43 protein-coding genes and 2 tRNA genes (1 of these 45 running past the window's edge) are annotated in these 57,671 nt (G+C 46.7%); 30 read left to right on the forward strand and 15 right to left on the reverse strand.

All coding sequences use genetic code 11. The annotated features are described in order from the left end of the window. The first annotated feature begins 78 nt into the window (after positions 1-78). From ST37_RS15885 to luxS, 10 genes are all read left to right on the forward strand, one after another. Positions 79-155, forward strand: a tRNA-Arg gene (locus tag ST37_RS15885). A 40-nt stretch (positions 156-195) separates the two neighbouring features. Continuing rightward, positions 196-272: transfer RNA gene (locus ST37_RS15890), tRNA-Arg, on the forward strand. 366 nt (positions 273-638) lie between these two features. Then, on the forward strand, positions 639-902 hold the full coding sequence (locus tag ST37_RS15895; RefSeq protein WP_084888161.1) for an oxaloacetate decarboxylase subunit gamma: 264 nt from the start codon (positions 639-641) through the stop codon (positions 900-902). Positions 903-926: 24 nt separating this feature from the next. Continuing rightward, a complete protein-coding gene (oadA, locus tag ST37_RS15900; RefSeq protein ID WP_084888162.1) occupies positions 927-2,711 on the forward strand; it encodes a sodium-extruding oxaloacetate decarboxylase subunit alpha in 1,785 nt (594 codons plus the stop codon). Between the two features lie 7 nt (positions 2,712-2,718). After that, positions 2,719-3,849: a sodium ion-translocating decarboxylase subunit beta gene (locus ST37_RS15905; RefSeq protein WP_084888173.1), complete on the forward strand. Its 1,131-nt coding sequence runs from the start codon at positions 2,719-2,721 to the stop codon at positions 3,847-3,849. A 111-nt stretch (positions 3,850-3,960) separates the two neighbouring features. Then, the gene (locus ST37_RS15910) at positions 3,961-4,920 is read left to right on the forward strand and encodes an NADP-dependent oxidoreductase (protein ID WP_084888419.1); all 960 of its coding nucleotides are present in this window, start codon (positions 3,961-3,963) and stop codon (positions 4,918-4,920) included. Next, the gene (locus tag ST37_RS15915; protein ID WP_084888175.1) at positions 4,920-5,369 is read left to right on the forward strand and encodes a YqaA family protein; all 450 of its coding nucleotides are present in this window, start codon (positions 4,920-4,922) and stop codon (positions 5,367-5,369) included. The genes ST37_RS15910 and ST37_RS15915 overlap by 1 nt, the downstream gene beginning before the upstream one ends. A 9-nt stretch (positions 5,370-5,378) precedes the next feature. After that, positions 5,379-8,255, forward strand: a complete 2,877-nt coding sequence (locus tag ST37_RS15920) for a pitrilysin family protein (protein ID WP_084888177.1) — start codon at positions 5,379-5,381, stop codon at positions 8,253-8,255. A gap of 106 nt (positions 8,256-8,361) precedes the next feature. Continuing rightward, positions 8,362-9,930, forward strand: coding sequence for a glutamate--cysteine ligase (gene gshA, locus ST37_RS15925; RefSeq protein WP_084888421.1), 1,569 nt, complete (start codon positions 8,362-8,364; stop codon positions 9,928-9,930). 63 nt (positions 9,931-9,993) lie between these two features. Further along, positions 9,994-10,509 (forward strand): S-ribosylhomocysteine lyase, encoded by a 516-nt coding sequence (gene luxS / locus ST37_RS15930; protein WP_084888179.1) that lies wholly within the window; start codon positions 9,994-9,996, stop codon positions 10,507-10,509. 59 nt (positions 10,510-10,568) lie between these two features. Here the strand turns inward: luxS and ST37_RS15935 are convergent, their stop codons facing one another. Both ST37_RS15935 and ccsA read right to left on the reverse strand, forming a co-directional pair. After that, positions 10,569-11,834, reverse strand: a complete 1,266-nt coding sequence (locus ST37_RS15935) for a CNNM domain-containing protein (RefSeq protein ID WP_084888181.1) — start codon at positions 11,832-11,834, stop codon at positions 10,569-10,571. A 111-nt stretch (positions 11,835-11,945) separates the two neighbouring features. After that, positions 11,946-12,740 carry a cytochrome c biogenesis protein CcsA gene (gene ccsA, locus ST37_RS15940; RefSeq protein WP_084888183.1) on the reverse strand — a complete coding sequence of 265 codons (795 nt, stop codon included), beginning with the start codon at positions 12,738-12,740 and terminating at the stop codon, positions 11,946-11,948. A 222-nt stretch (positions 12,741-12,962) separates the two neighbouring features. Between ccsA and ffh the strand changes: the two genes are divergently transcribed. Further along, positions 12,963-14,348 carry a signal recognition particle protein gene (ffh, locus tag ST37_RS15945; RefSeq protein ID WP_084888185.1) on the forward strand — a complete coding sequence of 462 codons (1,386 nt, stop codon included), beginning with the start codon at positions 12,963-12,965 and terminating at the stop codon, positions 14,346-14,348. 73 nt (positions 14,349-14,421) lie between these two features. Here ffh and focA read toward each other — a convergent pair whose 3' ends face one another. After that, entirely contained in the window at positions 14,422-15,876 is a 1,455-nt protein-coding gene (gene focA / locus ST37_RS15950; protein WP_084888187.1) for a formate transporter FocA, read from the reverse strand. A gap of 193 nt (positions 15,877-16,069) precedes the next feature. Here focA and ST37_RS15955 point away from each other — a divergent pair, with 193 nt between their 5' ends. Beyond that, positions 16,070-16,972 carry a LysR substrate-binding domain-containing protein gene (locus ST37_RS15955; protein WP_084888189.1) on the forward strand — a complete coding sequence of 301 codons (903 nt, stop codon included), beginning with the start codon at positions 16,070-16,072 and terminating at the stop codon, positions 16,970-16,972. A 74-nt stretch (positions 16,973-17,046) separates the two neighbouring features. Here the strand turns inward: ST37_RS15955 and nadC are convergent, their stop codons facing one another. Then, a complete protein-coding gene (gene nadC / locus ST37_RS15960; RefSeq protein WP_084888191.1) occupies positions 17,047-17,934 on the reverse strand; it encodes a carboxylating nicotinate-nucleotide diphosphorylase in 888 nt (295 codons plus the stop codon). Positions 17,935-18,412: 478 nt separating this feature from the next. Here nadC and pdhR point away from each other — a divergent pair, with 478 nt between their 5' ends. The 4 genes from pdhR (at position 18,413) to lpdA (ending at position 25,456) form a co-directional block, all read left to right on the forward strand. Further along, the gene (pdhR, locus tag ST37_RS15965; protein ID WP_084888193.1) at positions 18,413-19,174 is read left to right on the forward strand and encodes a pyruvate dehydrogenase complex transcriptional repressor PdhR; all 762 of its coding nucleotides are present in this window, start codon (positions 18,413-18,415) and stop codon (positions 19,172-19,174) included. Positions 19,175-19,212: 38 nt separating this feature from the next. Continuing rightward, the gene (aceE, locus tag ST37_RS15970; RefSeq protein ID WP_084888195.1) at positions 19,213-21,876 is read left to right on the forward strand and encodes a pyruvate dehydrogenase (acetyl-transferring), homodimeric type; all 2,664 of its coding nucleotides are present in this window, start codon (positions 19,213-19,215) and stop codon (positions 21,874-21,876) included. Between the two features lie 30 nt (positions 21,877-21,906). After that, the gene (gene aceF / locus ST37_RS15975) at positions 21,907-23,799 is read left to right on the forward strand and encodes a pyruvate dehydrogenase complex dihydrolipoyllysine-residue acetyltransferase (RefSeq protein WP_084888197.1); all 1,893 of its coding nucleotides are present in this window, start codon (positions 21,907-21,909) and stop codon (positions 23,797-23,799) included. Between the two features lie 232 nt (positions 23,800-24,031). Then, positions 24,032-25,456, forward strand: a complete 1,425-nt coding sequence (lpdA, locus tag ST37_RS15980) for a dihydrolipoyl dehydrogenase (RefSeq protein WP_084888200.1) — start codon at positions 24,032-24,034, stop codon at positions 25,454-25,456. Between the two features lie 83 nt (positions 25,457-25,539). Here the strand turns inward: lpdA and ST37_RS15985 are convergent, their stop codons facing one another. Next, entirely contained in the window at positions 25,540-26,181 is a 642-nt protein-coding gene (locus ST37_RS15985; RefSeq protein ID WP_084888202.1) for a TetR/AcrR family transcriptional regulator, read from the reverse strand. 298 nt (positions 26,182-26,479) lie between these two features. Here ST37_RS15985 and hpt point away from each other — a divergent pair, with 298 nt between their 5' ends. Then, on the forward strand, positions 26,480-27,010 hold the full coding sequence (gene hpt / locus ST37_RS15990) for a hypoxanthine phosphoribosyltransferase (RefSeq protein ID WP_084888204.1): 531 nt from the start codon (positions 26,480-26,482) through the stop codon (positions 27,008-27,010). A 70-nt stretch (positions 27,011-27,080) separates the two neighbouring features. Here the strand turns inward: hpt and can are convergent, their stop codons facing one another. Next, the gene (gene can, locus ST37_RS15995) at positions 27,081-27,740 is read right to left on the reverse strand and encodes a carbonate dehydratase (RefSeq protein WP_084888206.1); all 660 of its coding nucleotides are present in this window, start codon (positions 27,738-27,740) and stop codon (positions 27,081-27,083) included. 208 nt (positions 27,741-27,948) lie between these two features. Between can and ST37_RS16000 the strand changes: the two genes are divergently transcribed. From ST37_RS16000 to ST37_RS16010, 3 genes are all read left to right on the forward strand, one after another. Continuing rightward, positions 27,949-29,646, forward strand: a complete 1,698-nt coding sequence (locus ST37_RS16000) for a SulP family inorganic anion transporter (protein ID WP_143698228.1) — start codon at positions 27,949-27,951, stop codon at positions 29,644-29,646. Between the two features lie 116 nt (positions 29,647-29,762). Beyond that, positions 29,763-30,692: an ABC transporter ATP-binding protein gene (locus ST37_RS16005; RefSeq protein WP_084888211.1), complete on the forward strand. Its 930-nt coding sequence runs from the start codon at positions 29,763-29,765 to the stop codon at positions 30,690-30,692. After that, the gene (locus ST37_RS16010) at positions 30,692-31,462 is read left to right on the forward strand and encodes an ABC transporter permease (protein ID WP_084888213.1); all 771 of its coding nucleotides are present in this window, start codon (positions 30,692-30,694) and stop codon (positions 31,460-31,462) included. Before ST37_RS16005 ends, ST37_RS16010 begins: the two co-directional genes overlap by 1 nt. Before the next feature lie 69 nt (positions 31,463-31,531). Here the strand turns inward: ST37_RS16010 and panC are convergent, their stop codons facing one another. From panC to sfsA, 7 genes are all read right to left on the reverse strand, one after another. After that, positions 31,532-32,383 (reverse strand): pantoate--beta-alanine ligase, encoded by an 852-nt coding sequence (gene panC / locus ST37_RS16015; protein ID WP_084888215.1) that lies wholly within the window; start codon positions 32,381-32,383, stop codon positions 31,532-31,534. Between the two features lie 42 nt (positions 32,384-32,425). Continuing rightward, on the reverse strand, positions 32,426-33,220 hold the full coding sequence (panB, locus tag ST37_RS16020; RefSeq protein ID WP_084888217.1) for a 3-methyl-2-oxobutanoate hydroxymethyltransferase: 795 nt from the start codon (positions 33,218-33,220) through the stop codon (positions 32,426-32,428). 38 nt (positions 33,221-33,258) lie between these two features. Next, a complete protein-coding gene (gene folK / locus ST37_RS16025; protein WP_084888219.1) occupies positions 33,259-33,747 on the reverse strand; it encodes a 2-amino-4-hydroxy-6-hydroxymethyldihydropteridine diphosphokinase in 489 nt (162 codons plus the stop codon). Then, positions 33,747-35,093 (reverse strand): polynucleotide adenylyltransferase PcnB, encoded by a 1,347-nt coding sequence (gene pcnB, locus ST37_RS16030; protein WP_084888221.1) that lies wholly within the window; start codon positions 35,091-35,093, stop codon positions 33,747-33,749. Before pcnB ends, folK begins: the two co-directional genes overlap by 1 nt. Before the next feature lie 85 nt (positions 35,094-35,178). Further along, the gene (gene gluQRS, locus ST37_RS16035; RefSeq protein ID WP_084888223.1) at positions 35,179-36,069 is read right to left on the reverse strand and encodes a tRNA glutamyl-Q(34) synthetase GluQRS; all 891 of its coding nucleotides are present in this window, start codon (positions 36,067-36,069) and stop codon (positions 35,179-35,181) included. Positions 36,070-36,168: 99 nt separating this feature from the next. Continuing rightward, entirely contained in the window at positions 36,169-36,612 is a 444-nt protein-coding gene (dksA, locus tag ST37_RS16040) for an RNA polymerase-binding protein DksA (protein WP_084888225.1), read from the reverse strand. A gap of 150 nt (positions 36,613-36,762) precedes the next feature. After that, complete coding sequence (sfsA, locus tag ST37_RS16045) at positions 36,763-37,470, reverse strand: DNA/RNA nuclease SfsA (RefSeq protein WP_084888227.1); 708 nt, start codon at positions 37,468-37,470, stop codon at positions 36,763-36,765. 95 nt (positions 37,471-37,565) lie between these two features. Here sfsA and hrpB point away from each other — a divergent pair, with 95 nt between their 5' ends. The 10 genes from hrpB (at position 37,566) to ST37_RS16095 (ending at position 54,216) form a co-directional block, all read left to right on the forward strand. Continuing rightward, complete coding sequence (gene hrpB / locus ST37_RS16050) at positions 37,566-40,100, forward strand: ATP-dependent helicase HrpB (RefSeq protein ID WP_084888229.1); 2,535 nt, start codon at positions 37,566-37,568, stop codon at positions 40,098-40,100. After that, positions 40,097-42,460, forward strand: a complete 2,364-nt coding sequence (mrcB, locus tag ST37_RS16055) for a penicillin-binding protein 1B (RefSeq protein ID WP_084888241.1) — start codon at positions 40,097-40,099, stop codon at positions 42,458-42,460. The genes hrpB and mrcB overlap by 4 nt, the downstream gene beginning before the upstream one ends. Before the next feature lie 58 nt (positions 42,461-42,518). Next, positions 42,519-44,786 (forward strand): patatin-like phospholipase family protein, encoded by a 2,268-nt coding sequence (locus tag ST37_RS16060; protein WP_084888250.1) that lies wholly within the window; start codon positions 42,519-42,521, stop codon positions 44,784-44,786. A gap of 314 nt (positions 44,787-45,100) precedes the next feature. Next, a complete protein-coding gene (gene acnB, locus ST37_RS16065) occupies positions 45,101-47,698 on the forward strand; it encodes a bifunctional aconitate hydratase 2/2-methylisocitrate dehydratase (RefSeq protein WP_084888252.1) in 2,598 nt (865 codons plus the stop codon). A gap of 322 nt (positions 47,699-48,020) precedes the next feature. Then, positions 48,021-48,386: a YacL family protein gene (locus tag ST37_RS16070; RefSeq protein ID WP_084888254.1), complete on the forward strand. Its 366-nt coding sequence runs from the start codon at positions 48,021-48,023 to the stop codon at positions 48,384-48,386. A 189-nt stretch (positions 48,387-48,575) separates the two neighbouring features. Beyond that, positions 48,576-48,914, forward strand: coding sequence for a P-II family nitrogen regulator (glnK, locus tag ST37_RS16075; protein WP_084888256.1), 339 nt, complete (start codon positions 48,576-48,578; stop codon positions 48,912-48,914). A gap of 18 nt (positions 48,915-48,932) precedes the next feature. Beyond that, positions 48,933-50,162, forward strand: a complete 1,230-nt coding sequence (locus ST37_RS16080) for an ammonium transporter (RefSeq protein ID WP_084888259.1) — start codon at positions 48,933-48,935, stop codon at positions 50,160-50,162. A 274-nt stretch (positions 50,163-50,436) separates the two neighbouring features. After that, positions 50,437-51,450, forward strand: coding sequence for a Fe(3+) ABC transporter substrate-binding protein (locus ST37_RS16085; protein ID WP_084888261.1), 1,014 nt, complete (start codon positions 50,437-50,439; stop codon positions 51,448-51,450). A gap of 109 nt (positions 51,451-51,559) precedes the next feature. Continuing rightward, on the forward strand, positions 51,560-53,185 hold the full coding sequence (locus tag ST37_RS16090; protein WP_084888263.1) for an iron ABC transporter permease: 1,626 nt from the start codon (positions 51,560-51,562) through the stop codon (positions 53,183-53,185). Further along, positions 53,185-54,216: an ABC transporter ATP-binding protein gene (locus ST37_RS16095; RefSeq protein ID WP_084888265.1), complete on the forward strand. Its 1,032-nt coding sequence runs from the start codon at positions 53,185-53,187 to the stop codon at positions 54,214-54,216. Before ST37_RS16090 ends, ST37_RS16095 begins: the two co-directional genes overlap by 1 nt. A 67-nt stretch (positions 54,217-54,283) precedes the next feature. On the opposite strand, the gene ST37_RS16100 is transcribed toward ST37_RS16095, so the two are convergent. Together ST37_RS16100 and ST37_RS16105 are read right to left on the reverse strand one after the other, a co-directional pair. Then, positions 54,284-55,696 (reverse strand): phosphoglucomutase/phosphomannomutase family protein, encoded by a 1,413-nt coding sequence (locus ST37_RS16100; RefSeq protein WP_084888267.1) that lies wholly within the window; start codon positions 55,694-55,696, stop codon positions 54,284-54,286. A 54-nt stretch (positions 55,697-55,750) separates the two neighbouring features. Further along, positions 55,751-57,671 carry the 3' portion of a N,N'-diacetylchitobiose phosphorylase gene (locus ST37_RS16105; RefSeq protein ID WP_084888269.1) on the reverse strand. Its footprint extends 485 nt past the window's final position, so 1,921 of the gene's 2,406 nt are visible here — the last part of the coding sequence; the start codon falls outside the window, past its right edge; it ends in the stop codon at positions 55,751-55,753.

Here is a 57,671-nt window from a genome sequence, read left to right on the forward strand (position 1 = left end):
AGGCGGTCGAAGGTTCGAATCCTTCCGAGCGCGCCATCTTTTCTTTCAGTAAAAATACATCGATAGACAGAATATTGCGCGCTCGTAGCTCAGCTGGATAGAGTACCTGGCTACGAACCAGGCGGTCGAAGGTTCGAATCCTTCCGAGCGCGCCATCTTCCCTTTTACTAGGCACATCGATACACAGAACATTGCGCGCTCGTAGCTCAGCTGGATAGAGTACCTGGCTACGAACCAGGCGGTCGAAGGTTCGAATCCTTCCGAGCGCGCCATTATTAAGAAACCCCGTAATTACACTGAGTAATACGGGGTTTTTTAACATTTCCGCATCATGTTTATATACATCTCTATTACATCCTCCTGTTTTTTCTGCTTTTTTTGACGTGAGTCGATACTAGATTCGGATTTAGTTGATGGGCCTCATGTTACTTTGCGCTATTTAGTAGTATTTTTTTTAGTCAAAATAGTTAGTTCATAAACTACCTGACGCAATGACCGAGTAAAGTTGTGTTTTTGAAGCTGTTTTCAGAATAGATGACAGATGTTTGACAAGCTTTAAGCAAAAGACATAATCCTAGGTCTGTCGCTGTCTTGCTTGCCAAGCCGCGGAATGTCAGGACGATGAGAAAGGACTCACAATGACAAATATTGGAAGCCAATTAGTGGATGCGGCAACTCTCATGCTTACCGGCATGCTGGTTGTGTTTGTATTCCTCTCCATACTGATTGTATTGGTGCAGCTGCTGTCGAAAATCGCTCCCAAAGAGGAAGTGGTAAGTGCACCCGTAAAACGTAATACCTCCACCAAAGCGAATAATCAAAATAGTTCGGACGTCGATCCGAAAACGGTGGCCGCTATATCTGCAGCTGTACATAAGTACCGTGCAACTTCAGCGAAGTAGAACAATTTAAAAGGAGTTAAGCCCATGTCTAAACCACTTGCTTTAACTGATGTCGTGCTTCGCGATGCTCATCAGTCTTTATTTGCAACCCGCATGCGTATTGAAGACATGCTACCTATTGCAGCCGAACTCGATAAAGTCGGTTACTGGTCTCTCGAAACTTGGGGAGGCGCAACCTTTGACTCTTGCATTCGCTTTTTAGGCGAAGATCCTTGGGAGCGCTTACGCGAGCTCAAAAAAGCAATGCCAAATACACCAATGCAGATGCTATTGCGTGGTCAAAACCTATTAGGTTACCGCCATTATGCTGACGATGTGGTTACAAAATTTGTAGAGCGCGCGCACGGCAACGGTATGGACGTGTTCCGTATTTTTGATGCCATGAATGATGTCCGTAACTTCCAAACGGCAGTAAAAGCCGCAGTAGATGTAGGCGCACATGCGCAAGGGACGTTGTCGTATACCACAAGCCCTGTGCACAACGCTGACACTTGGGTCGATTTGGCTAAACGTTTAGAAGACTTAGGTTGCCACTCGCTGTGTATTAAGGATATGTCTGGTCTGCTACGTCCTTACGAAGCGGAAGAGCTTATTACCCGTATTAAAGCGTCTTGTGATATCCCGCTTGCGTTGCATTGTCATGCGACCACTGGTCTGTCTACGGCAACAGCCGTTAAAGCCGTTGAAGCTGGTATTGATATTCTTGATACTGCAATTTCGTCAATGAGCTGCACGTACGGCCACACGCCAACGGAAACCGTTGTCGCTATGCTGCAAGAGACCGAACGCGACACCAACCTCAAGCTTGACCAAATTGAACCTATTGCGGCTTACTTCCGCGAAGTACGTAAGAAATACGCTAAGTGGGAAGGTGCGCTTAAAGGTGTTGATTCTCGAATCCTTATTGCTCAAGTTCCGGGCGGCATGTTAACTAACATGGAAGGCCAACTTAAAGAGCAAGGCGCGGCGGATCGCATTGATGAAGTGCTTGAAGAGATCCCGCGTGTTCGTGAGGATCTTGGTTTTATTCCACTGGTAACGCCGACGTCTCAAATTGTAGGTACTCAAGCTGTGATCAACGTCTTAACTGGCGAGCGCTATAAGAGCATCACTAAAGAGACTGCAGGGGTACTAAAAGGCGAATACGGTTCGGCTCCGGCGGCTGTGAACGCCGAGTTGCAAGCGAAAGTGCTAGATGGAAAAGAAGCCATTACCTGCCGTCCAGCCGATTTGTTAGACGACGAAATGGATGCATTGACCACTGAGCTGCTAGAAAAATCGAAAGCTGAAGGGATCTCGTTGGCCGAAGACACGGTTGATGATGTTTTGACCTACGCATTGTTCCCTCAAGTAGGCCTTAAGTTCCTTAAAAATCGTCACAACCCAGATGCCTTTGAACCGGCTCCAGGTAAAGAGCCTGTAGTTGAAGCCCCCGTTGCGGCTCCTGCTAAAGGTGGTGTTGAAGCCTATTCCGTTAAAGTCGATGGCCAAGTTTACGATGTTGAAGTTGGACCTCAAGGCCAAGTGACTTCTGTGGCTGCTGCTAAAGGTGCGTCACAAGCCGCGCCTACAGCACCTGTTGCATCGTCAGCGGCATCAGAAGACGTTCCTGCGCCATTAGCCGGTAACATCTTTAAAGTGAATGTACAGACCGGAGAGGAAGTGGAAGAGGGTGATGTACTGCTTATCCTTGAAGCCATGAAGATGGAAACCGAAGTCCGTGCGTCTCGCGGCGGTGTCGTACAAGACTTACACGTTAAAGAAGGTGATGCTGTGAAAGTAGGCTCACCACTATTAAGCTTGGAGTAATTAGGCAATGGAAGGATTACTGACACTTTGGTCAGAGACAGGGATTGCCAACTTTGAGTTTGGTCAGCTGTGTATGATTGCAGTGGGGTGTGGGCTGCTATTTTTGGCAATTCGTAAAGGTTTCGAACCTTTGCTGCTATTGCCAATTGGCTTTGGTGCCATTTTAGCCAATATCCCTAATGCAGGCTTTACAGAGCCTGGTGGTCTGCTGTACTACGTGTACGAAATGGGTATCTCGACAGGTGTATTCCCACTGCTCATTTTTATGGGCGTTGGTGCAATGACTGATTTTGGTGCCTTGATCGCTAACCCCAAAACACTGTGGTTAGGCGCAGCGGCTCAGTTTGGTATTTTCGCCACATTATTTGGCGCAATCTTGCTGAACTTCATACCTGGGATGGAATTTTCGATGCAAGACGCATCGTCAATCGCCATCATAGGTGGTGCCGATGGCCCCACTGCCATATTCTTAGCCAGTAAGTTGTCACCTGATTTGCTCGGAGCTATTGCGGTTGCCGCATACAGCTACATGGCACTGGTTCCTATTATTCAGCCACCTATTATGAAGGCGCTGACTAATCCAGAAGAGCGTAAAATCAAGATGGCTCAGCTGCGTCATGTTGGTAAGTTCGAGAAAATCATGTTCCCGCTTGTGGTGTTGGTGATGACTATCTTGTTCTTACCGTCAGCGACGCCACTGGTCGGTATGTTCTGTTTGGGCAACCTTATGCGTGAAGCCGGCGTAGTTGATCGTCTATCAAAGACTGCGCAAAACGAGTTAATCAACATAGTGACCATCTTCTTGGGGCTAGGTGTTGGTTCTAAACTTCAAGCTGACAAGTTCCTTAACGTTGAAACTTTGGGTATTTTGGGCTTAGGTGCGGTGGCATTCTCTATTGGTACTGCTACGGGTGTTCTTATGGCTAAACTACTGAATAAGTACACCAAAGAAGACATCAACCCACTGATCGGCGCGGCTGGAGTTTCCGCTGTACCGATGGCGGCGCGCGTTGTAAACAAAGTTGGGCTGGAAGCAAACAACCAAAACTTCTTGTTGATGCACGCTATGGGACCTAACGTTGCTGGGGTATTAGGGTCAGCGGTTGCTGCTGGTATCTTGTTGGCAATCGTGGGCTAATACTGACACTACACTGATTGTTGAGTTAGTGTGTTGTATTAAAATGGTTTATAGTCAAAGAGGCGCATTTATGCGCCTCTTTTTTGTTTAGCCAATATGGAGCTCGATGCTATGCCAACCTCTTTTAAAGTCGTCATTCCCCAGTTTGGGCCAGCGGAAACCTTAGAAATTGTTGAAGCGGAACTCGCAGCGCCAGCTGACAATGAGGTGCAGGTTGAAGGTATGTTTGCATCGATTAATCCTATCGATGTGAAAACCCGAGCCGGTCTTGGATGGGCTGCACAAAGCAACAAAGATAATTTACCTTGGACGCCAGGTTACGATCTTGTCGGCAAAGTCTTGGCTGTCGGTGACTCTGTATCAGGTTTTACCATTGGCGATCATGTTGTCGGATTCATCGGGTTTCCTCTTGAAGCGGGCGCTTATGCTCAGCGACTTAATGTGGTGAGCCAAGAGCTTCTAAAAGTGCCTAACTCGATTACATTCGAAGCTGCAGCAGCACTACCATTAGCCGGATTAACGGCGATGCAGGCGGTTCAAAAAGCCTGCATTGAACCAGACCAATCGGTATTGATTCTAGGTGGAGCAGGAGGCGTAGGACATATTGCCGTTCAATTGGCTGTAGCAACAGGTGCCGATGTGTATACAACCTGTGGCGCAACAAATTTAGATTACATGGCAACACTCGGTGCGACCGCGATAAACTATCATGTCGCCCCTGCATCCGAGCAGTTACAGGGGGTTGACGTGCTGATTGATCTGATTGGTGGCGACGTCGCACTTGATGCAATGAAATGCCTAAAGTCAGGCTCGAGAGTCATTACCATACCAACCATCACTGCCGATAAAATTAAGGCTGAAGCTGAAAACATAGGCGTAACCGCTGAAGGCATGCTTGTTGAGCCAAATACAGAACAATTAACCACATTGCTTAATATGGTGGGTGACGGCTCATTAAAAATTGATATTCAGACGGTCTTTCCGATGGCCGATGTCGTCAAGGCGCACCAGCAAGTCGAAACGGGTCATACACGTGGAAAAGTATTACTAGATCTTAGTCTTAGTCACTAGTGGACACGATATTTTCATGGATCGCTGAATGGTTTGCAGGATCTCCATTACTGATACTCTTTTGGACAGGTTTTTTAAGCGCCACGTTATTACCCGGTGGTTCTGAGGCCGCTCTATTGGTTGCGCTTAACCAAGCCTCAGAGCCATTGGTGGCCATTTTACTTGCTGCAACCCTAGGTAATACGCTTGGTGGATTAACCAACTATTGGATTGGATTGTGGCTACCAAATCGAACTAGTCGCCAAAAAAACAGTCAAAAGGCTATACACTATATAGAGCGCTACGGCGTGTTTGCTTTACTTTTTAGCTGGTTGCCGGTTATTGGTGACCCACTTTGCCTTGCTGCAGGGTGGTTACGGCTAAAGTTTATACCCTGTGTGATCGCCATTGCCTTAGGTAAAGCCCTACGGTACGCAACGATGGCCGCACTGTACTATGGGTTTTTTTGAGGGGAAAAGATGCAAAATAATTGGCTAAACAAACTGGCCACAAGTGTGACCATGCTTGGGTTGGGTGCGATCTTGGTCGGATGCAGCAATCCGTCTTCTCAAGCACCTGTTGAACAACAAAAGCTAGGCTACACATTGGTTGAGCAAGCAGAGAAACAACCCAATGCTGCCTCAATTGCCTACTCCAAATATGTTCTCGACAACGGTTTAACTGTCATTTTAACCCCTGATGACTCCGATCCATTGGTGCACGTCGATGTGACTTACCACGTGGGGTCGGCTCGTGAAGAGGTAGGGAAATCAGGTTTTGCTCATTTCTTTGAGCATATGATGTTCCAAGGCTCTAAGCATGTAGGCGATCAAGAACATTTTAAAATCATTACCGAAGCTGGTGGTGATTTAAACGGCACCACCAACCGCGATCGAACAAATTACTACCAAACGGTTCCGTCTAACCAACTGGAAAAAGTGTTGTGGATGGAATCAGACCGAATGGGCTTTCTACTAGAAGCGGTCTCTCAGCGTAAATTTGAAATCCAGCGAGACACTGTTAAGAATGAGCGTGCGCAAAACTATGACAATCGCCCGTACGGCCTCACATGGGAAAAACTGGGCGAAGCGATGTACCCAGAAGGACACCCTTACTCGTGGCAAACCATCGGTTACGTTAAAGACTTAGATCGCGTCGATGTCAATGACCTTAAAGCGTTTTTTCTTCGCTGGTATGGCCCCAATAACGCCGTATTGACTATTGGTGGCGACATTGATGAACAGCAAACGATGGAATGGGTAAGTCAGTATTTTGGATCGATTCCAGAGGGGCCTCCGGTCGAGTCTGCACCAAAACAGCCCGCTGTACTGCCTGAAGACCGATTTGTGACTTTAGAAGATCGTATCCGCCAACCGATGATGGTTATGGGGTGGCCTACCTCTTACCGCGGTGCTGACGATCAACGCTCGCTAGAAGCATTGGCTACAATAGTAGGCAATGGCCGAAACAGTATCTTGTATCAACAGTTGGTGAAAACCCAAAAAGCATTGAGTGCAGCGGCGTACAGTAATTGCTCTGAACTCGCTTGCAACTTCTATGTGGTGGTGATGGTCAATTCTGGCGAAGAAGCTAACCTAGGGCCTATTTATGATCAAGTGTCTGACATTATGGAGAACTTTACCTTAGATCAAGTAGAGCAAAGCCAACTAGACCAAATCGCCGGCTCAGCGAAAGCCAGCGCTATATTCTCGCTGCAAAGTGTGTCGGGGAAAGTCTCTATGCTTGCCTCAAACGAAACGTTTTACGGGCAGCCAGATAGATTGCAATCGAACTTAGCAGCGATTAATGCCGTTGATCAAGCGTCTGTGTATCAAAGCTATCTTACTTACATCAAAGACAAGCCGCGAGTGACGCTAAGCGTAGTGCCTAAAGGAGAAAGTCAGTTGGCGGCCAGGCCGGCCAATTTTGTGACACCGGAACGCACATTACCTGAATACCAAAAGGTGTCGGAAGATCAGCTTGATCTTCGAACCGCGGTGGATGATTTTGATCGCAGCATGATGCCGCAAGCGGGCACCGCTGTTAGCGTAACCTTACCAAAACTGTATCAGTTCCACACCAGCAACGACGTGGAGGTGCTGGGCACCGTTTCAAGTGAAACACCCACAGTGCTGTTCCAATTACGTATGCCTGCAGGTAATCGTTATGCAGCAATTGGAAAAGAAGGTACTGCAGGCTTAACGGCATCAATGATGAGTGAAGGAACTCAATTGCGAGACAGTGAAGAGATACAAGCGCAACTCGATGGGTTGGGGAGTAGTGTGTCGATTCGCTCTGGGGAATACACCACCAGCATCACAGTGTCGAGTTTGAGTGAGCATTTTGAAGAAACCCTAGATGTTGTTGAAGAGGTGCTCTTTAAACCTGCATTTAGTGAATCAGATTTTGCCCGTATCAAACAGCAAGCACTAGAAGGTTTGGTGTATGAACATCAAACACCTTCATGGTTGGCCTCTCAAGCAACTCGGCAAGTGGCGTTTGGCGATTCCTTTTACGCGCGCAGCAGTGACGGTACTAGCGAGTCTGTCGCGTCTTTAACCTTGAATGATGTGAAACAGTTCTATGCACAGCACTACTCACCCCACGGTGCTCAGGTACTGGTTGTCGGTGATATCAGTGAACGGGAGTTAAAGAAACAGCTGCAACGATTTGAACGTTGGGAAGGGGAAACCGCGCCAATTTTACGTCGCAAAACTATCGACCCGCCAACAGGACAATCTATCTATGTGGTCGATAAGCCGCGAGCTCCTCAAACCATTGTAAGGCTAGTGCGAAATGGCATGCCGTTTGACGCTACAGGTGAGCTTTACCTATCGCAATTGGCTAACTTTAATTTGGCGGGTAATTTCAACAGCCGCATAAATCAAAACCTGAGAGAAGACAAAGGTTACACCTATGGTGCCAGCGGCTACTTTGCAAGTAATCGTGAAGTGGGCATTGTAGTGTTTAACGCACAAGTACGAGCTGATTCGACGGTGGACTCGATTAACGAGATGCTGTTAGAGCTAGAGCAATATTCGAGTCAAGGTATGACCGATGAAGAGCTAAACTTTATGCGCATGGCGGTAGGGCAACAAGACGCTCTAAAATATGAGACTCCGGGGCAGAAAGCACAGCTTTTAAGTAGTATACTCACCTACAGCCTTGATTATGATTACTTAAATACAAGAAATCGTATTGCCGCAACCGTCGATAAACAGACGCTCGATGAGATGGCTGCAAAATGGTTTAACCCCGACGACTATCAAATTGTCGTTGTCGGGGATGCAGAATCATTGATCCCACAGCTCAAGGCGTTAAATATTCCGCTACAGCAACTTGAAATTGCACCATAGCGAACATATACAAAGGGGATGGGAAAATCCCCTTTGTTTTTTAGTGCCACACATTTTCGCAGTGGGTGAAGTGGGGATGGCGCATTTAAGGTAAGTGGTTACTGTTTTGACTGATTTTTCAACGCGGCTTCGTCGAGTAGCACGCAACAAGGACGCCTTTTTACACATAGGGCGCGGGGTAGAGCGTGAAACACTTCGCTATCAAGGTGATTGGAGCTTAGCCACTTCGCCACATCCAAAAGCCTTAGGTTCGGCGCTTACGCACCAATGGATCACTACCGATTATTCTGAATCGCTACTGGAATTTATAACGCCTGTTTCGTATGACGTGAATGAGCTTCTAGATCAATTAACCGATATTCACCATTTCACTCAAGCTCAACTGGGTGACGAAAAAATGTGGCCGATGTCGATGCCTTGCTACGTAGGTGCAGAAACCGATATTAATCTGGCGCAGTACGGACAGTCGAATAGCGGCAAAATGAAAACGCTATACCGTGAAGGTCTGCGTAACCGCTACGGCAGTTTGATGCAGATTATCTCGGGTGTGCATTTCAACTTTTCGTTCCCTCAAGCGTTTTGGGACCAACTGTATGGTGAGCAAGACGCGCAGCAAAGGCAAGATTCCCAATCTGACGCATACTTTGGCGTGATCAGAAATTACTACCGTTTTGGATGGTTGATCCCGTTCTTATTTGGTGCGTCTCCAGCAATCTGCTCGTCGTTTTTAAATGGTCGTGAAACCGACTTAGAATTTGAAGATCTAAATGGCACACTCTACTTGCCCAAGGCAACGTCTTTGCGATTAAGCGATCTTGGTTACACCAACAGTGAGCAAAGCTCTTTGAATATTGGCTTTAACTCACTAGACCACTACTTGGACGGATTGAACTCGGCCATTCGTGCGCCTTCTGAGAAATTTGCCAAACTCGGTGTTAAAGTCGATGGTGAGTACAAGCAGTTAAACAGTAATGTCCTGCAAATCGAAAACGAACTGTATGCACCCATCCGTCCTAAACGCGTAGCACGACACGGTGAAAAGCCATCAGAAGCGCTTGGTCGTGAAGGAGTCGAGTATATTGAAGTTCGCTCTCTTGACGTTAACCCTTACAGCTCAATCGGTATCAAAAAAGAACAGATTTTGTTTTTGGATATATTCTTAACTTGGTGTGCACTAAGCGATTCGGCACCTATGGACGATTGCGAGATCCATTGCTGGCGTGAGAACTGGAACTCGGTAATTGAAAAAGGTCGTGAAAAAGGCCTCATGCTGACGATTGGTTGTGAAGGCGAAAAGTTGTCACTTCAAGAGTGGGCCAAACGCATATTTGTTGACTTTAAAGTCATCGCTAATGAGATGGATAACGCCAAAGGAGGTCACTTCTATAAAGAAGCGATCTCTAAATTTGAAACCTGGATAGACGATCCCGAGTTGACCATATCGGGTCAACTGCTTCGCGATATCAAGCTTAGTGGCGGTCAAACGACCGTGGGTTCACTATTGGGTGAAGAGTATGCAAACTCTTATGCTAAACGAGAATTTAGGGTTTATAGTAACTGCACGTTTGAGCATGAACGAAAAGACTCTGAACTCAAACAGAAAAATATTGAAGCGGCGGATGACAAGGACTTTGATACCTTCCTCGCCGACTATTTTGATTACTTAAATCAATAGACTTAATAAACAGATTTGAATCGAAAACGTTGCCCAGAAGGGTAACCTAAAGGAGAGAAAGTCATGCCATTACTGGATAGCTTTACCGTAGATCATACACGCATGGCAGCCCCTGCGGTTCGCGTAGCAAAAACAATGCAGACCCCATCAGGCGATACCATCACTGTGTTCGATCTGCGTTTTACACAACCTAACGAGTCGCTACTCTCAGAGCGTGGAATTCACACTCTTGAGCACTTGTACGCCGGCTTTATGCGAGCGCACCTAAATGGGGACAGTGTTGAGATCATCGACATTTCACCTATGGGTTGTCGTACTGGCTTTTACATGAGTTTGATCGGTACGCCGAGCGAACAACAGGTTGCGGATGCGTGGTTAGCGGCAATGCAGGACGTACTAAAAGTCGAGAGCCAAAACAAGATCCCAGAGCTAAACGAATACCAATGCGGCACTGCAGCTATGCACTCGCTTGAAGAAGCAAAAGCCATTGCAGAGGATATTATTGCAAGGGGTGTAGGCGTGAATCGTAACGACGATTTAGCGCTACCTGACTCTATGCTCAACGAGCTAAAAGTGTAGCGGTCAGTTCGAATCAAAAAAAGGAGCCAAATGGCTCCTTTTTTTATTGGCAGGTTGGTTTAGCCTCGTTGGGGATAGACCTTAACCATCTTGATTTTATTTTCAGCAAACTCAACCACTTCCATAGGGTGGTTGGCAACTTCAATGCTCAAGTGGCTTTCGGGAATGTCTTCGAGGTGCTCAACAATTAATCCATTCAACGTACGGGGACCGTCTGTAGGCAGTGTCCACCCTAGTCCTTTGTTGATGTCGCGAATGTTGGTGCTGCCTTCTATTAGGAAGCTTCCGTCATTTTGAGGGGTGATTTCGTCTGACAAACTCGGGGCGATCGAGGTAGTAAATTCACCCACAATTTCTTCTAAAATGTCTTCTAGCGTGACCAAACCAATGATGTCACCGTATTCGTCGACCACTAAGCCAATACGTTCTTTGTTGCGCTGGAACTTGAGCAATTGAACATTCAGCGGTGTGGCTTCTGGAATAAAGTAGATCTCGTCTGCAGCTCTAAGTAGCGTCTCTTTATTGAACTCGTTTTTCTCGAGCATTAGACGATAAGCCTCACGCAGCCTAAGCATGCCAACCACTTCATCTATTTGATCGCGATAGAGCACCACCCGACCATGCGGAGAGTGGGTCAGCTGGCGAACAATAGATTTCCAATCATCATTGATATCGATGCCGGTGATTTCGTTACGTGGGATCATAATGTCGTTCACCGTAACGTGCTCTAAATCTAAGATAGAAATGAGCATATCTTGGTGGCGACTTGGGATGAGGCTGCCCGCTTCATTCACCACAGTACGAAGCTCTTCCGAGCTTAAGTGCTCTTCAACGGTATGAGCGGTTCCTATACCAATTAAACGCAAGAACCCATTGGTAATGGCATTAACTAAGATCACCAATGGAGACAGCAAACGCATAAGAATGCTGAGTACCACACTACTTGGAAACGCGACACGCTCAGGGTGAAGAGCGGCTAGGGTTTTAGGAGTAACTTCTGCAAAGACCAGCACCACCAAGGTGAGCAAACCCGTAGAAATAGCCACACCGGCATCACCATAGAGGCGCATACCCAAAATGGTGGCGATAGCAGAAGCAAGAATATTAACGAGGTTGTTGCCGATAAGAATGAGGCCAATGAGGCGGTCTGGGCGACCAAGCATCTTTTCAACTCGCTGAGCGCCTTTATGGCCTTGCTTAGAGAGATGCTTCAAACGGTAACGGTTTAGAGACATCATGCCCGTTTCAGAGCCTGAGAAATAACCAGAAATTATGATTAATCCGGCAAGCAAGCCAAACAGAAGCTCGGTGGATATACTATCCAATGCAATGGTCCTTTGTGAGTCGAATTATGAGAGTCGATATGGTTAATTAATGACCTAATCGCTAGGCGCTGTCAATGATCTATTGGGGTTCTTGAGTGGTTATTCAATACGTTAAGTCAATAAAACTTCCCGCACAAATCGACTGCCGAAGTAGCCTAAGGTTAGGAATACTGCGCCAATTAACGTCATCCAAGTGACTTTGTTGCCGCGCCAACCTTGCTTAAAGTGTCCCCAAATCAATACGCTGTAGGTGATCCAAGCAGCGAAAGAGAACACTATTTTATGACCTTTACCTGACGAGAAAATGTCTGGCACAAACAGAAGCCCAGTGACCAGCGTCACCGACAGTAACCCTGTCCCGACCAATATAAGGTTAAACAATTGGCGTTCAACTTTAAGTAGTGGTGGCAGGTTTGGATTAAGGGCTTGAGCATTCTTGTGCTTGAGCTTGTAATCAAGCCACGCCATCTGCAGCGCATAAAGTGCGGCGATTGTTAGCGTAGCATAGGAGAACAGGGCCATAGACACGTGAAAGACAATACCAAATCGTCCTTCTAAGTGGGTGATGTAGTCTACAGGCAACCAAGTCGCTGCAATCAAATTTAGAATGGAGAATCCATACGCAATCGGCAGCAAAAACCAAAGTTTGGTCTTAGGGATTGTTATCGTGAGCGCGCAGGAGATGATAAAACTGACCAACAAGGTCACATTCAATAAGCCTAAGTTTTGCCCTTGGCCTTCAAAAATTAACGACGCGGTCAGTGCACCATGCGCAAGCAGTCCTACACCAGAAAGTGCCAGTGCTTTGGGCATTGGGATACCTTTTTTATGCAACAATCCTGGTAAGATCACCGCCATAGCAAGGCTGTAAGCAACAATGGCTAATATGACTAGTAGTGCGTCCATATACTTTGATGAAAGAGTGTCAATACCCTCATTATACACACAATTTGTCGTGAGTTGATGGCTTTACATACCCCAACTTCTCTCCAATTTTGGCTTTGAGGTTTTATTTTTCAACGATGCCCCCATTTACAACTGAGAGGATGGTCAGGTTAAGCGCTACTTATCATGGTAGTGTTCGGGTATACTTGTGCCAATTTATCGGATTTTAGAGCGAAACTTAGTATGTTTGAAAATTTGTCGGATCGCTTATCCAAATCGCTAAAAAACATTAGCGGCAAAGGTCGACTCACCGAAGACAATATTAAAGAGACCCTGCGCGAAGTGCGCATGGCCCTTTTGGAGGCAGACGTTGCCTTACCGGTTGTACGAGACTTCATCAAGCGCGTTAAAGAAGGTGCGGTGGGTGTAGAAGTACACAAATCACTCACGCCTGGCCAAGAGTTCATTAAGATTGTTCAATCTGAACTTGAAGCTGTAATGGGTGACTCGAACGAAGCACTTGATTTAGCTGCGCAGCCGCCTGCGGTCGTGTTGATGGCCGGCCTACAAGGTGCGGGTAAAACCACCAGTGTCGGTAAACTTGCGAAGCTCTTAACTGAGCGCGACAAGAAAAAAGTATTGGTTGTGTCTGCCGACGTTTATCGCCCAGCGGCGATAAAACAGTTGGAAACTTTGGCTAATGACGTCAATGTTGATTTCTTCCCTTCGTCTGCGGAGCAAAAGCCGCTCGATATCGCTAATGCAGCGATTGATCACGCGAAAAAGAAATTTTACGACGTGTTGTTGGTGGATACCGCGGGTCGCTTAGCCATTGATGAAGAAATGATGGACGAGATCCAGCAGCTTCACAATGCGATAACCCCAGTAGAGACCTTGTTTGTTGTTGATGCAATGACGGGTCAAGATGCGGCAAATACCGCTAAAGCCTTTGGCGATGCACTACCATTAACCGGTGTTATCTTAACCAAGGTCGATGGTGATGCCCGTGGTGGTGCAGCGCTGTCTGTTCGTCATATTACTGGCAAGCCGATTAAGTTTTTGGGTGTCGGTGAAAAGACCGATGCATTAGAAGCTTTCCACCCAGATCGTGTCGCCTCACGTATTCTTGGTATGGGTGACATGTTGTCACTGATTGAAGATCTGCAGCGTAATGTCGATACTCAATCCGCCGAAAAAATGGCTAAGAAGTTCAAAGAGAAAAAAGGCTTCGATTTAGAAGACTTCCGCGAACAACTTGGTCAGATGCAAAACATGGGCGGCATGATGGGCATGATGGATAAGCTCCCGGGTATGGGGAACTTACCAGACAATGTGAAAGATCAGGTCGACGATAAAATGTTTAAGCAGATGGAAGCGATGATCAGTTCCATGACCATGAAAGAGCGTAAACGTCCAGAGATCATTAAAGGATCGCGTAAAAAGCGAATTGCAGCCGGTTCTGGTACTCAGGTTCAGGACGTCAACCGTATGCTGAAGCAGTTCACTCAAATGCAGAAAATGATGAAGAAGATGCAAAAAGGTGGCATGCGCGGCATGATGCGCAACATGCAAGGCATGATGGGTGGCATGGGCGGTATGGGGGGAATGGGCGGTCCATTTGGTCGTTGATCCTTTCTAACGAATAACAAAAAGGGCAAGCATCCTGTGCTTGCCCTCTTTATTGGTGTCGAACTAAGCCCAATTATGCCATTTGTGCATCTTCAACTTCGCTCAGGCTCGCTTGGCTTTCTGTTGCTCCAAACAATGGACGAAGTACACTTTGGATTTCTGTGTGACTTATTGTGCCGATAAATTCACCCTTTTCGATCACTGGAATAATTTTAGGGCGGCTTACTTTGATCGCATGAGCTCGCTCCGATAGAGTCCCCGATACAAAGCGAGTTGCATAACCCATAGAAGATGTCGGGTAAAGCTGCTCTTTATCGATACATAGGTACTCGATGACCGCAGAGATATCTTGGTCAGCATCGACGGTAATGAGTTCGCTGCTCATGACTTGCTCAACCTTTAGCTCGGTTGTTGCGCGGTAGTCTGTACACCACATTTCAACCATAACATCATGAAGTGAGAAAAATCCGACTAGATTGCCTGATTGGTTGATTACCGGGGCGCTAGTTTGGTTATTTTCATTCAACTTATCGATAGCGACTGCTACGCGACTGCCAGCAACAACAGTGATTGGAGCAGGGTTCAGGATTTCTTTAACAGTAACTGACATAGTCATAGTGGCCTCCGAAGGCGAAAGTGATAGTGGAGTAATTTTTGTTGTTGGGGTAGTTGTTAGTGATGGGCGGCGATAAACCACCCAGTTGGTCAATCCGACCAATACCGCACCACCGACAATGTTGCCTAGTGTGACGGGAATAAGGTTAGCGACAATAAAGTGGCTTACATTGAGGTCTGTAAATTGACTCGCTTGCATACCGATGGACTGCCAAAAACTGGCAGGAGCAAATTCTACGATTGCAATGCCCAGTGGAACCATAAACATGTTGGCAATGCTGTGCTCAAAACCACTGCTAACAAAAAGGCTGACAGGTAATAGCACCAGAAGCGATTTTCCAAGTGCCGTTTTAGAACTAAACGTTAACCAAATCGCTAAGCAAACTAAAAGGTTACAAAGCACACCAAGAATAAATGCCTCGGTGAAACTGTGGTGTAGTTTGTGATCAGCGATTGTGAGTGCATTCAGCCCCCACGCGCCATCATGAAGGTTGTAGAGACCGGCACCAAACACCAAAAAGGCAAGTGTAATAGCGCCGACAAAGTTACCGACATAAGCTTTGCCCCAAAGGGAAAGCATTTGTCCCAGGTTTATCTGTTTATTCGCGAGTGATATGGCCGACAGTACTGAGCTTGTAAAAAGTTCCGCTCCGCAAAGTACGACCAGCACAAGCCCTAGGCCAAACGCGATGCCGCCTACAAATCGACTTAATCCCCAAGCTTCACCGCTGCTGCCAGTGGTGACGGTAATGTAAAACAAGAACGCAAGTCCGATAAATGCACCCGCCATCACTGCTAATAGCAATGTTGTGGTTGTCGGCTTTTGCGATTTTCCGAGCGCATACTGCTCGGCTTGTTCCATCATTTGCTTGGGAGTCAAGCAAAGCTCGTTTTGCACTGGTTGTGCGTCCATGACTCCTCCTGTAATGAATTAATAAATAATGAGTAATTTGTTGTTCCGTGTTCTACACCTCGACAACACAATCCAAATTACGGCATTTTTCAGTAGATAAAAAATTGATAGTAATGAATGGACACATCAATAATATTGATAGGACATCGTGATAGAGTTACCCTATTGCTAAAACTCAATGTAGGCGGCATAGATGCGTTATTCGTTAAAACAGTTGGCAGTGTTTGATGCTGTGGCCGAAACCGGCAGCGTAAGCCAGGCGGCTGAAAGGCTGTACTTAACTCAATCGGCGACCAGTATGTCGCTCTCTCAATTAGAAAAGCTCCTAGGGCGACAGCTGTTTGAACGTAATGGCAAACAGATGATGCTCTCCCACTGGGGAAAGTGGCTAAGACCAAAAGCAAAGAAGTTGCTGCAAGACGCTCAACAGATTGAAATGGGCTTTCACGAGCAACATTTATTAAGTGGTGCGGTGCAGTTACACGTTAGCCAGACACCCGCAGAACACTTGGTTCCGGATCTCATCAGTTTAATTGATACCTCCTTTCCTGAGATGCGAATTGACGTAGATGTGAAGAGTACCAAACACGTTATTGAGGACGTGTTGGACTACAAGTGTGACCTTGGGATCATAGAGGGGCGCTGCGATGAGCACCGTTTAGAGCAAGAAGTGTGGTGCCGAGATCATTTAACCGTTGTTGCCTCATCGCACCACCCATTTGCCAACCTAGAAAGGGTCACATTAGCGCAATTGGAACAAGCGAAATGGGTACTTCGAGAGATCGGTTCTGGGACTCGCAAAATTTTTGATAGTACCATTCATCATTTAATTGATGATTTAGATGTGTGGCGCGAGTATGACCATGTTCCAGTGATCCGCAGCTTGGTCGAAAATGGCTCTTACCTTACTTGCTTACCTTGGTTGGATGTAGAGCAGCACATTCAATCGGGACGTTTGGCCACTATCAATGTTCCTGAGCTAAAAATGGAGAGAATGCTCTCTTTTGTTTGGCGACGAGATATGGTGGACAACCCGCTGGTGGATTGTATTAAGCGTGAAGGTTTGAGAATGATGAAGGGTAAAGGTGTTTTGTAATCTTTATCGCCGTCCAATAAAATAGCCGCGCAATTGCGCGGCTATTTTATTTTGATAAGGGCTTTCAATTTTACTTATTGAAATCGCATGGACAGATCCATTGCTTTTAGATGCTTAGTTAATGCACCGACTGAAACGTAATCGACCCCTGTTTGCGCGATATCGCCTAAAGTCCCCAAGGTAACGTTGCCTGAATTTTCTAACACCGCACGACCTTGGTTTATCTCAACAGCCTCTCGCATCATTTGCAGGGTAAAATTATCCAGCATAACGATATCGGCACCTGCATCGATAGCAATGGCCAGCTCTTCTAAAGATTCTGTTTCAATCTCAATAGGTTTACCTGGAGCCAATGCTTTGGCTTTGCTAATGGCTTCAACAATACCACCGCAAGCAATAATGTGATTTTCTTTAATTAAGAATGCATCAAACACACCAATTCGGTGATTATAGCCACCCCCACAGGCTACTGCGTATTTTAGTGCGCTGCGCAAGCCTGGAATGGTTTTGCGGGTATCTAAAAGTTTGCATTTTGTTCCGTCGAGTTCACGCACATACTCGGCGACGGTTGTTGCACACCCAGATAACGTTTGAATGAAGTTCATTGCATTACGCTCACCCGTTAACAATGTGCGCGCAGGGCCGCGTAAGGTACATAAGGTTTGATTTGGTTCGACTTGATCGCCGTCGCTGACGTGCCACTCGATAGACACTTTCCCGCCCAGTTGTTTAAACACTTCATCAGCCCACATTTGTCCACAGAACACACCATGTTCACGAGTGATGATGGTTGCCACACCATATGTCGCTTCATCAATTAGGTTGGCTGTGATATCAACATTAGCGTCTAAAACACCACCCAGATCTTCTCGCAATGTGTCGGTGACCGCTCTTGTCACCTCAGCGGGTAGGGCTTGTTTTAGGTAGTCTAATCGTGCATCGCTATCGTGAGTTTTGATCATTATCGTTCTGGCCAAACAGGGTCATTAATTGAGTTGGGTCAAATTGTACTCCTGTGTAGAAACGGGAGCAAACCCTTTTATTGGTGGAGAAAGCACAATATGACGTCGACATTTCAAGAAAATTACTAGCTTGAGTAATTGCGTAATTCAATCATTTAGGGATGACCACGATTTGGGTGGAAGTTGGCACAATAGTCGTTGCTTAATTTCAAGTCCACTTAGCGAACCTCATGATTTTATTGATCTGTGTCATTGAGGGAATGTATATGCCTCTGGTGAATGGTATGACCAATAGTTTTCCGTTTGATTTGTGTAAGGTTTAAATTTTGTTAAGTCAGACCCCTTTTAATGATGTAAATCAATTTTTGGTAGACAAATTGGTTTTAAACATGGTATTTTTTTCCCGCCCTTTAAATTGGTAATACCAATTTACAGGCAAGGGAATGCGATTACTCATTTAAAAGGACCCAAGGCAACGATGGCTTACCAACGGATTAGACAGCCCAAACTTTCAGACGTTATTGAGCAGGAACTTGAACGCTCAATACTGGAGGGCACTCTGTCTCCTGGCCAACAGTTACCTCCAGAGCGCGAACTAGCGAAGCAGTTCGATGTCTCTCGCCCCTCTATCAGAGAAGCTATTCAGAGATTAGAAGCCAAAAAACTACTGACTCGTAAACAAGGTGGCGGCACTTTTGTTAGTGAAACGCTCAGCACCAATTTTTCTGACCCTTTGCTGAATTTATTATCCACTCATCCTGAGACACAGCTGGACCTTCTAGAAACGCGTCATGCGATGGAAGGGATAGCAGCGTACTACGCGGCTTTACGTGGTACTGAAGAGGATATGGAAAGCATCAAGGCTGCCTGTAAAGCAATAGAAGCACAGCAAGGTGACATCAACGCCGAATCAAAAGCGGTGATGAACCTATTAGTAAGCATCTGTGAAGCGGCGCATAACGTTGTTCTGCTTCACATTATCCGAAGTCTTGCCCCCTTGCTTGAGCAAAATATTGAACAGAATCTAGAATTGCTGCATCGCCGTGAAGAAGCGATACAGCGAGTAAACAACCACAGAGCCAACATAGTGAATGCGATTGTTTCTGGGCAACCAGAAAAAGCCCGTGAAATGTCACACTCACATCTGGCCTACATTGAAGAAACGTTGTTGGACTTAACCAAAGAAGAGAGCCGCAGAGAGCGATCTTTACGTCGAGTTCAGCAGGGTGGTGAGTCGTAGGATTTACCTGAAAATAATACACAAAAGGAAACTAGTACATGTCTGATATGAAGCATGACGTTGACACGGTAGAAACTCAGGAGTGGCTTGCTGCACTTGAATCTGTCGTTCGTGAAGAAGGGGTTGAACGCGCACAGTACATTCTAGAAACGATACTAGATAAAGCGCGTCTAGATGGCGTTGATATGCCTACAGGTATCAACACCAACTACATCAACACGATTCCAGCAGCGCAAGAGCCCGCTTACCCTGGTGATGTTACTCTTGAACGTCGTATTCGTTCGATCATTCGCTGGAACGCAATCATGATTGTGCTTCGCGCGTCGAAAAAAGACCTAGACCTTGGCGGTCACATGGCGTCATATCAGTCTGCAGCTGCTTTCTACGAAGTTTGTTTCAACCACTTCTTCCGCGCTCCAAACGAGACAGACGGTGGCGATCTTGTTTACTACCAAGGTCACATCTCTCCAGGCATATACTCTCGCGCATTTGTTGAAGGTCGATTGACCGAAGAGCAACTGGATAACTTCCGTCAAGAAGTGGATGGTAAAGGTATTCCTTCTTACCCGCACCCTAAACTGATGCCTGAATTTTGGCAGTTCCCAACAGTTTCTATGGGGCTTGGTCCTATCTCTGCTATCTATCAAGCTCGTTTCCTTAAGTACCTTGAAGGCCGTGGCCTAAAAGAGACTGGCGCACAACGCGTGTACGCCTTCCTCGGTGACGGTGAGATGGATGAGCCAGAATCACGCGGTGCTATCTCATTTGCTTCACGGGAAAAACTCGACAACCTATGTTTCCTAATCAACTGTAACCTACAGCGCTTAGATGGCCCTGTTATGGGTAACGGTAGCATCATTCAAGAGCTAGAAGGTCTATTTAAAGGCGCTGGCTGGAATGTGGTTAAGGTTATCTGGGGCAGCAACTGGGATGCACTACTGGCGAAAGACACCACGGGTAAGCTTCTTCAGTTGATGAACGAAACCATTGACGGTGATTATCAAACTTTCAAATCTAAAGATGGCGCTTACGTGCGTGAGCATTTCTTTGGTAAATACCCAGAAACAGCGGCATTGGTTGCCGATATGACCGATGACGAAATATTCGCACTTAAGCGTGGTGGTCACGATTCATCGAAACTGTTCGCGGCATTCAACAACGCGAAAGAAACCAACGGCAAGCCAACGGTTATCCTTGCTAAGACTGTTAAAGGTTACGGCATGGGCGATGCGGCTGAAGGTAAGAACATCGCACACGGTGTGAAGAAAATGGACATGACTCACGTTCAACACCTACGTGACCGTCTAGGCCTAGAAGACCTTCTTTCGGATGACAAAATTGCAGAGCTGCCTTATTTGAAGTTAGAAGAAGGCACGCCAGAGTACGACTACCTGCACGCGCGTCGTAAGGCGCTACACGGTTACACACCAGCACGTAGTCCTAAGTTTACCCAAGAATTTAAAGTGCCAGAATTAGAGGCGTTTGCTCCGCTACTTGGCGAGCAAAAGCGTGATATCTCGACCACAATGGCTTATGTTCGTACGCTAAACATCCTGCTTAAAGATAAGAACATTGGTAAGAACATCGTTCCTATCATCTGTGATGAAGCACGTACCTTTGGTATGGAAGGTCTGTTCCGTCAGGTGGGTATTTACAACCCACACGGCCAAGACTACACGCCAGAAGATAAGGGCATTGTGTCATACTACAAAGAAGCGACCTCAGGTCAGGTTCTTCAAGAAGGCATCAACGAGCTAGGTTCAATGGCATCTTGGGTTGCGGCTGCAACGTCTTACAGCACCAACAACCTACCGATGATCCCGTTCTACATCTACTACTCAATGTTTGGTTTCCAACGTATTGGCGACATGGCATGGCTAGCAGGTGACCAACAAGCGCGTGGCTTCCTTTTGGGTGCTACTGCTGGTCGTACAACACTAAACGGTGAAGGTCTGCAGCACGAAGATGGTCACTCGCACATTCAAGCGAATACGATCCCTAACTGTATCTCGTACGACCCAACGTTTGCTTATGAGCTTGCCGTTATCATGCAAGACGGTATCCGTCGCATGTACGGTCCAGATCAAGAGAACGTTTACTACTACCTAACGGTAATGAACGAGAACTACGCAATGCCAGCAATGCCAGAAGGCGCTGAAGAAGGCATCCGTAAAGGTATCTACAAGCTAGAAACACACGCGGGCAGCAAAGGCAAAGTTCAGCTAATGAGCTCAGGCACCATTATGAACGAAGCGCGCAAAGCGGCTGTAATTCTAAGTGAAGAGTACGGTGTTGCTTCTGACGTGTTCTCAGTAACGTCGTTTAACGAACTGACTCGCGATGGCCAAGCGGTTGAGCGTGACAACATGCTTCACCCAGAAGCTGAAGAGAAAGTACCTTACATTACAACAGTACTAGGTAAAGAGCCTGCAATTGCGGTTACGGACTACATGAAGAACTACGCTGAGCAAGTACGTGCTTACATGCCAAGCGAGTCTTACAAAGTGCTGGGTACTGATGGCTTTGGTCGCTCTGACAGCCGTGCAAACTTACGTCGCCACTTTGAAGTTAACGCCGGTTACATTGTTGTTGCCGCGCTAACAGAGTTGGCAAAACGTGGTGATATTGAAAAGTCTGTGGTTGCAGAAGCCATCGCTAAGTTTGATATCGACACTGAAAAAACTAACCCACAGTACGCTTAATACAGCGCATTAATAGAAGGTAAATAAGCAATGGCAATCGAAATTAATGTACCTGACATCGGTGCTGATGAGGTTGAAGTTACTGAGATTCTTGTAAGCGTTGGCGACAAGGTTGAAGAAGAACAGTCCCTAATTACTGTTGAAGGCGACAAAGCCTCAATGGAAGTACCTGCGTCTCAAGCAGGTGTTGTAAAAGAGATCAAAGTCGCTGAAGGCGACAACGTGACCACTGGCTCACTGATCATGATATTTGAAGCAGACTCAGCGGCACCTGCTGCTGAAGCACCTGCGGCTGCGCCAGTCGCTGCCGCGTCGCCTGCTGCTAGCGAATTGGTCGAAGTGAACGTACCAGACATCGGCGATGATGAAGTGGAAGTCACTGAAATCATGGTTGCTGTTGGCGATAGCATTGACGAAGAGCAATCGCTACTGACTGTTGAAGGCGATAAAGCCTCAATGGAAGTACCAGCACCATTTGCGGGCACGCTTAAAGAGATCAAAGTCGCTGAAGGCGACAAAGTGACCACTGGCTCACTGATCATGGTATTCGAAACAGTAGCAACTGGCGCGCCAGCAGCAGCTCCTGAAGCGGCAGCACCAGCGGCGGCGGCTGCCGCTGTTTCAGCATCCGGAGCGCCGGAACGTCAAGAAGTAAACGTGCCGGATATCGGTGGTGACGAAGTTGAAGTGACTGAAATCATGGTTGCTGTGGGCGACAGCGTGGACGAAGAGCAATCTTTGTTAACCGTTGAAGGCGACAAAGCCTCAATGGAAGTACCAGCGCCATTTGCTGGCACCATTAAAGAGATTAAAGTAGCTGAAGGCGACACAGTCTCTACTGGCTCTCTCATCATGGTATTCGAGACTCAGTCAGCGGCACCTGCTGCTGCCCCAGTAGCAAGCGCACCGGCTGCCGCAGCTCCAGCACCGAAGGCAGCAGAGCCCGCGTCGGCGGCACCTGCTGCATCAACGGGCGATTTTAAAGACAATCACGAGTACGCACATGCATCTCCTGTGGTTCGTCGTATCGCTCGTGAGTTTGGTGTAAACCTATCTAAAGTGAAAGGCACAGGCCGTAAGAGTCGTATTCTTAAAGAAGACGTTCAGTCTTACGTAAAAGATGCGCTTAAACGCCTAGAATCTGGTGCAGCTGCATCAGGTAAAGGCGATGGCTCAGCGCTGGGTCTACTGCCTTGGCCAAAAGTCGACTTCACTAAGTTTGGTGAAGTCGAAGAGCAGAAGCTTTCTAAGATCAAGAAAATTTCTGGTGCTAACCTACATCGTAACTGGGTGATGATCCCGCACGTTACTCAGTGGGATAATGCCGATATCACCGAGCTAGAAAGATTCCGTAAAGAGCAAAACGCGGTAGAAGCGAAGAAAGAGTCTGGCGTTAAGATCACACCACTTGTATTCATTATGAAAGCGGTAGCGAAAGCGCTAGAAGCCTTCCCTGCGTTTAACTCGTCGTTGTCAGAAGACGGTGAGAGCATCATCTTGAAGAAATACGTAAATGTGGGCATCGCCGTTGATACTCCTAATGGTCTAGTTGTACCTGTCTTTAAAGACGTGAATAAGAAAGGCATTTACGAGCTATCAGAAGAGCTTATGGTGATTTCTAAGAAAGCACGTTCGGGTAAATTGACCGCTGGCGATATGCAAGGTGGCTGCTTTACTATTTCAAGCCTTGGCGGCATTGGCGGCACGGCGTTTACGCCAATCGTTAACGCACCAGAAGTGGGTATCCTTGGGGTATCTAAGTCTGAGATGAAGCCTGTGTGGAACGGTAAAGAGTTTGAACCGCGTCTGCAACTGCCACTGTCATTGTCCTACGATCACCGAGTGATCGATGGCGCTGAAGGTGCACGTTTTATTACGTACCTAAACGGTTGCCTATCTGACATCCGTCGCTTGGTTCTATAACACTACATACTATTGCCATCTTGCTAACGCATGATGGCAATTTACATTATGACAGACACATTTTGGTGCAGCGCAATTGAAAACCGGCGCTAGAGTAAACCGAAGTGTTGTCTAGCTCACAGCCCAAAGGGATTTATTTTTTAATCTGTTAACAAGTTTGTAAACTGTTGGCGCCCCAAGAAAAATAAGATACCCATCGAGCTGTTAGGGATAATGACTACAAGAGGTCAAAATGAGCAAAGAAATTAAAGCCCAGGTTGTTGTACTTGGTTCTGGTCCTGCAGGATATTCAGCGGCATTCCGTTGCGCAGACCTTGGTTTAGAAACTGTACTTATCGAACGTTACAGCACCCTAGGTGGTGTTTGTCTAAACGTTGGTTGTATTCCATCGAAAGCCCTTCTTCACGTTTCTAAAGTGATCGAAGAAGCCAAAGCAATGGCCGAACACGGTGTCGTATTTGGTGAGCCTCAAACCGACATCAGCAAGATCCGTATCTGGAAAGACAAAGTGGTTGATCAGCTAACCGGTGGTCTTTCTGGCATGGCGAAAATGCGTAACGTGACTGTGGTTAACGGTTACGGTAAGTTTACTGGCCCTAACACTATCGCTGTTGAAGGTGAGGAGAGCGCAACAGTGACCTTCGATAACGCGATTATCGCAGCGGGTTCACGCCCAATCAAACTGCCATTTATCCCACATGAAGACCCACGTATTTGGGATTCTACGGACGCACTTGAGCTTAACGAAGTACCAGAAAAACTACTCATCATGGGTGGTGGTATCATCGGTCTAGAAATGGGAACTGTGTATCACTCTCTAGGTTCAAAAGTGGAAGTGGTTGAGATGTTCGACCAAGTGATCCCTGCGGCAGACAAAGACATTGTTAAGGTGTACACCAAGCGCATTAAGAACAAGTTCCACTTGATGCTAGAAACCAAAGTAACCGCAGTAGAAGCGCGTGAAGACGGTATCTACGTATCAATGGAAGGCAAGAAAGCACCAGCAGAGCCAGTGCGTTACGACGCTGTGCTTGTTGCTATCGGCCGTGTTCCAAATGGCAAGATGCTTGACGCTGAACAAGCGGGCCTCGAAGTGGATGAGCGCGGTTTCATCAACGTTGATAAGCAGCTTCGCACCAACGTTGACCACATCTTCGCTATCGGTGATATCGTTGGTCAGCCTATGCTTGCGCACAAAGGTGTGCATGAAGGTCACGTAGCCGCTGAGGTTATTGCGGGTAAGAAACACTACTTCGATCCTAAAGTAATCCCATCGATTGCGTACACCGAGCCAGAAGTGGCGTGGGTAGGTAAAACAGAGAAAGAAGCGAAAGCCGAAGGCATTAACTACGAGACAGCGTCTTTCCCATGGGCTGCTTCAGGCCGTGCTATCGCTTCTGACTGTTCAGACGGTGTGACCAAGCTTATCTTTGACAAAGACACTCACCGTGTGATTGGTGGTGCTGTAGTGGGTACCAACGGTGGTGAACTGCTTGGCGAAATAGGCTTAGCGATTGAAATGGGTTGTGATGCAGAAGATATCGCACTGACCATTCACGCTCACCCAACCCTACACGAATCTGTAGGTCTAGCGGCAGAAGTGTTTGAAGGCTCAATTACCGACCTTCCAAACAAAAAAGCGGTTAAGAAAAAGTAAGCAGTAATAAATGTTAAAAAGACCAAGCAGTATGCTTGGTCTTTTTTTATGCTGTCTAAAAATAAAATGAGTGTCTTATCAGACTAAAAACGAACGAAGCGAGACGCATTTGGTGCGTGTTGATAAATGCAAAGCATATCAAATATACTGGTACGCATTCGTTTGAGCTCGCGTTGACTGTGGTTTCTGTTTGCTTGTGTGAATAGCATATACACCAGTGCGTACAACATATTCACTAGATCCGTCGCTTGGTGTTGGTCACAGACCTCTCCACGGACCATAGCTCGCTCAAACATATTTTCAAGATGCTTTGATACGGCATTGTTAGAAGAGACGAATAGCGGCCCTAGATCGTGTCTCGCTGACGCGCTCCATTCAAACCAAATATGCAGCCAGTATTGTTCGTCCTTTACCAACTTAATGATGCCGTTTGATATTCGATCGATGTTCTTACGAACGCTTTCTCGCTCGTCAATAGAGTCGACAATAAATCGTTCAAATCTTTGTACGACCTGTTGCAGTACCTGATCAAGTAGATCCTCTCGACTCTGGAAGTAATTAAAGACAGTGGCGACGGAGACCCCTGCTGCTTGTGCAATTTCTGTATGGCCACAACGACCAATGCCCTGCATCGCAAATACACGCATTGACTGCTCGAGGAGATCTTGCTTTCTCTTATGAGGCGTCAATCGAGTGCGTTTTGCTTTGACCTCGATAGAATTCATAGTATTACCTGCCAACGGTATGACTTGATTAGCAACATGATGTTTTATCTTTATTAGTGTTTGCTAAAACAAGCTTATTATTATCAATAGTTTATTTTTTATAGTGCCTTAATAAGTGTATTGATGCATATTTGTCTGTCAAATAGTCTTGCTCAATTTTGTTAAGAAAGTTTGCCTCATTATGCAATCGCTAGTGCTAGAATAATCGAGTTTTCTATACGTAGTGATATTAGGTCGGCTATAGTTACACTTTCTATGGCCAACATAAGGTCACGTCACCTAAAAAAATGAGAGACAAATGAAGCATACAGTAGAGGTAATGATCTCTGAACAGGACGTTACAGAGCGTATAAATCAATTAGGACAATCTATTAGCGAGCACTACAGTGGAAGTGAAGACCTTGTCATTGTCGGCTTGCTGCGCGGTTCATACGTGTTCATGGCAGACCTCTCTCGTCAGTTGACGGTAAATCACAGTGTCGACTTCATGACGGCATCGAGTTACGGGAACTCCATGGAAAGCTCTCGTGACGTCCGTATCCTAAAAGATCTCGATGACGACATTAAAGGAAAAGATGCATTGCTTGTCGAGGACATTATCGATACGGGTAACACGCTAAGTAAAGTGTGCGAAATTCTTTCTATTCGAGAACCAAAATCTATCCAAGTTGCAACACTTCTTGATAAACCTTCACGTCGCGAAGTTCTAGTGGATGCTAAATGGATAGGGTTTGAAATCCCGGATGAGTTTGTTGTCGGTGTTGGTATCGATTATGCTCAGAAATATCGCAACCTTCCATACATTGGCAAGGTTGTACCTCTGGATTAAGTTAGAGAGCCCTAGGGGCAATCTGTGAAGGTCTAAATAAAATAACAAGGGACGCGTTTGCGTCCCTTTTTTAGTCCTGAAGCTTGTCCGCTAATATTAGCTTTAGAGATTTTTGGTACGCAGCTTCAAGCGCAGCGTGGCTGGATGCGTTTATGCCAATGTCTCGTAATTTTCCATTTCCGATCCCGTAAATCATGCCGTGCACTTCAACCTTTTGCTTGCGCTCCCATGCGCTGCGTAAAATGGTTGAGTTGCCTAGATTGTAGACTTGCTCGGCGACATTAATTTCGCACAGTTTGTTAGCCCACTCTTGCTCTGGGTACTGAGTGAGCCAGTCTTTATATTTCAAGAAAAGGTCGCGAATGTGCAATATCCAGTTATTGATTAACCCAAGATTAGGGTTATCAATTGCGGCTTGAACACCACCGCAGCCATAGTGCCCACAGACAATAATGTGTTTAACGTGCAATACATCAACCGCGTATTGGACCACTGACAAACAGTTAAGGTCGGTATGGATTACTTGGTTAGCCACGTTGCGGTGTACAAATAGATCGCCAGAATAGAGACCTGTTAGGCGCTCAGCAGGTACTCGGCTGTCTGAGCAACCAATCCACAAAAAGTCTGGGTGTTGGCCTTTTTCAAGCTGCTCAAAAAACGCAGGATCTTCTTTCTTTATTGATTCTGACCATTTTGCATTGTTTTCAATCAGTTGTTTTAGCTTTGGCATAGTGGATACTCACATGAACAATAGCTTGATGCTAAACGATTGCGTAGCAAAAATCACTAGTTCTTATAAGGGATTAAACTGATCGGAGCATCGCTCGAATAAACTGGTCGGGTGACCAAATATTATTTAACTCTCCATCAACATCATGCTAAAAAATTGGTAATATCGCAGCGTTTACCTTTCAACACAGAAGTACAGGGACAGTAGTTTGATGGATCAACGTTTTAAAAATATCCACCTTCGTGGTGATCTCTTCGGCGGTGTCACCACCGCGATCATTTCATTACCCCTAGCATTGGCATTTGGTGTGGCTTCTGGTGCAGGAGCCGAAGCAGGCTTATGGGGGGCGATCATGGTCGGCCTATTTGCCGCACTGTTTGGTGGGTCAAACACCCTAATTTCTGAACCAACCGGCCCTATGACGGTGATCATGACGGCTGTATTAACCAGCATGATGGCGAAATACCCAGAAAGTGGCCTAGCGATGACCTTTACTGTGGTGATCATGGCGGGGGCATTTCAGGTATTACTCGGTGCACTCAAACTCGGTAAGTATGTCACGCTTATGCCATACAGCGTGATTTCAGGGTTCATGTCAGGTATTGGTGTCATTCTTATCATATTGCAATTGTCCCCATTGCTGGGGCATGAAGCCCCTGCCGGTGGTGTAATCGGTACGCTTAAAGCGCTGCCTGAAACCATCGCTGCTCTGGATTTCAAAGAGTTGCTGTTAGGGCTAGCAACACTAGGTATTTTGTTCTTCTTACCAGAAAAATACAAAAAGTTTGTCCCTGCTCAACTGGTGGCGTTGGTAGTGGTGACACTGATCTCGGTGGTCTTGTTTAATGACGGATCCATCCGTCGTATTGGAGAAATACCTGCGGGATTGCCCTCGATAATTATGCCGACGTTTAGTGCTGATATTGTGGTTGAAATGGTCATTGATGCTTTGGTTCTTGGAACTCTCGGCTGTATTGATACATTGCTGACCGCGGTAATTGCAGACTCGCTAACGCGAAAAGAACACAATTCTGATAAGGAGTTGGTCGGGCAGGGTATCGCAAACATGCTCGCGGGTTTATTTGGTGCGCTTCCTGGTGCCGGAGCCACCATGGGTACAGTAACCAATATTCAAGTTGGCGCGCGCTCACCCTTATCGGGGATTATGCGCGCATTAGTACTCGCGCTGGTGGTGCTTGTGGCTGGAGGCCTCACCGAGCCCATCCCAATGGCGGTGTTAGCCGGTATCGCAATGTATGTAGGATTTAACATTCTGGATTGGAGCTTTATTCAGCGTGCCCACAAAGTCAGCCTGCCGGGTATGGCGGTTATGTATGGCGTTATGCTGCTGACCGTATTCGTGGATTTAATTGTTGCTGTTGGCTTGGGAGTGTTTATTTCCAACATCATCATTATAGAGCGCCTAAGCCGTGTTCAAGAACAGCATGTTAAATCCATTAGTGATGCGGACGACGATGACGTTCCTCTCAGTGACAGTGAACGTGCGTTGTTGGATAAAGCCAATGGCAAAGTGTTGTTTCTATACTTATCAGGGCCGATGATTTTTAGTGTGTCCAAAGCCATATCTAGGCAGCACAACCATATCGCCGAATATGAGTCGATGATTATCGATCTAACCGACGTTCCAATGATTGATGTAACCGTTGGCCTGGCCATAGAAAACGCCATTAAAGATGCCTATGAAGCCAACTGTGAGGTGTTTTTACTCTGCCCGAACCAGCAGACCAAGGAGCAGTTGGAAAAACTCCATGTTATCGATCTTCTTTCACAAGAGAATCTATTTGGCTTTCGTTACGAAGCGTTAAAGCATGCGGTGAAGCAAGTACAAAAGTCTGCCTATCAACGTGAACAAGCAAGCAACAAAGTAGCCCCGTTGACCGTGTAAGCGGAATCGGCAATTAACAACAGCTAAATCAAGTCAGTGACTTTTAAGTTACTGACTTGAAAAACGACTATGCCGCTACAACATAAGGTGCATTGTCTGTATTAAGGAATCGAATCATGCACGCACTGGAGATTCAGGGCCTACGTAAAACTTACGCGGGCGGCTTTGAGGCACTTAAAGGAATAAGCCTTACTGTCAACAAAGGCGACTTCTATGCGCTATTAGGGCCAAATGGCGCAGGTAAATCGACCACCATTGGCATCATATCTTCACTGGTCAATAAAAGTGAAGGCAGCGTAAAAGTGTTTGATTTTGATATCGATACCCACTTGGAGCACGCAAAGCAAAAACTGGGACTGGTTCCTCAGGAATTCAACTTTAGTATGTTTGAAACTGTCGAGCAGATCGTTCTGCAGCAAGCCGGTTACTACGGTGTACCTCGTGATGTCGCCAAACAACGCACTCAAAAATACCTATCCAAACTGGATCTATGGGAAAAGCGTCACGACCAAGCTCGCGCGTTATCTGGCGGCATGAAACGACGCCTAATGATTGCTCGTGCGCTAGTCCATGAGCCAGAGCTGTTAATATTGGACGAGCCGACCGCTGGTGTTGATATCGAACTTCGCCGCTCGATGTGGGACTTTCTAAAAGAAATCAATGAACAAGGTGTCACCATTATTTTGACGACGCACTATTTGGAAGAAGCGGAAATGCTTTGTCGAAATATTGGGATCATCAATAAAGGTGAGCTGATTGAAAATACCAGTATGAAGTCTCTATTGAGTAAATTGCATGTGGAAACATTTCTATTGGATCTCGCGCTTGATGCACCCACACCGAAATTGGATGGGATTAAAGTCGTCAGCCATCACAATGGGCAACTTGAAATAGAAATCGAGAAAACACAAAGTCTCAATCATCTGTTTTCACAATTGACCGAGCAAGGCATTGAAGTGATGTCGATGCGCAATAAAGCCAATCGATTGGAAGAGTTGTTTGTCACCATTGTTCGTGAAGGCGAAAAAAATAGGGAGACAGCATAATGTACAACATCTACTGGACAGCCTTTAAGAGTCTACTTGGCAAAGAGATTCACCGTTTTATGCGAATTTGGGTGCAAACGCTGGTGCCGCCAGCCATCACCATGACACTGTACTTTGTGATATTTGGCAGTTTGATTGGGTCGCGCATTGGCACCATGGAAGGCTTCAGTTACATGGAGTTTATTGTACCCGGACTTATTATGATGTCGGTGATCACTAACTCTTATTCTAATGTTGCCTCTTCTTTTTATAGTGCAAAGTTTCAAAAAAATATCGAAGAGCTGCTAGTGGCTCCAGTCCCTAATTATGTGATCATTTTGGGTTATGTCATGGGGGGCGTGACGCGAGGAATACTGGTTGGCATCATTGTAACGATTGTGTCGTTGTTCTTTGTTGATTTACAGGTCCAGCACTGGGGCATTATTGTCGCAACGGTGTTATTGACCTCAATTGTCTTTTCGCTTGGCGGTTTGATTAATGCCGTGTTTGCTGGTTCCTTTGATGATATATCCATCATACCGACCTTCGTGCTTACACCTATGACCTATTTGGGTGGCGTGTTTTACTCCATCAGTTTATTACCGGAGTTTTGGCAAGGTGTCTCTAAAATAAACCCAATCGTCTATATGGTGAACGCATTCCGATACGGATTTCTAGGCATTTCTGATGTCTCAATTACCACATCATTCGGTGTATTATCTGTTTTTGTTGTTATTCTTTATGCCGTAGCGCACTACTTAATTACCAGTGGGCGAGGAATTCGAAGCTAACGTGATAGAATCAAAAAAGACCAACACAACGTGTTGGTCTTTTTACTTGATGTCTATGGAAAAGGTTGGCTAGTCTAATTCAACCACCATATTGTCAATCAACCGAACATCGCCTAAAAACGCCGCCATCAGCACTACTGCCCGCTTAGACTGTGCGTCAATCTCAATCAGTCGGTCTGCATCAACAACAAACAACTCATCAGGCTGCATGCCGGTATTCACTAACGCTTGGTGCGCAAGCTCTAAAGCGTCGGCTACGCAATTTCTGTCGTTGGCGATACGATTTGCAACTTCGTTCATCACTAGCGCGACTTTGGGTGCAAGAATACGCTGTTGCTCGGTTAGCCTGTTATTGCGAGAGCTCATTGCTAAGCCATCTTTTTCACGCATGGTCGGGACACCCAGCACTTGAATATCCAAAGCAAGATCGTTGACCATTTGACGAATAATCGCCAATTGTTGGAAATCTTTCTCACCAAAACACGCTATGTCCGGTTTGACGATATTAAACAATTTGGCAACGATTGTTGCCACGCCACGAAAATGACCAGGACGAGACTCACCCTCCAAAATATGCGACAGCCCAGGGACTTCAACGAAGGTTTGCTGATCCAGTCCATTTGGGTACATGATTTCTGGTGTGGGAGTGAACACAATATCAACACCAGCGCTGGTGAGCTTTGCCAAGTCTTGTTCTAGAGTTCTTGGGTAGTTGTCTAGATCACTGGCATTTTCAAACTGCATAGGGTTGACGAAAATACTCACCACCACAATATCGGCGCGTTGTTTGGCTAGGCTAACGAGAGATAAGTGTCCATCGTGCAGGTTGCCCATTGTCGGGACAAAGGCAACGCTGTTGCCTTGCTGTTTTAGCATGTTGATACGCGCACGTATTGACTGCACATCGTTAAATGTTTTCATGCGAGTTTCCTTATTTCTATTCGGTGTCTAAGCTGATTGCCACTATGCAATAGTGTGGTCAGGTCCAGGAAAAGCACCTGATTCAACATCCGTTATATATTGTGAAATGGCTTGTCGCATATCTCCAGAATCTGCGAGGAAATTCTTCGAGAACTTAGGCATATAGTTTGCTGCGATGCCAAACATATCGTGCATCACCAAAATCTGACCGTCTGTTACGTTACCCGCACCAATACCGATTACAGGAACGGTAAGCGCATTGGTAATGCGTTCTGCGAGTGCCATAGGGACGCATTCTAGCAATACGATTTGTGCACCTGCGTGTTGCAGCGCCAGTGCATCTTTGACCATTTGATCTGCTTGTTCTTGATCGCGGCCTTGTACTTTAAAACCACCAAATATGTTCACAGACTGTGGCGTTAAGCCTAGATGAGCACAAACAGGTACAGCTCGCTCTGTCAGCATTTTTACGGTTTCAACAAGCCATGCGCCACCTTCTAGCTTTACCATATTAGCGCCAGCTTGCATTAACGCTGCAGCACTTTCGCACGCCTTCTCTGGGGTGGGGTAGCTCATAAAGGGCATATCAGCCATCAAAAGAGAGTTTGGACTGCCTGCACGTACGCAGCGAGTATGGTAGGCAACATCGTCTACGGTCACAGGGAGAGTATCGGGCTTGCCTTGCAGCACCATTCCTAATGAATCGCCTACCAACAGAACAGGCATTTCTTGCTGCTCAAATAACTGAGCAAAACTGGCGTCGTAGGCTGTTGAAGAAGCGAATTTTTTCCCTTCTTGTTTCCATTTCATTAAGGTTGAAGTGGTGACTTTTTTCATTGTGTTACCTATCTGTGGAGCATTGGCGCGCGCATGGGTTATGCGTTGGCTAAGATCTCCAGTCCATTTTTATCAATGTGTGTAATGAGTGAAGCAATAGCAGTGCCATCGGGCAACTGCAATTGAGGTTCTATTTCCATTAAAGGATACAAAACAAATTCTCTGGTTTTCATTCCGTAATGGGGAATGGTTAAGCGCTCTGTATTAATCACTTGGTCGCCAAACAGCAACAAATCTAAATCTAGAGTTCGTGGCCCCCAACGTTCACCTTTGCGCACTCGCCCTTGTTCGAGCTCGATTTTTTGGGTCAAATCCAACAGCTCTAACGGTGAAAGTTGCGTGTCGATTTTCGCCACCGCGTTGACGTAATCAGGTTGATCTTGTGGCCCCATCGGTGAACTAGAATAGAGCGATGAGCAGCCTATAAACTGTGAGTGGGGTAAGGCTTTAAGCGCTTCAATCGCAAGCTTTGCCGTCGCGATTGAATCCCCTAAGTTACTGCCAATTGCAATGTATACAATGCTCATTAATCGGCCTTTGGCTTGCGTTTTTTCTTACTGCGGCGACGCGGTTTTTTGGCACCATCAACATCGTTTGACATCGCTTGGCGCATATCGCGTCCAGCTTGTTGGAAGGTGTCCCACCAGTTGGCGAGTTCTTCGGTTTCTCCACCTTCAATTTCGCCACGCATTTCGAGGAAATCAAACCCAGCTCTAAACTTGTTCAGTTCAAGTAGTCTGAAGGCGCGCTTTCCTTGACGGCGAGGCAAACGAAGTTGCAGCTGCCAAATTTCGCGTATGGTTGCAGTGTGACGACGCGGTATCGCCGTTGATCGAACCTGTTCATCCAAAATATGATTGCTGGCTGATAAAATAGCGTCGTAATAACTCATGTCACGCTTATCCATCAGGCGATAGGCGTAGGCTTCTAGTGGGTACCAGAGCATGGCCGCAAACATAAATGCTGGGTTGATGCGCTTACCTTCTGCAATGCGTGCGTCTGTCGACTCCAATACCAATTCGATCATGCGCTCGGTATTCGACTCTTCTTCCTCGGTAAATTGCTCTGCAATGATCGGGAATAGTTGCTCAAAAAGGCTAAATTCACGCAGCAAATCGTACGTATCTAATCCATGCCCAGACTGCAACAGTTTAAGGGATTCTTCATAGAGACGTGCAGATGGAATACTTTGCAGCAGCGGTGCCATAGTGTTAATGGGATCAGCGGTTTCAAAGCTAATATCGAAATCAAGTTTTGAGGCAAATCGAATGGCGCGCAGCATGCGAACAGGGTCTTCGCGATAACGAACCTCGGGATCACCGATCAATCGCACCATGCCTAACTTAAGGTCTTCAATACCATTGGCAAAATCTTCGATTGAGAAGTCCGCAATGTTGTAATACATCGCATTGATGGTGAAATCGCGGCGCTGAGCATCTTCGTCGATGCTGCCGTAGACGTTATCACGAAGCAGCATGCCTTCTTGATTTTGCGCTGAAATTTGCTTGCCGGTCTCCTGTTCACCTTCTTCATGGTGACCACGAAAGGTCGCAACTTCAATAATATCGCGACCAAACATAATGTGCGCCAAGCGAAAACGGCGACCGATCAGGCGGCAGTTTCGAAACAGAGATTTAATCTGCTCTGGCGTAGCATTGGTGGCGATGTCAAAATCTTTTGGACTTTGGCCAAGTAGCAAGTCTCGCACGCCGCCACCAACTAGGTACGCATTGTAACCAGCTTTGTGCAGACGGTAGAGAACCTTAAGTGCGTTGTCACTGATCATGTCGCGAGATATAGGGTGCTGATCTCTTGGAACATGAGTGGCGATCAAAGGTGCGTTCTTATTTGGTGACTGAGTTTGTGTATTCATTACCCGTAGCTACTTGTCGGTGAACATTTTGATAAGCTAATTCGTTGAAGTTACTTATCAAAGATTAATTTGCGCTAATGATAGCTTAGCTTGAGCCAATTGAGAATGGAGTTATGACTTCTATCTCGTCTGGCAGTTGCGAAATGCGCCATTGTGACACTCCCCATGCGATGATTTCGTCCGTGCTGCCCTGTTGTACGTCATCGGGAAGGGAAAAACCCAAGAACTGCATCGCAGAGCATAATGTTGGAACAACATCAGAGGTTGAAATGGCTGGAGCATGATTCTGCTTAGAGAGTTTTCCGCCCGTTGCTTGCATCGCGAGTGGTAGGTGTAAGTAGTCAGGTATCGTCTGCCCCAACACAGTATACAGATGAATTTGACGCCCTGTTGGCTCAATAAGGTCAGCGCCACGGACAACCTGTGTTATCCCTTGATAAATATCATCAAGCACGACGGCTAAGTTATAGGCAAACAATCCATCTCTTCGTTTAATAATAAAGTCTTCTTTAGCAAGGGCTGCTGGTATGGCGATCTTTCCATGGCGGAGGTCCGAGAAATGGTCAATACACGAGTCTACAGTGATCCTTACAGAGCACTCTCTTGCTGGTAAGCCCAATGTTCGGCAGGTTCCAAGGTAATAGCCGCCAGATTGCTTGATCTGTTTGCGGGTACATTGACAGTAGTAGGCGTCACCGCGCTCAAGCCAATCATCAATTTGAGCTTGATAGTCTGCCAAACGCTGGCTTTGATATAAAACCTGTTGGTCCCAGTGTAAACCGTAGGCCTCAAGAGCCTTTAAAATAAGGCTATCGGCACCAGCCATCTCACGCGGTGGATCCAGGTCTTCGATTCGAACTAACCACTGCCCGTTCTGTGACCGTGCGTGAAAATAACTGCCTAAAGCGGCAACAAGCGAACCAAAATGAAGCGGTCCTGAAGGAGAAGGGGCAAATCGACCAATGACGTTGTGCATACTATTTGTGTAATAACCGACGAGATAGGTAAGTGTAACCAGTGATGAAAAAGCAAAAAGGGAGCTTTCGCTCCCTTTTAAGATTTAGGCGTGTTGAACTTAGCCTTGCATCTGTTTTTCTTTTAGCTCTGCGAGTGTTTTACAGTCGATACATAGATCAGCTGTAGGGCGAGCTTCTAGACGACGAATACCGATTTCTACACCACAAGAGTCACAGAAACCAAAGTCATCTTCTACGATTTTGTTGAGTGTTTTTTCTATCTTCTTAATCAAACGACGCTCGCGATCGCGGTTGCGTAGCTCTAGACTGAACTCTTCTTCTTGCGAAGCGCGATCGACCGGATCAGGGAAGTTTGCGGCTTCGTCTTGCATGTGCACAACGGTGCGTTCTACTTCTTCGCGCAACTGGTCGCGCCAAGCTTCTAAAATCTTAGTGAAATGAGCCATTTGCTCTGGTGACATATACTCTTCACCAGCTTTTTCTTGGTACGGCTCAACCCCTGCAATGGCTAGAATTCCTAGCGCTTTTTTCTTTTCTGGCATACCGCATCTCCTAAAATACACCAAACCAACTGCCGGACAGTTAATTTTTAAGGCGGGTATCTATAGCAAAAACCGAATGGAGTGGCAAACACTCTTTTTCTCTAATTCCACTCTCTGTGAGGGGAGTTGTAGTTTCGGATAACCATTTATTCAAAGTGTGAATTGAATCGGATTGTCCAATTTTAACGACTTATGAGTAAGTGTGGCTTGGTAACAAATCACTTCGACACCAGCTGCTATAGCCTGCTTTAACAACGTTGAATATGTAGAGTCAATATGGTGTGCAGGAGAGACGTTTTCAATGCCAGAATGTTGTACTGAATAAAAAAGAACCGCTCTGGCGCCTTGTTGTGCCATTTCTGTGAGCTCCCGCAAATGTTTTTGACCACGAACGGTCTGCGTATCGGGGAAGAAGCCTTGTCCATTCTCGCTTAATAGGGTCACGCTCTTAACTTCGACGTAGCAATCTGGCCGACCATCATTTTGTAACAGAATATCAATCCGGCTGTTTTCTTGTCCATATTTCACCTCTGCTCGTAGCGTTTCGTAGCCTATGAGTTCTGGTATGGTTTGTTGGGTGATGGCTTCAATCACTAACTGATTGGCTCGGGCAGTGTTCACGCAGATACGATCGCCCTTAGCGGTTTCGGTGAGCTCCCAACTGCATGGGTACTTGCGCTTTGGATTGTCTGAGGTGGAGTACCACACGGTATCGCCAGGCTCTGCGCAGCCCGTCATTGCCCCTGTATTGGCGCAGTGTATCGTCGTGATGGTTCCATCGTCTAACGTCACGTCGGCTAAAAAACGCTTATAGCGTTTGATTAAAGTGGCAGATTGAAGTGGTGGGTGAAACTCCATGTTTAAGATCCTTTAAAGACGTGGCTAAGCAAAGACGAATAGGGGAGACTAAGGTACACTATCTCGCTATTCAACACCGTTTAGTCGTTTTCTTTATGTCAAACTCCCCAACGCCGCTTGCTAACACCCCTCCTGTGGCTGAGGTATTGCCTGATCTGCTTGAAGCATTGAGGCAATCTAATCAGGTACTGTTAAAAGCCCCCACAGGCGCTGGTAAATCCACCTATTTACCGAAAGCGCTATTGGAGAGTGGGGCCGTTGTCGGGAAAATCGTGTTGTTAGAGCCGCGAAGACTCGCAGCAAAAAACATTGCGCTCTTTCTTGCCAAGCAACTCGGCGAGCCTATAGGGCAACGCGTTGGGTATCGAGTTCGTGGTGAGACTAAAGTCTCTGCCGATACCGTCATTGAAGTGGTCACCGAGGCCATTTTGACCCGCATGATCCAAACTGATCCAGAGCTCTCTGGTATCGGGATGGTGATCTTGGATGAGTTTCATGAACGCAGCATACACGCGGACACGGCGCTGGCATTTTGTCTAGAAATTCAAGCTGCGTTAAGAGATGACTTGGCCTTACTGGTGATGTCAGCCACGTTAGATGAACAGAGCTTTACTACCCTCATGCCGGAAGCGGTGTTCCTACAAAGCCAGGGTAAGAGCTATCCCGTTGAGTTGCAGTACGCTCCAGTACCTCATAGTCGCTATTGGCTGCCTCACGTTATCCAGACCATTCAAAGGGTTCATACCCAACATCAAGGCGTCATTTTAGTCTTTCTACCCAGCGTGGCGGCTATAGAGCGTGTATTCAGTGAACTCTCTGATGATGTCTCTGCGTCAACGGACGTCTCGGTATGTCGATTGCATGGCCGGCTTCCTTTTGCGCAGCAGCAGCAGGCAATTAAAGCCGATGACAGCATAAAGACCAAGATAGTGTTAACCACCAATGTGGCAGAGACGTCTCTAACGATTGAAGGGGTCACCCTTGTCATTGATAGCGGACTCGCGCGTGAAGCCAGTTTTAATCTCAACACGGGCATCACTAAGCTCGAGGAAAAGTGGACCAATCAATCGTCGGCCATTCAGCGTGCGGGTCGCGCCGGACGACTTGGGCCTGGCCAATGCATTCGGTTGTACAGTGAAACTCAGTTTAATCAGATGGCGAGCAATGCCGTACCGGAAATACTGCGCAGCGATTTATCGGCGCTGGCGTTAGAAATGAAAGTGTGGGGTGCAAACGAACCCAGTGACTTAGCTTGGTTAACACCGCCACTGGCTACTCATTGGGCGCATGCTACAGCGCTGCTTAAAGAATTAGGTTTGCTGGATAGCGCGCACAAGCCTACCGAATTGCTCGCGACCGCTCATCAATTTGGCTCATCACCTCGGATAGCATCAATGCTGTTATCCGCTCAGCAGGTTGCCAAAAATCCACGCCATGACCAAGTGGGCCAAAAGCTGCTGCACGGTGCGATTTGGTTGGCGGCCTTACTCGATGAACCAATAAAGCAAGGTGTCGATATCCAAGCATGGGTTTCACTTCTAGCGGCGAATCGGCACCCTAAACAGGCGTTAATGAGCAAACGAATTCAGCAGCTCAGTGGGCTGCTTTGCTGCGCTCTAAAAGGGGAGCCAGATCCTGCCTATTTAGGCATTGCTTTAAGCTTTGCCTTTCCTGACCGCGTAGCCAAAGCCCGCAGCGGTTCAACCAATAATCAATGGCAAAACTATCAATTGGCGAACGGCCACGGCGCTCAGATGCGCTCTGACGAGAAGCTAACGCAGCAAGCGTATTTGGTGTGTGCAGACCTGATCACCGCAACTCAATCAGCCAGTACTATAACGGCTGCGATGGGTGTGGATATTGACCTATTACAAACATTGAGAACTGACCACTTCGAGAAGAAATCATTGGCGAAGTGGAGTGATGAGCGTGGGCAATTGCTCGCCGAAACTCAATTATGTTGGGGGAAACTGGTGGTGTCGCGACGAGCAAACACCTCACCTGACCGACAGGATATTGAGCAAGCCTTGTTGCAGTATGTGACAAGTAAAGGCTTACAGGTATTGGCACCGACTGAGCAAGACTTGCAGCTTATTGAGCGAGCGCGTTGCGCCGCACAATGGCTTAATGAGCGAACTTGGCCAGATTTTGAACCAAGCTCTCTACTTCAGGCCGTCGATCTGTGGCTTGCCCCATATTTGACTAACATTGTGAATGCAAAGCAGCTTCGTTCGTTATCGGTTAGCGAACTACTGCAAGCCTACTTAGGCTGGGAAAATATGCAGTTGCTAAATAAAGAGTTGCCTACCCACTTAACGACTGCCGCTGGCTCTCGAAAGCGGCTGACGTATCAATTCGGTAAGTCACCATTTTTAGCAGTGAAAATGCAGGAAATGTTTGGTGAAAGTGACTCGCCAAGTATTGCTCATGGTCGAGTCAAAGTGACTCTAGAGCTATTGTCACCCGCGCAACGTCCGTTGCAAGTGACCCAAGATCTTGCAGGATTTTGGCTAGGTGCATACAACGAAGTGAAAAAAGAGATGCGTGGACGATACCCAAAACATGTTTGGCCCGACGAACCCCAACATCATCAAGCAACAACTAAAACAAAGCGGCAATTAAATCGATGAGTAAAAAGCAGCCTACAAAACGGACTCCAGTAAAGCGTAATACTGCGAATAAAGCGCCAGCATGCAAGAAATCGGCGACCCCACGTAGAGTATCCAAAAACAACTCCAAACGAGGTGGCTGGGGCAAAATACTGTGGGGATTAACCTGGAAATTAGGCTTGGCCGCCGCGGCGGTTTTATTGCTCGTTGGTTTGTACCTTTACTCGTTAGTTGAGCGGCGCTTTGAAGGGCAGTTATTTGACTTGCCGACTATTGTCTATGCGCGAGTATTAACCTTGAGTCCGGGGATGCAGATGTCCAACAAAGAGCTAAGAACGGAGCTGGATGCGTTGAACTACCGCAAAGTTGAGTACCCACGCTTTCCAGGTGAGTACGCAGCGAGCAGCAGTAAGGTCGAATTGATCCGAAGACCCTTTGAGTTTGAAGACGGGCCAGAGCCCGACCGTCATGTGATGGTGCATTTTTCTGGAGGTGAATTGTCAAGGATCTACTCTATGGAACGTCAAGCGGAGCTGGGTTTTCTAAGGTTGGAGCCTAAGATGTTAGGGATGCTCGAAAAAAATGTTGAGCAACACCGATTGTTCGTGCCCCGTGATGAAACACCAGAGTTTTTGATCGATGCTCTGTTAACGACAGAAGATAGGGACTTTTATCAGCATGACGGCGTTTCTCCTACCGCTATTTTGCGAGCATTTGCAGTAAACGTTAAAGCGGGAAAAACTGTTCAGGGCGGCAGTACTTTAACTCAGCAGTTAAGTAAAAACCTGTTTTTGAGCAGCGAACGAACCTTGTGGCGTAAAGTGCGAGAAGCGTACATCGCAGTCATGATTGATTACCTGTACGACAAGGACCGGATCCTGGAAGGCTACCTCAACGAAGTGTATTTAGGACAATCGGGTAGACAAGCCATCCATGGATTTGGGTTGGCAGCTCGATACTATTTTGGTGCACCATTACAAGAACTGCGAATCGATCAGCAAGCTCTACTTGTCGGCATGGTCAAAGGACCGTCGTACTACAATCCTCTTCGTCACCCGGAACGAGTGAAACAGCGTCGAGACCTGATTTTACGTTTGATGATGGAGCAGGGATATTTAACGGGAAACCAGTATCAAGTCGCGGTTAGTCGCGATATCGACTTGCAAGCGAACCCCCGAATCGCTCCGCGACAACCCGCTTACTTCGAGCTTCTAAAACAAGAGCTTAAACAGAAAGTGGGTGAAAACTACCACGAGTTTGTTGGCCTTAGGCTCTTTACTAGCTTGGATCCTGTGTCGCAAAACAGTTTGGTCTCAGCCATCACTGGTACGATCCCTAATTTAGAGAAGCGCAGTGGTGCCGACCTAGAGGCTGCGGGAGTTGCGGTTGATAGGGTTACAGGTGAAGTGCGCGCAATGGTTGGCGGTAAACGCACCGGATATGAAGGTTATAACCGAGCACTGAATGCCAGTCGGCCTATCGGTTCGCTGGCGAAACCTGCGGTCTATTTGACGGCTTGGAAAAAACCCAATCGTTACCAACTGATCACACCGATCATTGATTCACCGATTAGCTTAAAGGGAAGTAACGGTACCGTGTGGGAACCCAGAAACTACGATAGAGTGTTTCGTGGCGCGGTACCTATGTACCAAGGTTTGACGCATTCGTTGAATGTGCCAACGGTTAAGATAGGAATGAAAGTTGGGATTAAAGAGGTCACCCAAACACTGATTGACCTTGGGATCGATAGTCAAGAAATTCGTTCTGTTCCATCGATGTTTTTAGGTGCCTTTAGTTTGACCCCCTATGAGGTGACTCAGATGTATCAAACCATCACAAATTCGGGGCGCAGGTCTCCACTGTCGTCTTTGCGAGTGGTTATGGACGAAGAGGGAGAGGTGCTTTATAAATCGTTGCCACGAGCCAAACAGCAAGTCCCAGAGCAAGCCGCCTGGCTAACGACCTATGTGTTAAAGAAAACGGTCACTGAGGGTACAGCCCGATCGCTGAGTGGATATTCAAAGCACGGCTTAGCGGGTAAAACCGGGACGACCAACGATGGGCGAGATAGCTGGTTTGTTGGCGCTGATGGTCGAGAAGTTACCACCATTTGGGTTGGCCGTGACGATAATGGTAAAACCTCTCTAACAGGGTCGTCAGGTGCACTGCCAATATATAAATCCTATATTGAACAACGCTCTCCAAAGACTTTACAGCTCTCTTGGCCGCAAAATCTAATTACCTTGGGCTATCAATGGAATGACTCAGGAACCGTGCAATGGAAATGCGGGTCTAGTGTTAAAACACCGGTCTGGGATCCTAATGGAGTATTTAAAAAAGTCTGTGACAAATCTATGTTGCAAAAGCTGGTGGATTGGTAACGCTAACCCCAAACTTATGCTAACTTAAAGACGTTGCTTGTTATAAGGATTTAACAGAATGATCAAAGCGTTGCTTTATATTGTACTCAGCACCACTTTGGCGTTTTCAGCAGTATTGCGTGCTGACGAAGGCAGCGGGAAAACCATCGGTGTGGTATTGGCCGGTGGCGGGGCAAAAGGGGCCGCTCATATCGGCGTGCTTAAAGCGTTAGAAGAAATGCGGATCCCCGTTCATATCATCACAGGAACCTCAATGGGCGCGTATGTTGGTGGGCTGTATTCCACAGGACAAACCGCCGATGAAATCGAGTATTATCTCGATACTGTAAATTGGAACCTCGGTTACCAAGATCAAATAGAACGCAGTGATAGGCGTCGCCGCGAAAAAGAGTACCAAGATTACTACCAGATCAACACTGATTTTGGGGTTAGCTTATCGGGAACCAAGTCTCCAAAAGGAGTAGTTCAAGGACAAGGGATGTTGCAGATTCTTAGGCAAACATCGAAAAACCCCTTTCCTGTTGAAAGCTTTGATGAGTTTCCAATTAAATATAGAGCAGTGGCAACCGATATTGTGAAGCTGAAACAGGTCGTTATTAAAGATGGCTACCTCGTTGATGCTATGATGGCCAGCATGTCGGTTCCTGGAGCTCTTCCTCCCTATAAACTGGACGGAAGGTTACTTGTCGATGGTGGCGTAACCAATAATATGCCCGTTGACGTGGCCCGCTCGTTAGGCGCGGATATTGTTATAGCCGTAGACATCAGTTCTGATTACCTAAAAGAAGACAGTCTTAATAGCTACTTTTCTGTGGGTGGTCAGTTGTCCAATTATTTAGTTCGTCGAACCACGGAAGATCAACGTTCGACGATGACAGAGCAAGACACCTACCTAAAACCAGCCATTCAAGGCATAGGGACAACCGACTTTTCGCAAATGCCGGTTGCTTATCGCCAAGGTTACATCTCTGCCTATGAACAGAAAGCTCGTTTGCTTCGCTATCGCGTGTCTCAAGAAGAGTATTCAGCACACCGACAAGCGATAGAAGCAGGGAAGAGGCGTCTTACTTTTGGCGAAGAGGTTGTAGTCGAAAACATCAGACTTGAAAACAACAGTAACTATAACGAGCCCCTACTCAAGCATCGTTTGGATATTGAAACTGGCAACGCTTTGTCGATTGAAGAGCTGGAAAGCAGTATCGATAGGCTTTACGCATTAGATCGCTTTGAAAAAGTGACCTATCGCTACGAGGGTGAAAAAGACGATGGTACATTGGTCATTGATGTCACAGAAAAAGAATGGGGTCCCAACTATTTAGACTTCCGCTTTTTCGTGGAAGAAGATTTTAATTCAAACAGTCAATATGGTTTAGGTGTCGCTGTGAATTTTACAGGGCTCAATGATTTAGGGGGCGAGTTACTTTTGGCGGGTGATATCGGTACCGATAAGTCACTTGGTTTCGATTTCTATTCGCCGTTACTCGACAACCAAGCCATATTTGGTAATCTGCTGGTTCAGTACACTGAAGAAGAGCGTCGCCGTCTGTTTACGCTCGGAGATATTGAAGATTTAAGCCAAATTGAAGATTACCTGCCAGTAACCTACACGAAATTTAAAACCGAGGTTTCTGCTGGGTTTCAGCCAGAGCTATGGGCGGACTTGAGCATTGGCTTACGATATACCAAAGGCGATGCAGCCTACAGTATTACCAACTCAGTTGATGAAGTGGATTTTGAAACCAAGTCCCTATTTGCTCGATATGTGTTTGATACCTTAGACAGCTATTCACTGCCCACCAAAGGGTGGTACTTAAATCTTGAATATGCAGTTGTTGATGACTATGTTGGTGAAACTAAGGAGATCAGCGGCAGTGATGAAGTGGTGTATGAGTACCTTGGGGAGTGGGTAGGCGCGAAAAGCTTCGGTAAGCATACTTTGTCGGCGAGAGCCGAAATTGCCTACATTGATGCCAGTCAGGCTGCGATACCTTCAAACCCTTATTCGATTGGTGGGTTTCTCAATCTGTCGGGCACACCCCGTAACAGTAACTTTGGCCGTAACAAGCTGTTTAGCGATATTGTATATCGTTACAAACTAATGGATAACGACTTTGGACTATTCAAGTCACCAGTGTATCTTGGTGGTTCCATCGAGTATGGTGGAGTATGGTCTGATCCTAGGACTCAAATAGATGAAGCGCCGCTGTTTGTCGCGGGCTCTGTCTTCATGGGAATCGATTCACCACTTGGACCCATCATATTGGCCTATGGACTGGCTGAAAGTTCAATGAGTTCGGTGTACTTTATTGTCGGAAACTCGTTTTAGAATTCGTTGACTCACAAACAAAGATTGGGCGATGGTAAGTAATATCTCTGTTTTATTGAGTTTTTTTCACCCTTTAGCAAACCACAATTTGTCGTGTTTTGGCTCAACTTGCTATGTTGGTCAAAATGATGAGATTTTAATCGTTGGTTAAATTTGCTATGATCGCCACCCACAGTTTGGCAGCTAGCCTGTGTTGATTATTAAGAATTGTCACATAGATATTCAAAATAAAAACCGCCAGCTGACCAATTTTCCAAGGATGTTTACACCGCACACCATAAGTGTGGGTAGACCGCAAAAAGAGGAATGAAGTCGTGCTTGAAGCCTACCGCAAACACGTCGCAGAACGTGCTCAACAAGGTGTTGTACCTAAACCACTGGATGCTGAGCAGGTCTCGCAACTGGTCGAACTGTTAAAAACACCACCTCAAGGTGAAGAAGACTTCATCTTGGATCTGCTCGAAAATCGTATTCCACCAGGCGTAGATGAAGCCGCCTATGTCAAAGCGGGTTTTCTTACCGCTATCACTAAAGGTGAGGAAAGCTCACCAATCGTATCACCAGAAAAAGCCGCTGAACTGCTTGGCACAATGCAAGGTGGTTACAACATCGAGCCATTGATTTCGCTTCTGGACAGCGATTCACTGGCCCCAATTGCAGTAAAAGCGCTATCGCATACATTGCTGATGTTTGATGCGTTTTACGATGTTGAAGAGAAAGCAAAAGCTGGCAACTCATACGCACAAACAGTGCTACAGTCTTGGGCGGATGCTGAGTGGTTCCTGTCTAAGCCAGAGCTGCAAGAAAAAATCACGCTGACTGTATTTAAGGTTACTGGTGAAACCAACACTGATGATCTGTCACCAGCGCCTGATGCTTGGTCTCGCCCTGATATTCCAGTGCACGCATTGGCGATGCTGAAAAACGAACGCGAAGGCATTAACCCAGACAAAGCTGGTGAAATCGGTCCAATTCAACAGATTGAAGCCTTAAAGGAAAAAGGCCATCAACTGGTGTATGTGGGTGATGTTGTCGGTACGGGTTCATCACGTAAGTCTGCGACTAACTCTGTGCTTTGGTTCATGGGTGACGACATTCCAAATGTACCGAACAAACGTGCAGGCGGTTATGTACTGGGCGGCAAGATTGCCCCAATCTTCTTTAACACGATGGAAGATGCTGGTGCATTGCCAATCGAAGTTGATGTGACCAACCTAAACATGGGCGATGTCATCGATGTTTACCCGTTTGAAGGTAAAGTCACTAACCACGAAACTGGCGAGACATTGGCAGAATTTGGCCTAAAAACTGACGTATTGGTCGATGAGGTTCGCGCAGGCGGCCGTATTCCACTGATCATCGGTCGTGGCCTTACTGACAAAGCACGTACCGCACTGGGACTTGCTCCATCGGAAGTATTTCGTCTTCCCGGTGTAGTCGCGGATACAGGTAAAGGCTTCTCACTGGCTCAGAAAATGGTCGGTAAAGCATGTGGCGTGGCGGGTATCCGTCCAGGCACATACTGTGAGCCTAAAATGACCACTGTGGGCTCGCAAGATACTACAGGCCCTATGACCCGTGATGAATTGAAAGATCTTGCGTGTCTTGGTTTCTCATCAGATCTAGTAATGCAGTCGTTCTGTCACACCTCAGCATACCCTAAGCCTGTTGATGTAAACACTCACCATACACTGCCTGATTTCATCATGAACCGTGGCGGCGTATCGCTACGTCCAGGTGATGGTGTCATCCACTCTTGGCTAAACCGCATGCTTTTACCTGATACTGTAGGTACAGGCGGCGACTCACACACACGTTTCCCGTTGGGTATTTCTTTCCCAGCTGGTTCTGGTTTGGTGGCGTTTGCAGCGGCGACAGGTGTTATGCCTCTTGATATGCCAGAGTCTATCTTGGTGCGCTTTAAAGGTGAAATGCAGCCGGGTATCACTCTACGCGACTTGGTGCATGCGATCCCTTACTACGGTATTAAACAAGGTCTACTCACTGTTGAAAAAGCCGGTAAGATCAACGAATTCTCTGGTCGCGTACTAGAAATTGAAGGTGTTGAGCACCTGACTGTTGAGCAAGCGTTTGAGTTGTCTGATGCATCAGCAGAGCGCTCTGCTGCTGGTTGTACGGTTAAGTTGTCTAAAGAGTCAATCGAAGAGTACCTAAACTCGAATATTACCATGCTTAAGTGGATGATCTCTGAAGGTTACGGCGATCGCCGTACGCTAGAGCGCCGCGTCGTTGCGATGCAAGAGTGGCTAGCGAACCCAGAGCTTATGGAAGCGGACGCTGACGCTGAGTACGCACATGTGATTGAAATTGATCTTGCTGAGATCGATCAGCCAATCCTTTGTGCGCCAAACGATCCAGACGATGCTCGTTTGTTATCTGATGTTCAAGGCACAGAGATTGATGAAGTATTCATCGGATCTTGTATGACCAACATTGGTCACTTCCGCGCAGCAGGTAAGTTGCTCGAGAAATTCAACGGTCAATTGGATACGCGTCTGTGGGTTGCACCGCCAACCAAGATGGATAAAGACCAACTGACTGAAGAAGGTTACTACGGCATCTTTGGCCGCGCTGGTGTTCGAATCGAAACTCCAGGGTGTTCACTGTGTATGGGTAACCAGGCTCGTGTCGCCGATAAAGCAACTGTGATGTCTACGTCTACGCGTAACTTCCCTAACCGTCTTGGTACAGGTGCCAATGTGTATCTATCTTCAGCAGAGCTTGCTGCAGTAGGTGCAATTCTGGGTCGCATTCCTAATCGCGAAGAGTACCTCGAGTACATGAGCCAAATTGATGCAACAGCATCTGATACCTACCGTTACCTCAACTTCCACTTGATGGGACAGTACACTGAGAAAGCGGATACGGTGATTTTCCAAGAGCCAGCATAACGGCTATCTGGGAATGAAATGAAAAGGCTAGGGGTGACCCTGGCCTTTTTATGTAGAGGCGAGGAGCGAGAGACGAGGAGCGAGGACGCTGCGCTGCGAGGGGCGAGTGAACCCTCAATACCGGCCCAATGAAGCGCAGCGCCATTGTACCGGTAGTGAAAATCCACCCATCCTATCACCTCACTACCGGCCCAATGAAGCGAAGCGCCCATTGTACCGGTAGTGATAATCCTCTCCCCTTCTCTATTTCCCACAAGACACTACCACCTCTCTCCCCATATCAATTACAATACTTATACTCCCCTCAACCCAAATACACTCAATGGATTACGAATTCCGAAAAAACCTAATCGAAGGCGGCTATAGCGCTCGATTTTCAATGGAGCATCAATTTTTAGCCCGCTGGGTGATTGAAGATCTTGGTACGGACGACGCCCGAATTCAAACCTTGTTGAACCATATTGAAGCGCATCTAGCCAATGGCACTACATTGGAGCAACGTGGGCCAGAGATGACGTTAACGATAGAGGCTAACGAAGTTGTTATTCAGTCTAACGACTTGTTTTCAGAGCAACAATTTGAGCTAGAGCAAGACATGGACCTGTACCAAAGTGAAAGTATTGCAGAATGTGGTATCGAAGATTTCGAGGCAATGTTGCACTCTTGGAGAGCGTTTTTTACAAAATAGTAACTTTTCGCACTCATTTGTGGAATATCTGCGCTGTTTTAGTGAGTGCGATGCACCATGTTGGTGCGGTTATGTTCGTGCACTCTTCCCTATAAATTAATAAATCATTAAAAAACAACAACTTAAAAACATGGCACGCTCCTTGGATAGTAGATAAGTGTTAAAGGACTATCAGGCAAAGGGGATGCAATGAAACTGATAAACGCCATCATTAAACCATTTAAACTCGACGACGTTCGAGAAGCACTTTCAGACGCAGGTATCGAAGGGATGACTGTGACTGAAGTCAAAGGCTTCGGTCGTCAGAAAGGTCACACTGAACTATACCGTGGTGCTGAGTACCAGGTCGACTTCCTTCCTAAAGTGAAGCTAGAAATCGCAACACACGCCGACAATGTTGATCGTGTTGTTGAAGCAATTTCTAAAGCCGCACACACCGGAAAAATCGGTGACGGTAAAATTTTCGTTTATGACTTGAGTCAGGCGGTACGTATTCGTACTGGTGAGCTTGATACAGAAGCGCTTTAAGGATTGAGGTAATTGGATATGGAACTTTCAGCAACAGTAACAGAACTTCGTTACGCACTAGATACTTTTTTCTTTCTAATCTCAGGTGCGTTGGTAATGTGGATGGCAGCAGGTTTTGCCATGTTAGAAGCGGGCCTTGTTCGCTCTAAAAACACCACTGAAATTTTAACTAAAAACATCACGCTTTACGCTATCGCATGTACTATGTTCCTAGTCGTTGGCTACAACATCATGTACATAGACAACCCAGAAGGCGGCTTCTTACCTTCTTTGGGCGCATTGATTGGCACGCAAAGTGAAGGTGCTGACCACTCGCTAGAGTCAGACTTCTTCTTCCAAGTAGTATTCGTAGCAACAGCAATGTCAGTCGTCTCTGGTGCCGTTGCTGAGCGTATGAAACTTTGGGCTTTCCTAGTGTTTACTGTAGTTCTAACAGGGTTCATCTACCCAGTTGAAGGGTACTGGACTTGGGGCGGCGGTTTCCTATCAGAAGCAGGCTTCAGTGACTTTGCTGGCTCTGGTATCGTACACATGGCGGGTGCAGCAGCAGCTCTATCAGGTGTAATCCTGCTGGGTGCTCGTAAAGGCAAATATGGTAAGAACGGTGAAATCTACCCGATTCAAGGTTCTAACATGCCTCTAGCAACGCTAGGTACATTTATCCTATGGTTTGGTTGGTTCGGCTTTAACGGCGGCTCACAGCTAATGGTATCTGATTTTGAAAACGCAACAGCAGTAGGTCAAATCTTCCTAAACACTAACGCAGCCGCAGCTGCAGGTGCAATCGCTGCGCTACTAGTATGTAAGACGACTTGGGGCAAAGCTGACCTAACTATGATTCTTAACGGCGCGTTGGCAGGTCTTGTTGCTATCACGGCAGATCCACTATCACCATCGCCACTAGCAGCAGTAAGTATTGGTGCAGTAGCAGGTGCGTTAGTTGTGTTCTCAATCATTGGCTTAGACAAAATCAAGATTGATGATCCAGTTGGTGCTATCTCTGTACACGGTGTGTGTGGTTTCTTTGGTCTAATGGTTGTTCCTCTAAGCAATGGAGACGCAACATTTGGTGCTCAGCTATTGGGTGCAGCAGTTATCTTTGCTTGGGTATTCGGTGCAAGCCTAGTGGTTTGGGGTATCTTGAAAGCAACTATGGGTATCCGTGTAACCAGTGACGAAGAGCAAGAAGGTATGGACATGCACGATTGTGGTGTTGGTGCTTACCCAGAGTTCGTAACGGTTAAATAATAAATATAATTAAGCCCTGTGCTAAGGGCTTTAGTTATAAATAACCCCGCCTATATGGCGGGGTTATTTTTTTGTCTGTAGCTATAACTCAGCGAATGGATAGTAAGAAAATGACAGGTAAGTCGATATTGGCGGCGCACAATTGGTGCAAATAATGAGTGAGCTGTGGCGCGAAAATAACTGAAAAAAAGTTGTTGTAGATCATTGCATTTGTTAACTAGATGAATACAATAACGCTATTGATAACCATTATCACTTTCATTAAGGATAAGAAATGAATAAGTTGTTAACATTAACCGCTGTAGCTACCGCCGCTTTCACTGCCCCATTAATGGCTGCAGAAGAGGTCAACGTATACTCTTACCGTCAACCTTTCTTAGTAGAGCCTATGTTCAAAGCGTTTACTGAAGAGACGGGCATTAAAGTTAATGTTATGTTTTCTGATAAAGGTCTCGCTGAAAAAATTAAGCAAGAGGGCGAATACAGTCCTGCTGACGTGGTACTCACAACCGACATCAGTCGTTTGGTTGAACTAGCTGACAAAGAAGTGGTTCAGTCAGTCAATAGCGACACCATCAATGGCAATATCCCATCCCAATACCGTGATGACGAAGGTGAGTGGTTTGCACTTACTCTACGTAGCCGTAATGTTTATTCATCACGCGATCGCGTTGGTAAGCTAGGCAACGATTTTGACTACGTTGATCTGGCTAAACCAGAATACAAAGGTAAAATCTGTACTCGCAGCGGTAAGCACCCGTACAACGTATCGCTTGTTGCTTCAATGATTTCTCACTACGGTGAAGCGGAAACACAAGCATGGCTTGAAGGTGTAAAAAACAACCTAGCGCGTAAGCCTCAAGGTAACGACCGTGCTCAAGTGAAAGCGATCAAAGAAGGCCTGTGTGACGTGTCACTAGGTAACAGCTACTACCTTGGCAAAATGGTTAACGATCCAGAGCAAGTGCCATGGGCGGAATCTGTATACATTAACTTCCCAGGTCAAGAGTCTAACGGAACACACGTTAACGTAAGTGGCATGGCAATGGCAAAATACGCGCCTAACCACGATAACGCGCTTAAACTTATGGAGTTTTTGACTGCTGAAAAAGCTCAGCAAATGTACGCTGAAGTCAACTACGAGTACCCTGTTAAAGAAGGCGTTAAGCGTTCTGAGTTAGTGGCATCATGGGGTGATTTCACCGCTGATGAACTGCCTCTAGAAAAAGTGGCAGAAAACCATTCCGCTGCGGTTCGTCTACTCGATGAAGTGAAGTTTGACCTATAAGCTTAAGCTTACTAAGTTCAAATTTATTAAGCACTAAACCCTGTAAAACATCCTGCTTTCGAGTAGGATGTTTTTGTCGTTTTATCTGATTGAGATTTTTTAGCCGTTCATGAAGCAAAGAGTAAGTCGTTGGAAGTGGAGTAGTGTTGGTATTGCGGGCATTTTAGCGCTACCTATTCTCGCAGTGTTTTACTTAGCATTGGGTGACGATGGAGACATATTCTCACACCTATTGTCTACGGTAATGCCAACCTATATATATAATACCTTTGCTCTCGTCATCGGTGTGATGTTACTGAGTGCTCTATTGGGAGTGCCTACAGCCTGGTTAATGGCGATGTGTCGTCTACCCGGTGATAAATACTTGCAGTGGATGCTAGTGCTACCGCTCGCCATACCTGGATACATTGTCGGCTACCTGTTTACAGAGTGGTTTGATTTTGCAGGCCCAATCCAGCGTCTATTGCGGGATATTATGGGCTGGCAGGCGGGTGACTACTGGTTCCCCGATATTCGTACCTTAGGTGGGGCGGTTTGGGTACTATCGTTAGTCCTTTACCCTTACGTTTATTTGTTGGCACGCGCGGCGTTTATGGAGCAGAATATGTCGCTGCTGCAATCGGCACGGCTACTTAAATGCTCACCAAAACAGAGTTTTTTACGCGTATCTCTTCCACTTGCCAGACCTGCGATCGCCGTTGGTTTATCGTTAGTTGCTATGGAAGCGGTTGGAGACTTTGGACTGGTTAATTACTTTGCGGTAAATACCTTAACTACCGCTGTCTATGACACCTGGCTAGGCTATTCCAGCCTTACCGCAGCGGCTAAAATTTCTTCTATCATGTTGCTGGTGATCATTTTGTTCATTAGCGCCGAACGCTTTAGTCGGCGTAAGCAGAAGCAGTATCAGAACCAGTTTTCGTCGCAAGAAGAGAAACTGTACCACCCCACGGGTTGGAAAAAATGGTTAGCATTAATTTGGTGCTGGGGACTGCTGTTAACTGCCTTTATCTTACCTATGCTGCAACTTGGCAGCTTTGCTTTAGTGTATTGGGAGCAAAGCTGGACACCTCAGTTCAGACAATTTGCACTCAACAGCTTTACCATCTCGTCGATTTCAGCGGTCATTGCTGTTGCGATTGCGGTATTGGTCAATTTTTATCACAGACTACAACCTAGCGTGAGCAGCAAGTCGTCATTGCGCATCGCGTCTTTAGGCTATGCTGTGCCTGGCACGGTATTGGCGATCGGTGTGATCGCTCCAATCATGACACTGGATCACTGGGTTAATGATGTGGCTAAGTATTTTGAATGGGGTCGTCCTGGTTTGATCTTTTCGGGCAGTATGTTTGCGCTCATTTTTGCCATGGTGGTGCGCTTTGCAGCTGTTGCGATTGGCAGTGTCGAAAGTAACTTGCAAAAGGTGTCGCCGTCATTGGATTTGGCCGCTCGAACCATGGGTTGTAACAGCAATCAGATGCTTAAACGCGTCCACATACCATTGATAAAGCGTGGGGCTCTCATTGCGGGCTTATTGGTGTTCATCGAGTCGATGAAAGAGCTGAACGCATCACTGCTGTTGAGACCATTTAATTTTGAAACCCTGGCTACCTACGTGTACAACTTCGCCTCTGATGAGCAGCTTGAAGTGGCGGCATTGCCCGCGATGCTATTAGTGGTGGTTGGGTTAATTCCTCTTATTCTTGTTAACCGTTCATTGGAGCAAACTCACTGATGAAAAATGCACTTACCATTCAAGACCTAACTTGCGGTTACGAGGGACAAACGATATTGCAGTCGTTGTCCATTGAGGTGGAACAAGGCGAAATAGTTTGCTTGCTGGGGGCAAGCGGCTGCGGAAAAACCACATTACTCAAAGCGATCGCAGGGCTGGTTCCTCTTAGTCAGGGCACAATGAGTCTAAACAATAAGTTACTGGATGACGGTAAAGCGTGGATGCCACCCGAGCAGCGAAATATCGGCATGATCTTTCAAGACTATGCGTTATTTCCTCACCTTACGGTAGCAAAAAACGTTGCGTTTGGGTTAACCCACTTGAGCCAAAAAGAGCAGCAAGAGCGAGTAAAGAGTATGCTAGAGTTGGTGCACCTTGACGAGCTCGGAGAGCGTTATCCTCACCAGTTGTCTGGTGGTCAGCAGCAACGTGTCGCCATTGCTCGCTCGTTAGCTTACAAACCCGATCTACTGCTGTTAGATGAACCTTTTTCCAATATCGACACTCAGGTTCGCCACGAGTTAATTGCTCAAATTCGTAAGATCTTTAAACGCCAGGGAGTCACCGCCATTTTTGTTACCCACAGTCGGGAAGAAGCGTTTGCGTTTGCTGATAAAATGGCCGTTATGCATAACGGGGTGATTGAGCAGTTTGGCACTGCTGGCGAGCTTTACCATAAACCTGCCACTCGATTTGTCGCCGACTTCCTAGGTGGCGGTAGCTATTTAGACGCGACTAAACTGGCGGATGGTGGGTTTGATACCTCGTTTGGCGTTGTAGAAGCGCAGTCTCAAAGCGTTATTGAGAACGGTGGCGTTTGTCAGCTACTGTTAAGACCCCAGCAGATCATATTAGAAAGAAATGACGATAGCTCGGTTGTAGTCAAAGAGATGGAGTTTATGGGCGATCATTGCCGATACATTATTGAATCAGGCAACCAGCGATTTATTGCTACATCACAAGATCCACTTGAAGTTGGCGATGCAGTATCGGTTAAAGTTGAAACAACGGGCTTGCAGGCGTTCGCCTAAAGGTCCACTTTGTCACTACCGCTTCAGGTATCAAGAAACGGTAGTGACCCATTGTTTCGTTTGCGAATTACAGCGCCAAGAAAGCTTTCATTTGGTCACGCACCGCCTCAGCAGTCGATTGGTCTTCCATTTCGGCAAAAATGCGTAATAGAGGCTCGGTTCCAGAAAAACGTGCTATTACCCAGCCGCCATTTTTGAAGTAAACCTTGGTGCCATCTTCATAACTGACTCGTTCAATCTGGTAGTCAAACTTTGGCAGCTCTTTGGCAACATACAAGCGATTGTAAATCACCTCCTTCTCACTTGGCTTAAAGGTGCAATCTCCTTCTGCGGTATAGGCATACCCATATTTGCTGTAGATTTCATCGAGCAGTTCAGACAGCTTTTTACCCGTGACCGAAATCATTTCGACTAAAAGGCTAGAGGCGAATACACCATCTTTACCTTTGATGTGTCCCCGAATGGTTAAACCACCAGAGCTTTCCCCGCCGATAAGAGAGTCGTCAGCCTCCATTTGACTACTGATGTGCTTAAAGCCTACAGGAACCTCAAAGCTCTTTTCGCCGTGGTCAGCGGCAATCTTATCAAGCAGATGTGTGGTGGCGATATTACGCACGACCGACCCAGTCCAGCCTTTGTATTCCAGTAGGTAGTAATACAGCAGCATGAGCACTTCATTAGGGTGTATAAAGTTGCCCTTTTCATCGATGATCCCAAGCCTGTCAGCATCTCCATCAGTACCAATGCCAATGTCGTACCCTTCAGCCGCTACTAAATGTTTAAGGCGATACAAGGTCGCGGCGCTCGGCGACGGCATCAGTCCACCAAAGTCTGGGTTTTTGCCATCGTTGATCACATCGACGTCACATCGGCCATTGATCAATACGGTTTGCAAAGCGTTTTTTGCGACACCGAACATTGGATCGACCAACACTCGTAGGTTGGCTTTTTTGATCGCTTCAATATCAATAAAATTGATGATCGAATCGACAAAGGCGTTCATTGGATTAATAATTTGGATCTGTTTATCGGCCAATGCTTGCTCAAAATCGACAGACTCCACGTCGCCTGCGGTGAGTTTAGAGACCTGAGTTTCGATTTTTTCAGTGATCACCTCATCGGCGTCTCTTCCCCCTTCTATGAATATTTTGACGCCGTTGTAATCTGCAGGGTTGTGCGACGCGGTGATGCAAGCTGAGTACTCACAGCCCATTTCTTTGGCTTGAAACATCACAATTGGGGTAGGGACAAACTTATCAATAAAATGCACCACGATGCCGTTAGCCGCCATCACCTCAGCAAACCAACGCCCTGCTTTATCAGATAGAAAACGGCGGTCGTAGCCGATAATAAAGCCTTTATCGGCGACCTGCTCTGCGTTAATGATATTGGCCACCGCTTGAGCCACGAGTCGCACATTATCTTTGGTAAACTCTTCGCCAATAAACGCGCGCCAGCCACCGGTTCCGAACTTAATCATATTGGACTCCTCATCCATTGGGCCCGCAATGTTGCTCATTGCGGGCGACACGCATTAACCCATAATCACAACAACATCATTGCTGCTGCCTTGCTCTGCCACAGGTATCGAGCCTTCATGTGGCTTGCCGTTGACCGTGATAGAAGCGATTCCTTTACTGACATTTTGTGGGTTTTCTACGGTAATGTTGTACGTTGCACCACGCCATTCACGCGTAACTTTGAACCCAGGCCAGTCATTTGGAATACACGGGTTTATCGCAAGTCCGTCGTAATCGACACTGACCCCTAGAATAAAGTTGGTCACAGCAAAGTAGGCCCAACCGGCCGTGCCTGTAAGCCAAGGGTGGTTTGCGCGCCCATGATCTTGATGGTCTCGACCCATGATAAATTGAACGTAGGAATAAGGTTCGGTCACACGCTGTTCAATGTTGTCATTCTGGTTGTAAGGATTGAGTGCATCGTAGAATTTCATCGCCTTGTCACCACGACCTAGTTTGGCCTCTGCCACCCACGCCCATGGGTTGGGGTGTGAGAAGATTGCTCCATTTTCTTTAACCCCTTGGTAAACACGCGTAACGAAACCAATATCGTCGTTAGGGGTCGAAAACGAAGGTGCGTTTAGGTGCAAACCATACTCGGAGTAAAGGTGCTCATCCACACTGTCCATCGCGCGTGCGCCGCGCTCAGCCGAGACCGCACCGGATAAAACGGCTAGAGTGTTAGATTCCAAATGAATGCGACCTTCGGTTTGCTGGGCAGTGCCAATCTTGTCACCATTTTTAGTCAGTCCACGTATATACCAGCCGCCTTCACTATCCCATAAGTGCTCTTCACAGGCTTTTTGCACCCCATTAGCCATGTTGGTGTAGTGATCAACGTCCTGGTGGTTTCCAAGGTGTTTAGCCAACTTTATGAACTCAACAAGCGCCCAGTAATGCAAAAACGACACCATTGATGACTCACCGCCGCCCAGATTTAGGCAGTCGTTCCAGTCAGCGCGTAGCCCTTTACAGATACCCGTTTGTCCAACGTACTTGGCCGAGAAGTCTAGCGCCGCTTTTAAATGGTCATACACGGTCGCTTCACCGCCGTCGGCGAATGGGATCACTTCGTTAAAGAACTCCGATTCGCCAGACTCTAGGACGTAGTTGCAAATGGTTGGGATCAGCCACAAATGATCGTCTGAGCAGGTGTCTTCGATACCGTGGATCTTATCGTCGTCGGAAGGAGTAGGAACTACTGTCGGTGATTTAGACGGCTCAACATCGGCTTTTTCAGGATCAAACCAGTCTGGATCAAACAGGTGCAATCCGTACCCAGCCTTTACTTGACCACGTAGCAAATCGACAATGCGTTTACGGGTCATTGCTGGGTTTGAATGAGGCACTGATATTGCGTCTTGCGCGGTGTCTCTATACCCCAATCCGGTACGTCCACCGACTTCAATGAATGACGCAAATCTAGACCACACTACGCAAGTCTCAGCTTGATAGAGTGTCCAAGCATTGATCATAGTGTCCAACCCTTGATTAGGAGAGGTGACTTGGAATTTGCGGCATCGGCTGTCCCAATGCTCAATGATTTCCTGAAAGGCTGTATCGACATTGGTCAGATCTTGATATTTGTTGCGAAGGCGCTCACCGTTGCCTTTTCCAATGCCCAAAATATACGCGAAACGAACCTCTTCTCCTGGCGCTAGTGTGAACTGCTTATGCAACGATCCACAGTGGTTGTAGCAAGTCTGCGCGGAGTTAGAGCAGCGGCCTTTCTCGACGGCTATCGGGTTTGCCTCGTCGCGATAAGCGCCAAGGAAACTGTCTCGCTGACCATCATAGGAGTCTGGTTCAAAGGTGGAAGCTAGATAGTAAAAGCCTTCAAAATCATTGGTGTTGTAGTAAAGATCATACTCCAATACACCGTCACGATACTGCGTGCCTGCAGAATATAACGACATTTGGTGGTTTTGATTGTCT

Source organism: Vibrio sp. qd031 (genome assembly GCF_002100145.1).
Taxonomy (GTDB): Bacteria; Pseudomonadota; Gammaproteobacteria; order Enterobacterales; family Vibrionaceae; genus Vibrio.

Bases quoted from the DNA above. Each gene is read 5' to 3' on its own strand.
- folK (WP_084888219.1), bottom strand. From the start codon at position 33,747: ATGAGCATTGTATACATTGCAATTGGCAGTAACTTAGGGGATTCAATC.
- pcnB (WP_084888221.1), bottom strand. From the start codon at position 35,093: ATGAATACACAAACTCAGTCACCAAATAAGAACGCACCTTTGATCGCC.
- ccsA (WP_084888183.1), bottom strand. From the start codon at position 12,740: ATGGACGCACTACTAGTCATATTAGCCATTGTTGCTTACAGCCTTGCT.
- ST37_RS15905 (WP_084888173.1), top strand. From the start codon at position 2,719: ATGGAAGGATTACTGACACTTTGGTCAGAGACAGGGATTGCCAACTTT.
- ST37_RS16090 (WP_084888263.1), top strand. From the start codon at position 51,560: ATGAAGCAAAGAGTAAGTCGTTGGAAGTGGAGTAGTGTTGGTATTGCG.
- mrcB (WP_084888241.1), top strand. From the start codon at position 40,097: ATGAGTAAAAAGCAGCCTACAAAACGGACTCCAGTAAAGCGTAATACT.
- ST37_RS16095 (WP_084888265.1), top strand. From the start codon at position 53,185: ATGAAAAATGCACTTACCATTCAAGACCTAACTTGCGGTTACGAGGGA.
- ST37_RS15985 (WP_084888202.1), bottom strand. From the start codon at position 26,181: ATGAATTCTATCGAGGTCAAAGCAAAACGCACTCGATTGACGCCTCAT.
- ST37_RS16005 (WP_084888211.1), top strand. From the start codon at position 29,763: ATGCACGCACTGGAGATTCAGGGCCTACGTAAAACTTACGCGGGCGGC.
- ST37_RS16060 (WP_084888250.1), top strand. From the start codon at position 42,519: ATGATCAAAGCGTTGCTTTATATTGTACTCAGCACCACTTTGGCGTTT.
- ST37_RS16085 (WP_084888261.1), top strand. From the start codon at position 50,437: ATGAATAAGTTGTTAACATTAACCGCTGTAGCTACCGCCGCTTTCACT.
- ST37_RS16010 (WP_084888213.1), top strand. From the start codon at position 30,692: ATGTACAACATCTACTGGACAGCCTTTAAGAGTCTACTTGGCAAAGAG.
- can (WP_084888206.1), bottom strand. From the start codon at position 27,740: ATGCCAAAGCTAAAACAACTGATTGAAAACAATGCAAAATGGTCAGAA.
- aceF (WP_084888197.1), top strand. From the start codon at position 21,907: ATGGCAATCGAAATTAATGTACCTGACATCGGTGCTGATGAGGTTGAA.
- lpdA (WP_084888200.1), top strand. From the start codon at position 24,032: ATGAGCAAAGAAATTAAAGCCCAGGTTGTTGTACTTGGTTCTGGTCCT.
- ST37_RS15920 (WP_084888177.1), top strand. From the start codon at position 5,379: ATGCAAAATAATTGGCTAAACAAACTGGCCACAAGTGTGACCATGCTT.
- ST37_RS16080 (WP_084888259.1), top strand. From the start codon at position 48,933: ATGGAACTTTCAGCAACAGTAACAGAACTTCGTTACGCACTAGATACT.
- nadC (WP_084888191.1), bottom strand. From the start codon at position 17,934: ATGATCAAAACTCACGATAGCGATGCACGATTAGACTACCTAAAACAA.
- ST37_RS16100 (WP_084888267.1), bottom strand. From the start codon at position 55,696: ATGATTAAGTTCGGAACCGGTGGCTGGCGCGCGTTTATTGGCGAAGAG.
- ffh (WP_084888185.1), top strand. From the start codon at position 12,963: ATGTTTGAAAATTTGTCGGATCGCTTATCCAAATCGCTAAAAAACATT.
- ST37_RS15955 (WP_084888189.1), top strand. From the start codon at position 16,070: ATGCGTTATTCGTTAAAACAGTTGGCAGTGTTTGATGCTGTGGCCGAA.
- hrpB (WP_084888229.1), top strand. From the start codon at position 37,566: ATGTCAAACTCCCCAACGCCGCTTGCTAACACCCCTCCTGTGGCTGAG.
- sfsA (WP_084888227.1), bottom strand. From the start codon at position 37,470: ATGGAGTTTCACCCACCACTTCAATCTGCCACTTTAATCAAACGCTAT.
- panC (WP_084888215.1), bottom strand. From the start codon at position 32,383: ATGAAAACATTTAACGATGTGCAGTCAATACGTGCGCGTATCAACATG.
- ST37_RS15895 (WP_084888161.1), top strand. From the start codon at position 639: ATGACAAATATTGGAAGCCAATTAGTGGATGCGGCAACTCTCATGCTT.
- glnK (WP_084888256.1), top strand. From the start codon at position 48,576: ATGAAACTGATAAACGCCATCATTAAACCATTTAAACTCGACGACGTT.
- pdhR (WP_084888193.1), top strand. From the start codon at position 18,413: ATGGCTTACCAACGGATTAGACAGCCCAAACTTTCAGACGTTATTGAG.
- focA (WP_084888187.1), bottom strand. From the start codon at position 15,876: ATGGACGCACAACCAGTGCAAAACGAGCTTTGCTTGACTCCCAAGCAA.
- ST37_RS15910 (WP_084888419.1), top strand. From the start codon at position 3,961: ATGCCAACCTCTTTTAAAGTCGTCATTCCCCAGTTTGGGCCAGCGGAA.
- luxS (WP_084888179.1), top strand. From the start codon at position 9,994: ATGCCATTACTGGATAGCTTTACCGTAGATCATACACGCATGGCAGCC.
- hpt (WP_084888204.1), top strand. From the start codon at position 26,480: ATGAAGCATACAGTAGAGGTAATGATCTCTGAACAGGACGTTACAGAG.
- aceE (WP_084888195.1), top strand. From the start codon at position 19,213: ATGTCTGATATGAAGCATGACGTTGACACGGTAGAAACTCAGGAGTGG.
- dksA (WP_084888225.1), bottom strand. From the start codon at position 36,612: ATGCCAGAAAAGAAAAAAGCGCTAGGAATTCTAGCCATTGCAGGGGTT.
- gluQRS (WP_084888223.1), bottom strand. From the start codon at position 36,069: ATGCACAACGTCATTGGTCGATTTGCCCCTTCTCCTTCAGGACCGCTT.
- ST37_RS16070 (WP_084888254.1), top strand. From the start codon at position 48,021: ATGGATTACGAATTCCGAAAAAACCTAATCGAAGGCGGCTATAGCGCT.
- panB (WP_084888217.1), bottom strand. From the start codon at position 33,220: ATGAAAAAAGTCACCACTTCAACCTTAATGAAATGGAAACAAGAAGGG.
- oadA (WP_084888162.1), top strand. From the start codon at position 927: ATGTCTAAACCACTTGCTTTAACTGATGTCGTGCTTCGCGATGCTCAT.